General features: G+C 62.0%; 57 protein-coding genes (1 of these 57 only partly in view). 34 read left to right on the plus strand and 23 right to left on the minus strand.

Going from position 1 to position 56,280, the window contains the following annotated elements; translation table 11 throughout:
• Window positions 1-1,615 carry the 3' portion of a methyl-accepting chemotaxis protein gene (locus tag M1E12_RS10835; RefSeq protein WP_479564715.1) on the plus strand. 752 nt of this gene lie to the left of the window's left edge, so the window shows 1,615 of its 2,367 coding nt (coding positions 753-2,367); the start codon falls outside the window, past its left edge; its stop codon occupies window positions 1,613-1,615.
• A gap of 68 nt (window positions 1,616-1,683) precedes the next feature.
• Here the strand turns inward: M1E12_RS10835 and M1E12_RS10840 are convergent, their stop codons facing one another.
• On the minus strand, window positions 1,684-2,412 hold the full coding sequence (locus M1E12_RS10840) for a DUF1868 domain-containing protein (protein WP_479564716.1): 729 nt from the start codon (window positions 2,410-2,412) through the stop codon (window positions 1,684-1,686).
• A gap of 66 nt (window positions 2,413-2,478) precedes the next feature.
• Entirely contained in the window at window positions 2,479-3,654 is a 1,176-nt protein-coding gene (locus M1E12_RS10845; protein ID WP_479564717.1) for a glycosyltransferase family 87 protein, read from the minus strand.
• 299 nt (window positions 3,655-3,953) lie between these two features.
• Between M1E12_RS10845 and carB the strand changes: the two genes are divergently transcribed.
• The 5 genes from carB to M1E12_RS10870 all read left to right on the plus strand — a co-directional run bounded on the left by carB (window position 3,954) and on the right by M1E12_RS10870 (window position 9,197).
• On the plus strand, window positions 3,954-7,436 hold the full coding sequence (carB, locus tag M1E12_RS10850; protein ID WP_479564718.1) for a carbamoyl-phosphate synthase large subunit: 3,483 nt from the start codon (window positions 3,954-3,956) through the stop codon (window positions 7,434-7,436).
• Between the two features lie 193 nt (window positions 7,437-7,629).
• Window positions 7,630-7,815, plus strand: coding sequence for a hypothetical protein (locus M1E12_RS10855; protein ID WP_479564719.1), 186 nt, complete (start codon window positions 7,630-7,632; stop codon window positions 7,813-7,815).
• A 118-nt stretch (window positions 7,816-7,933) separates the two neighbouring features.
• Entirely contained in the window at window positions 7,934-8,287 is a 354-nt protein-coding gene (locus M1E12_RS10860) for an ArsR/SmtB family transcription factor (RefSeq protein WP_479564720.1), read from the plus strand.
• Window positions 8,284-8,730: an SRPBCC domain-containing protein gene (locus M1E12_RS10865; protein WP_479564721.1), complete on the plus strand. Its 447-nt coding sequence runs from the start codon at window positions 8,284-8,286 to the stop codon at window positions 8,728-8,730. Before M1E12_RS10860 ends, M1E12_RS10865 begins: the two co-directional genes overlap by 4 nt.
• Window positions 8,727-9,197, plus strand: coding sequence for an SRPBCC family protein (locus M1E12_RS10870; protein WP_479564722.1), 471 nt, complete (start codon window positions 8,727-8,729; stop codon window positions 9,195-9,197). The genes M1E12_RS10865 and M1E12_RS10870 overlap by 4 nt, the downstream gene beginning before the upstream one ends.
• A 22-nt stretch (window positions 9,198-9,219) precedes the next feature.
• Here the strand turns inward: M1E12_RS10870 and M1E12_RS10875 are convergent, their stop codons facing one another.
• Window positions 9,220-10,074, minus strand: a complete 855-nt coding sequence (locus M1E12_RS10875) for a DMT family transporter (protein WP_479564723.1) — start codon at window positions 10,072-10,074, stop codon at window positions 9,220-9,222.
• Window positions 10,075-10,325: 251 nt separating this feature from the next.
• Here M1E12_RS10875 and M1E12_RS10880 point away from each other — a divergent pair, with 251 nt between their 5' ends.
• Window positions 10,326-11,870: an MFS transporter gene (locus M1E12_RS10880; RefSeq protein ID WP_479564724.1), complete on the plus strand. Its 1,545-nt coding sequence runs from the start codon at window positions 10,326-10,328 to the stop codon at window positions 11,868-11,870.
• A gap of 9 nt (window positions 11,871-11,879) precedes the next feature.
• On the opposite strand, the gene M1E12_RS10885 is transcribed toward M1E12_RS10880, so the two are convergent.
• Together M1E12_RS10885 and M1E12_RS10890 are read right to left on the minus strand one after the other, a co-directional pair.
• The gene (locus M1E12_RS10885; protein ID WP_479564725.1) at window positions 11,880-13,340 is read right to left on the minus strand and encodes a UdgX family uracil-DNA binding protein; all 1,461 of its coding nucleotides are present in this window, start codon (window positions 13,338-13,340) and stop codon (window positions 11,880-11,882) included.
• Window positions 13,340-14,569 (minus strand): putative DNA modification/repair radical SAM protein, encoded by a 1,230-nt coding sequence (locus M1E12_RS10890; RefSeq protein WP_479564726.1) that lies wholly within the window; start codon window positions 14,567-14,569, stop codon window positions 13,340-13,342. Before M1E12_RS10890 ends, M1E12_RS10885 begins: the two co-directional genes overlap by 1 nt.
• A 268-nt stretch (window positions 14,570-14,837) precedes the next feature.
• Between M1E12_RS10890 and greA the strand changes: the two genes are divergently transcribed.
• Genes greA through M1E12_RS10910 form a run of 4 tightly spaced genes read left to right on the plus strand, consistent with a single transcriptional unit; the run spans window position 14,838 to window position 18,440 of the window.
• Window positions 14,838-15,314: a transcription elongation factor GreA gene (gene greA, locus M1E12_RS10895; RefSeq protein WP_113458848.1), complete on the plus strand. Its 477-nt coding sequence runs from the start codon at window positions 14,838-14,840 to the stop codon at window positions 15,312-15,314.
• Window positions 15,315-15,335: 21 nt separating this feature from the next.
• Window positions 15,336-16,409, plus strand: a complete 1,074-nt coding sequence (locus M1E12_RS10900) for a glycosyltransferase family 4 protein (RefSeq protein ID WP_479564727.1) — start codon at window positions 15,336-15,338, stop codon at window positions 16,407-16,409.
• A gap of 1 nt (window position 16,410) precedes the next feature.
• Window positions 16,411-17,619: a capsular polysaccharide export protein, LipB/KpsS family gene (locus M1E12_RS10905; RefSeq protein WP_479564728.1), complete on the plus strand. Its 1,209-nt coding sequence runs from the start codon at window positions 16,411-16,413 to the stop codon at window positions 17,617-17,619.
• Window positions 17,619-18,440, plus strand: a complete 822-nt coding sequence (locus tag M1E12_RS10910; RefSeq protein WP_479564729.1) for a glycosyltransferase family 25 protein — start codon at window positions 17,619-17,621, stop codon at window positions 18,438-18,440. The genes M1E12_RS10905 and M1E12_RS10910 overlap by 1 nt, the downstream gene beginning before the upstream one ends.
• Here the strand turns inward: M1E12_RS10910 and M1E12_RS10915 are convergent.
• Both M1E12_RS10915 and M1E12_RS10920 read right to left on the minus strand, forming a co-directional pair.
• Window positions 18,380-19,144 (minus strand): hypothetical protein, encoded by a 765-nt coding sequence (locus M1E12_RS10915; RefSeq protein ID WP_479564730.1) that lies wholly within the window; start codon window positions 19,142-19,144, stop codon window positions 18,380-18,382. The two genes, M1E12_RS10910 and M1E12_RS10915, sit on opposite strands and share 61 nt — an antisense overlap.
• 58 nt (window positions 19,145-19,202) lie before the next feature.
• Complete coding sequence (locus M1E12_RS10920) at window positions 19,203-19,670, minus strand: Lrp/AsnC family transcriptional regulator (protein WP_113458777.1); 468 nt, start codon at window positions 19,668-19,670, stop codon at window positions 19,203-19,205.
• Between the two features lie 237 nt (window positions 19,671-19,907).
• Here M1E12_RS10920 and trxB point away from each other — a divergent pair, with 237 nt between their 5' ends.
• The 4 genes from trxB (at window position 19,908) to M1E12_RS10940 (ending at window position 23,618) form a co-directional block, all read left to right on the plus strand.
• Window positions 19,908-20,885 (plus strand): thioredoxin-disulfide reductase, encoded by a 978-nt coding sequence (gene trxB, locus M1E12_RS10925; protein WP_479564731.1) that lies wholly within the window; start codon window positions 19,908-19,910, stop codon window positions 20,883-20,885.
• A 20-nt stretch (window positions 20,886-20,905) separates the two neighbouring features.
• Entirely contained in the window at window positions 20,906-21,802 is an 897-nt protein-coding gene (locus M1E12_RS10930; protein WP_136540997.1) for a LysR family transcriptional regulator VtlR, read from the plus strand.
• A 362-nt stretch (window positions 21,803-22,164) separates the two neighbouring features.
• On the plus strand, window positions 22,165-22,458 hold the full coding sequence (locus M1E12_RS10935; protein ID WP_113458775.1) for an ArsR/SmtB family transcription factor: 294 nt from the start codon (window positions 22,165-22,167) through the stop codon (window positions 22,456-22,458).
• A 59-nt stretch (window positions 22,459-22,517) separates the two neighbouring features.
• Window positions 22,518-23,618, plus strand: a complete 1,101-nt coding sequence (locus M1E12_RS10940) for an alkene reductase (protein WP_479564732.1) — start codon at window positions 22,518-22,520, stop codon at window positions 23,616-23,618.
• A gap of 63 nt (window positions 23,619-23,681) precedes the next feature.
• Here the strand turns inward: M1E12_RS10940 and M1E12_RS10945 are convergent, their stop codons facing one another.
• A complete protein-coding gene (locus M1E12_RS10945; protein WP_310242130.1) occupies window positions 23,682-24,065 on the minus strand; it encodes a DUF6220 domain-containing protein in 384 nt (127 codons plus the stop codon).
• Entirely contained in the window at window positions 24,062-25,096 is a 1,035-nt protein-coding gene (locus M1E12_RS10950) for an NAD(P)H-binding protein (RefSeq protein ID WP_479564733.1), read from the minus strand. The genes M1E12_RS10945 and M1E12_RS10950 overlap by 4 nt, the downstream gene beginning before the upstream one ends.
• A 92-nt stretch (window positions 25,097-25,188) precedes the next feature.
• Between M1E12_RS10950 and M1E12_RS10955 the strand changes: the two genes are divergently transcribed.
• The gene (locus M1E12_RS10955; RefSeq protein ID WP_479564734.1) at window positions 25,189-26,157 is read left to right on the plus strand and encodes a LysR family transcriptional regulator; all 969 of its coding nucleotides are present in this window, start codon (window positions 25,189-25,191) and stop codon (window positions 26,155-26,157) included.
• Between the two features lie 14 nt (window positions 26,158-26,171).
• On the opposite strand, the gene M1E12_RS10960 is transcribed toward M1E12_RS10955, so the two are convergent.
• On the minus strand, window positions 26,172-26,441 hold the full coding sequence (locus M1E12_RS10960; protein ID WP_113458770.1) for a DUF2188 domain-containing protein: 270 nt from the start codon (window positions 26,439-26,441) through the stop codon (window positions 26,172-26,174).
• Window positions 26,442-26,570: 129 nt separating this feature from the next.
• On the opposite strand from M1E12_RS10960, the gene M1E12_RS10965 reads away from it, so the two are divergent.
• The 3 genes from M1E12_RS10965 (at window position 26,571) to M1E12_RS10975 (ending at window position 30,489) form a co-directional block, all read left to right on the plus strand.
• Window positions 26,571-27,701 carry a calcium:cation antiporter gene (locus M1E12_RS10965; RefSeq protein ID WP_479564735.1) on the plus strand — a complete coding sequence of 377 codons (1,131 nt, stop codon included), beginning with the start codon at window positions 26,571-26,573 and terminating at the stop codon, window positions 27,699-27,701.
• A gap of 191 nt (window positions 27,702-27,892) precedes the next feature.
• Window positions 27,893-29,098 carry an OpgC family protein gene (locus M1E12_RS10970; RefSeq protein ID WP_479564736.1) on the plus strand — a complete coding sequence of 402 codons (1,206 nt, stop codon included), beginning with the start codon at window positions 27,893-27,895 and terminating at the stop codon, window positions 29,096-29,098.
• 164 nt (window positions 29,099-29,262) lie between these two features.
• The gene (locus M1E12_RS10975; protein ID WP_479564737.1) at window positions 29,263-30,489 is read left to right on the plus strand and encodes a PQQ-dependent sugar dehydrogenase; all 1,227 of its coding nucleotides are present in this window, start codon (window positions 29,263-29,265) and stop codon (window positions 30,487-30,489) included.
• 29 nt (window positions 30,490-30,518) lie between these two features.
• Here M1E12_RS10975 and M1E12_RS10980 read toward each other — a convergent pair whose 3' ends face one another.
• From M1E12_RS10980 to M1E12_RS10990, 3 genes are all read right to left on the minus strand, one after another.
• Entirely contained in the window at window positions 30,519-30,905 is a 387-nt protein-coding gene (locus M1E12_RS10980; protein ID WP_479564738.1) for a type II toxin-antitoxin system VapC family toxin, read from the minus strand.
• A gap of 1 nt (window position 30,906) precedes the next feature.
• The gene (locus M1E12_RS10985; protein ID WP_479564739.1) at window positions 30,907-31,191 is read right to left on the minus strand and encodes a type II toxin-antitoxin system Phd/YefM family antitoxin; all 285 of its coding nucleotides are present in this window, start codon (window positions 31,189-31,191) and stop codon (window positions 30,907-30,909) included.
• Window positions 31,192-31,296: 105 nt separating this feature from the next.
• Window positions 31,297-32,499, minus strand: a complete 1,203-nt coding sequence (locus M1E12_RS10990) for a pyridoxal phosphate-dependent aminotransferase (protein WP_479564740.1) — start codon at window positions 32,497-32,499, stop codon at window positions 31,297-31,299.
• Window positions 32,500-32,518: 19 nt separating this feature from the next.
• Between M1E12_RS10990 and M1E12_RS10995 the strand changes: the two genes are divergently transcribed.
• From M1E12_RS10995 to M1E12_RS11015, 5 genes are all read left to right on the plus strand, one after another.
• Window positions 32,519-33,163: a hypothetical protein gene (locus M1E12_RS10995; RefSeq protein WP_479564741.1), complete on the plus strand. Its 645-nt coding sequence runs from the start codon at window positions 32,519-32,521 to the stop codon at window positions 33,161-33,163.
• Window positions 33,164-33,228: 65 nt separating this feature from the next.
• Window positions 33,229-34,515, plus strand: coding sequence for an NAD(P)/FAD-dependent oxidoreductase (locus M1E12_RS11000; RefSeq protein WP_479564742.1), 1,287 nt, complete (start codon window positions 33,229-33,231; stop codon window positions 34,513-34,515).
• Window positions 34,516-34,636: 121 nt separating this feature from the next.
• Window positions 34,637-35,779 (plus strand): PQQ-dependent sugar dehydrogenase, encoded by a 1,143-nt coding sequence (locus M1E12_RS11005; RefSeq protein WP_479564743.1) that lies wholly within the window; start codon window positions 34,637-34,639, stop codon window positions 35,777-35,779.
• A gap of 540 nt (window positions 35,780-36,319) precedes the next feature.
• Entirely contained in the window at window positions 36,320-36,535 is a 216-nt protein-coding gene (locus tag M1E12_RS11010) for a cold-shock protein (protein WP_006725577.1), read from the plus strand.
• A 155-nt stretch (window positions 36,536-36,690) separates the two neighbouring features.
• Window positions 36,691-37,149, plus strand: coding sequence for a BA14K family protein (locus tag M1E12_RS11015; protein WP_113458761.1), 459 nt, complete (start codon window positions 36,691-36,693; stop codon window positions 37,147-37,149).
• Between the two features lie 52 nt (window positions 37,150-37,201).
• Here M1E12_RS11015 and M1E12_RS11020 read toward each other — a convergent pair whose 3' ends face one another.
• Both M1E12_RS11020 and M1E12_RS11025 read right to left on the minus strand, forming a co-directional pair.
• Window positions 37,202-37,846, minus strand: a complete 645-nt coding sequence (locus M1E12_RS11020; RefSeq protein ID WP_479564744.1) for an MBL fold metallo-hydrolase — start codon at window positions 37,844-37,846, stop codon at window positions 37,202-37,204.
• Between the two features lie 86 nt (window positions 37,847-37,932).
• Window positions 37,933-38,097 carry a hypothetical protein gene (locus M1E12_RS11025; protein ID WP_167494964.1) on the minus strand — a complete coding sequence of 55 codons (165 nt, stop codon included), beginning with the start codon at window positions 38,095-38,097 and terminating at the stop codon, window positions 37,933-37,935.
• A gap of 310 nt (window positions 38,098-38,407) precedes the next feature.
• Between M1E12_RS11025 and M1E12_RS11030 the strand changes: the two genes are divergently transcribed.
• Genes M1E12_RS11030 through M1E12_RS11040 form a run of 3 tightly spaced genes read left to right on the plus strand, consistent with a single transcriptional unit; the run spans window position 38,408 to window position 41,058 of the window.
• Window positions 38,408-38,932, plus strand: coding sequence for a MarR family winged helix-turn-helix transcriptional regulator (locus tag M1E12_RS11030; RefSeq protein WP_310242109.1), 525 nt, complete (start codon window positions 38,408-38,410; stop codon window positions 38,930-38,932).
• Window positions 38,919-39,635 (plus strand): response regulator, encoded by a 717-nt coding sequence (locus M1E12_RS11035; protein WP_113458758.1) that lies wholly within the window; start codon window positions 38,919-38,921, stop codon window positions 39,633-39,635. The genes M1E12_RS11030 and M1E12_RS11035 overlap by 14 nt, the downstream gene beginning before the upstream one ends.
• 40 nt (window positions 39,636-39,675) lie before the next feature.
• Window positions 39,676-41,058, plus strand: coding sequence for an ATP-binding protein (locus M1E12_RS11040; RefSeq protein WP_113458757.1), 1,383 nt, complete (start codon window positions 39,676-39,678; stop codon window positions 41,056-41,058).
• A 42-nt stretch (window positions 41,059-41,100) separates the two neighbouring features.
• On the opposite strand, the gene M1E12_RS11045 is transcribed toward M1E12_RS11040, so the two are convergent.
• From M1E12_RS11045 to M1E12_RS11060, 4 genes are all read right to left on the minus strand, one after another.
• Entirely contained in the window at window positions 41,101-41,445 is a 345-nt protein-coding gene (locus tag M1E12_RS11045; RefSeq protein ID WP_479564745.1) for a tRNA-binding protein, read from the minus strand.
• On the minus strand, window positions 41,442-42,260 hold the full coding sequence (gene proC / locus M1E12_RS11050; protein WP_479564746.1) for a pyrroline-5-carboxylate reductase: 819 nt from the start codon (window positions 42,258-42,260) through the stop codon (window positions 41,442-41,444). Before proC ends, M1E12_RS11045 begins: the two co-directional genes overlap by 4 nt.
• Window positions 42,261-42,262: 2 nt before the next feature.
• Window positions 42,263-42,763, minus strand: coding sequence for a type III secretion system chaperone family protein (locus tag M1E12_RS11055; RefSeq protein ID WP_006725585.1), 501 nt, complete (start codon window positions 42,761-42,763; stop codon window positions 42,263-42,265).
• A gap of 443 nt (window positions 42,764-43,206) precedes the next feature.
• Window positions 43,207-43,467, minus strand: coding sequence for an accessory factor UbiK family protein (locus M1E12_RS11060; protein ID WP_136541362.1), 261 nt, complete (start codon window positions 43,465-43,467; stop codon window positions 43,207-43,209).
• Between the two features lie 190 nt (window positions 43,468-43,657).
• Between M1E12_RS11060 and lgt the strand changes: the two genes are divergently transcribed.
• The 7 genes from lgt to M1E12_RS11095 all read left to right on the plus strand — a co-directional run bounded on the left by lgt (window position 43,658) and on the right by M1E12_RS11095 (window position 50,695).
• Window positions 43,658-44,506, plus strand: coding sequence for a prolipoprotein diacylglyceryl transferase (gene lgt / locus M1E12_RS11065; RefSeq protein ID WP_479564747.1), 849 nt, complete (start codon window positions 43,658-43,660; stop codon window positions 44,504-44,506).
• 9 nt (window positions 44,507-44,515) lie between these two features.
• Entirely contained in the window at window positions 44,516-45,616 is a 1,101-nt protein-coding gene (locus M1E12_RS11070; protein WP_479564748.1) for a class I SAM-dependent methyltransferase, read from the plus strand.
• A 181-nt stretch (window positions 45,617-45,797) separates the two neighbouring features.
• The gene (gene pgeF, locus M1E12_RS11075; RefSeq protein ID WP_479564871.1) at window positions 45,798-46,541 is read left to right on the plus strand and encodes a peptidoglycan editing factor PgeF; all 744 of its coding nucleotides are present in this window, start codon (window positions 45,798-45,800) and stop codon (window positions 46,539-46,541) included.
• A gap of 1 nt (window position 46,542) precedes the next feature.
• Entirely contained in the window at window positions 46,543-47,694 is a 1,152-nt protein-coding gene (locus M1E12_RS11080; protein ID WP_479564749.1) for a M24 family metallopeptidase, read from the plus strand.
• A 141-nt stretch (window positions 47,695-47,835) separates the two neighbouring features.
• A complete protein-coding gene (locus M1E12_RS11085; protein WP_479564750.1) occupies window positions 47,836-48,600 on the plus strand; it encodes a hypothetical protein in 765 nt (254 codons plus the stop codon).
• 151 nt (window positions 48,601-48,751) lie between these two features.
• Window positions 48,752-49,684, plus strand: coding sequence for a ribose-phosphate pyrophosphokinase (locus M1E12_RS11090; protein WP_113458748.1), 933 nt, complete (start codon window positions 48,752-48,754; stop codon window positions 49,682-49,684).
• A gap of 153 nt (window positions 49,685-49,837) precedes the next feature.
• Entirely contained in the window at window positions 49,838-50,695 is an 858-nt protein-coding gene (locus M1E12_RS11095) for a hypothetical protein (protein ID WP_310242429.1), read from the plus strand.
• A 12-nt stretch (window positions 50,696-50,707) separates the two neighbouring features.
• Here the strand turns inward: M1E12_RS11095 and M1E12_RS11100 are convergent, their stop codons facing one another.
• The 4 genes from M1E12_RS11100 to M1E12_RS11115 all read right to left on the minus strand — a co-directional run bounded on the left by M1E12_RS11100 (window position 50,708) and on the right by M1E12_RS11115 (window position 56,081).
• A complete protein-coding gene (locus M1E12_RS11100) occupies window positions 50,708-51,091 on the minus strand; it encodes a DUF779 domain-containing protein (RefSeq protein ID WP_479564751.1) in 384 nt (127 codons plus the stop codon).
• Window positions 51,092-51,248: 157 nt separating this feature from the next.
• Window positions 51,249-52,763, minus strand: a complete 1,515-nt coding sequence (gene adh, locus M1E12_RS11105) for an aldehyde dehydrogenase (protein WP_479564752.1) — start codon at window positions 52,761-52,763, stop codon at window positions 51,249-51,251.
• 136 nt (window positions 52,764-52,899) lie between these two features.
• Window positions 52,900-53,856 (minus strand): helix-turn-helix domain-containing protein, encoded by a 957-nt coding sequence (locus M1E12_RS11110; protein WP_479564753.1) that lies wholly within the window; start codon window positions 53,854-53,856, stop codon window positions 52,900-52,902.
• A gap of 140 nt (window positions 53,857-53,996) precedes the next feature.
• Complete coding sequence (locus M1E12_RS11115; protein ID WP_479564754.1) at window positions 53,997-56,081, minus strand: putative bifunctional diguanylate cyclase/phosphodiesterase; 2,085 nt, start codon at window positions 56,079-56,081, stop codon at window positions 53,997-53,999.
• Window positions 56,082-56,280 lie beyond the last annotated feature (199 nt).

The raw sequence follows: 56,280 nt of genomic DNA on the forward strand, positions 1-56,280 counted from the left end.
GGACAGCGGCCTTGATGCCTCCGCCTGGGAAAGCCTGCTGAAATCCCCCGGCTCCGTGGGCACGATGGTCGACAAGGACGGCGTCGAGCGCATGGCGATCGCCGTGCCGATCGAGCCCTTCCCCGGCGCGGTCTGGAATGTCGTCGTTGCCGTTCCGAGTGCCACTGTCCTCGGGGCCCTGTCGCAGACCATCTGGACCTCCGGCCTCATCATCGCCGGCGCCACACTCATCCTGATCGTCGTCGGCTGGCTGCTCGCCCGTCGCTTCATCGGCCGCATCAACCGCGTCATCGGCCAGACAACCGAAATCGCCGCTGGCCGGCTGGATGTCGAACTGACGGACAAGGACCGCGCCGACGAACTCGGTGACCTCTCCCGCTCGCTCGCCGTCCTTCTCGAAAGCAATCGCAAAAAGGTCGAGCTCGAAAAGGCCGCTGAGGCCCGTTATGAGCAGGAGGAGATCGAACGGGTCGAGCGCTCCAAGGGACACAAGGCGCGCGAGGAAGAAATCCGCTTCGTCGTCGACGAGTTGCGCACCGGGCTTGCTCGCCTGTCCGATGGCGACATGACGGTTCGCCTCGAAAAACCCTTCTCGCCTGCACTCGACGAGATCCGCGGCAACTTCAACGACTCCATCGAAAAGCTGCGCGCCGCGATGATCTCCTTCCGCGACAACGCGACCACGATCGAAAACGGTTCGAACGAGATCCGCTCCGCCGCCGATGATCTCGCTCGCCGCACCGAGCAGCAGGCAGCCTCCGTGGAAGAAACCTCCGCGGCCCTTTCGCAGATCACCCGCTCGGTCAAGGAATCGACCCAGCGCGCGGAAGAAGCAGGCAAGCAGGTCAGCCGCACCAAGGAAAGCGCCGAACGGTCCGGCGAAGTGGTGCGCTCCGCGATCGACGCCATGAGTGCCATCGAGCAGTCTTCGCAATCGATTTCCAACATCATCGGCGTGATCGACGAGATCGCCTTCCAGACAAACCTGCTGGCGTTAAACGCCGGCGTCGAGGCAGCACGCGCCGGTGAAGCCGGCAAGGGTTTTGCCGTCGTTGCCCAGGAAGTCCGCGAACTTGCCCAGCGATCGGCCAATGCGGCCAAGGAAATTAAGACGCTGATCACCGCCTCAGGCGATCAGGTCAAGCATGGCGTCTCCCTCGTCGACCAGACCGGCGAAGCCTTGTCGGCCATCGTGGCAGAGGTTCAGCAGATCAACACCAATGTGCATGCGATCGTCGAAGCCGCCCGCGAGCAGTCGACCGGCCTGCATGAGATTAATGCCGCCGTGAACGTGATGGACCAGGGCACCCAGAAGAACGCCGCCATGGTCGAGGAGACCAATGCTGCGTCCCATACGCTGGTGTCGGAAGTCCAGGCTCTCTCGGCCCGCCTCGCCCAGTTCAATCTGGGTTCGGCTCCGCGACAGCAAACGGCACCGGCGCCCGCTGTCCGGACCTATGCCGCACCGCAGCCAAGCGCGGCTCGCCCTGCCCCGGCCCCTGCCAACGAAACGACTCGCGCCATCGCCTCGCCGGCCCGGGCATTGGCCAGCAAGATCGCCTCCGCCATGGGCGCAAAACCTGCGCCGAGCGGTGCGGAATGGGAAGAGTTCTGAGCCTGATCTGAGAGCACTCCGATAAAGATCTGGCGGGCCCTGGCCCGCCATTTTCTTTTTCAAGCCAATCAGGCCGGATCGAAGACCATCAGTTCCTCGAAATGGTTCATGTCGTCGAAGACACAAAAAGCAGGCGCGCGAAGCTCGAGCACGGGTGTACGCCTGCGGATCTCCTCCGTCACCTCCTGCAGAAACGGCACCCAAGCAGCCATGGTCGCGTCGTCGAAGCGCTCGATCATGTAGGCGAAGGTGATGTGGAAGCTGTAGGTCTCGTGGTCAGGATGCCGGTAGCCAAGCAGATCCGCCAGCCGATCGCGCCATTCCTTCAGAATGGCTCGGTCACGTTCGCTCACGCCGCGCAAGGTCAATCCGAGCGGGGTCGCGTGCGTCACTTCGACGGCAAAGGCTTCACCCGGCTCGAAGCCGGCGAGCCGGTCCAGGAAGATCGCCGTCATGTCGTCGACCGGCGTTTCCACGGGCACGTCTTCGGGCCAGTAGGGCAGCGCGCGGCGCGTCTCGATGATCCCCTGGAACAGCGTCATGTGCAGGCTGGATGCCGCGGTGAAGGCGAGCTTGTCCGCACCCGGCATGGTCATGTACCGCGCCCGCGCCTCAAGCAAGGCGGCCGCCGTCTCCGACCCCTCGGCCAGATGGCAGACCACGGTATTGCCGCGCTCGGTCAGGAACCGGCCGGATGTGTCATACCGCTGACCGAGATGGGGGATCGCGTCGGGATTATGGCTCGATGATGCGAAAAGGAGATGGGACGGAAGTGACGGTTGAAGTGAAACTGCCATGGAAACCTCGGATCAAATACGAGGTTGTCTTCTAGCCACGGACTACGAACGGGGCATGACGGACGATCAAATGGCCTGTGTCTGGTTTCGTGGGCGCGTGACAATCAGCAGCAATGCGCAACTTAAGACGAGCGGTGCGACCGGTACGTGGCTGAGCCCTAAGAAAGCAAAGTGAATGAGCGGCAACAAGGCCACCAGAATGAAGGTTGGCCGCCACCAGGTCGATTGCTCGTCACTTCGCTGTTGGAACGCGGCAATCGCGGCGACGGCTGACAGTGCGCCCAGGTCGTAGACGAGGGAATATGGCGCCACGAGAAAGCTTGCCAACAGCAGTACGAGGCTCCGCTCAAATAGGCTGCGAGCGCGGACCAGCCCCACCAGAAATCCGGCGAAGCCGGCAATCGCCAGGACGCTGTGAATGATCATCGCCTGAGACGAAGGCATTTCCATAAATCGCAAAGTCCCGAACAAGGACGGCATCATGCGCAGGAAAATGCCGCCCATGTCTGTCATGACATAGCTCTGATAGGGAACATTGTGGCGGATGTAACCGGCCCATGTCTCCCACCCAAGAAGCGTGCCGGAGGCCGCGACCAAAGCGAGGCTGCTCAAACCGGCGGCGACAATCACCGTCCATCTTCTCTCGTAGAGAAGCAAAAGCGGCACAAGGAGCCCAAGCTGCGGCTTCACCGTCAGAAGGCCAAAGGCGATCCCTGCCACAATAGGATTTCGGTCACGGAGCGAGAGGCCGTAGAGCATCAGGGCCGCCGTCAGGAACCCGTTTTGCGCGGTGACCGTGTTGCAAATGAGAAATGCAATGAGCAGGGCCGCCGCACCGGGTGTGATGTCGCGCTGAACCGTGGAGACCGCATGCAGAAAAAGCAGTGCCGTGACGAGTTGAAATATCACGAGTGAACTCGCGAGTTGGGCGAAGCCCAAGGGCCACATCAGCAGCACGTAAGACGGCGGATAGCTCCAGTTGCGCCAGGGATAGTCCGGACCGAAGATCGCCTGCAAATTGGCAAAATAGGTCTCCTGCCCGCTGAAGAGGTCCATGACCCGCCCCTTAAGCAACAGCGTGGACGCCGTCCAATAGTTTGAGAAATCGGTATTGGACCAGGCGATGGTGTTCACCTCGACCGGCCTGCTCCAGATGAAGCCGATCGCGCCACAGGCTACCAGCACACAGCCAGCTGCGAGCCAGAGCAGCGGCGAAAAGCGCCTGGGCCGATTTTCGGTCATGTTTCCTCTGCCTTGCTACGAACGACTGCATTTCGGATCCTGACCTTACCCACAGGCGGTAAATCAACACCTAGCGAGGAACGCGATCTGACGCCGACCACGTCGCAGCGTCTGTGCGCTGAGAGCTCGTCTGGATCAGCCGCGAAAAAACTGTCGGAGCACTTCGATTCAGGGTTCCTTCCGCCGGTACATTTCCCTATAAGCCGCTTCTAGCCTGAAAAGACCATCTTCCTGCGCCCGGCCGGTGACCTCCCTCACCCAGGCCGGTTTTTCGCGCAGGCGCAAGAACGGATAGAGCCATGCCCAAGCGCCAAGATATCAAGTCCATCCTCATCATCGGCGCGGGGCCGATCGTCATCGGTCAGGCATGTGAGTTCGACTATTCAGGCACCCAGGCCTGCAAGGCGCTGAAGGAAGAAGGCTACCGGGTCATTCTGGTCAATTCCAATCCGGCCACCATCATGACCGATCCGGGTCTCGCTGATGCCACTTATGTCGAGCCGATCACGCCGGAAGTCGTCGCCAAGATTATCGCCAAGGAGCGCCCCGATGCGCTCTTGCCGACCATGGGCGGCCAGACGGCGCTGAACACCGCGCTCTCTCTGAAGCGCATGGGCGTCCTCGACCGCTACAATGTCGAAATGATCGGCGCCAAGCCCGCAGCCATCGACATGGCCGAAGACCGCGCCCTCTTCCGCGAAGCCATGGCCCGCATCGGCCTTGAGACGCCGAAGTCGATGCTCGCCAACGCCACCGAAATCAAGGATGCCGACCGCAAGACGCATGAGGCTGCCCGCGCGGAACTCCGCGCCAAGCTCTCCGGCGACGCGCTCGACAAGGCGCTCGACGAGCTTGAAAACCAGTGGAACCTCGGCGAGACGGACCGCAAGCAGCGCTACATGGCGCATGCCATGGCGATTGCCGCCCAGGCGCTCGACCACGTCGGCCTGCCCGCCATCATCCGCCCCTCCTTCACCCTCGGCGGCACCGGCGGCGGCATCGCCTACAACCGCTCGGAATTCTACGAAATCGTCAATTCCGGTCTCGACGCGTCGCCGACCACCGAAGTCCTGATCGAAGAATCGGTTCTCGGCTGGAAGGAGTATGAAATGGAGGTCGTCCGCGACAAGGCGGACAACTGCATCATCGTCTGCTCGATCGAAAACATCGATCCGATGGGCGTGCACACCGGCGACTCCATCACCGTTGCCCCGGCGCTGACGCTGACGGACAAGGAATACCAGATCATGCGCAACGCCTCGATCGCGGTTCTGCGCGAGATCGGCGTTGAGACCGGCGGCTCGAACGTGCAGTTTGCCGTCAACCCGAAGGATGGCCGCCTCGTCGTCATCGAAATGAACCCGCGCGTCTCGCGCTCGTCGGCTCTCGCCTCCAAGGCCACCGGCTTCCCGATCGCCAAGATCGCCGCCAAGCTTGCCATCGGCTACACGCTGGACGAACTCGAAAACGACATCACCGGCGGCGCGACCCCGGCCTCGTTCGAGCCGTCGATCGACTACGTCGTCACCAAGATCCCGCGCTTTGCCTTTGAAAAGTTCCCCGGCGCCGAGCCGACGCTGACCACCGCCATGAAGTCGGTCGGCGAAGTCATGGCGATCGGCCGCACCTTTGCGGAGAGCCTGCAGAAGGCCCTGCGCGGGCTCGAGACCGGCCTCACCGGCCTCGACGAGATCGAGATCCCCGGCCTCGGCCAGGGCGACGACAAGAACGCCATCCGGGCCGCAATCGGCACCCCGACGCCGGACCGTCTGCGCATGGTTGCCCAGGCGCTTCGCCTCGGCATGTCGCCGGAAGAAGTTCACGAAGGCTGCAAGATCGATCCTTGGTTCATCGCCCAGTTCAAGGCGATCATCGACATGGAAGCCCGCATCCGCGAGCATGGTCTACCGGAAGACGCCGAAAACCTGCGCATGCTGAAGGCCATGGGCTTCTCCGACGCCCGCCTCGCCTCGCTCTCCGGCAAGCGCCCGAAGGAAGTGGCCGAACTGCGCAACGGTCTGGGCGTCCGCCCGGTCTTCAAGCGCATCGACACCTGTGCCGCCGAATTCGCCTCGCCGACGGCCTATATGTACTCGACCTATGAGACGCCTTTCGTCGGCGCACTGCGTTCGGAAGCCCAGGTCTCCGACCGCAAGAAGGTCGTGATCCTCGGCGGCGGCCCGAACCGTATCGGCCAGGGCATCGAGTTCGACTATTGCTGCTGCCATGCCGCCTTCGCGCTGAAGGATGCCGGCTTCGAAGCGATCATGGTCAACTGCAACCCGGAAACCGTCTCGACCGACTACGACACCTCCGATCGCCTCTATTTCGAGCCGCTGACGGCCGAAGACGTGATCGAAATCCTGCGGGCCGAGCAGGAAAAGGGCGAAGTTGTCGGCGTCATCGTGCAGTTCGGCGGCCAGACCCCGCTGAAGCTCGCCGAAGCGCTCGAAAAGAACGGCATCCCGATCCTCGGCACCGCACCCGACATGATCGACCTCGCCGAAGACCGCGACCGCTTCCAGAAGCTTCTGATGAAGCTCGACCTCAACCAGCCGAACAATGGCATCGCCTACTCCGTCGAGCAGGCGCGCCTGGTTGCCGGCGAAATCGGCTTCCCGCTGGTCGTGCGCCCGTCCTACGTGCTCGGTGGCCGCGCCATGCAGATCATCCACAACGAGGGCATGCTGCAGACCTACCTGCTCGACACAGTGCCGGAACTCGTGCCTGAGGACATCAAGCAGCGCTACCCGAACGACAAGACCGGCCAGATCAACACGCTGCTCGGCAAGAACCCGCTTCTCTTCGACAGCTACCTGACAAATGCCATCGAAGTCGATGTCGACGCACTCTGCGACGGCGAAAACGTCTTCGTTTCCGGCATCATGGAGCATATCGAGGAAGCCGGCATCCATTCGGGCGACTCGGCCTGCTCGCTGCCGACCCGTTCGCTCTCCAAGGACATCGTCGACGAACTGGAACGCCAGACGACGGCGCTTGCCAAGGCGCTCAATGTCGGCGGCTTGATGAACGTCCAGTATGCGATCAAGGACGACGTGATCTACGTGCTCGAAGTCAACCCGCGCGCCTCGCGCACGGTGCCCTTCGTCGCCAAGACCATCGGCGCCCCAATCGCCAAGATCGCAGCCCGTGTCATGACCGGCGAAAAGCTCGATCAGGCCATTTCCGCCTATGGCAAGAAGCCCGACCCGCGCAACCTGAACCACATCGCGGTGAAGGAAGCCGTCTTCCCGTTTGCCCGCTTCCCCGGCGTCGACACTTTGCTCGGTCCGGAAATGCGTTCGACCGGCGAAGTCATCGGTCTCGACACCGACTTTGCGCTGGCCTTTGCCAAGAGCCAGCTCGGCGCCGGCGTCGAACTGCCGCGTGAAGGAACGGTTTTCGTCTCCGTCCGTGACGAGGACAAGGCCCGTGTTCTACCGGCAATCCTGATCCTCACCCAGATCGGCTTCAAGGTTCTGGCGACCGGCGGCACCCAGCGCTTCCTCGCCGAAAACGACATCCCGGCCGTGAAGATCAACAAGGTTCTGGAAGGCCGTCCGCATATCGAGGACGCCATCCGCAACCGTCAGGTCCAGCTGGTCATCAACACGACCGACGGCAACAAGGCGATCTCGGACTCGAAGTCGCTGCGCCGTGCAGCCCTGATGCAGAAGGTGCCCTATTACACGACCATGGCCGGTGCGCTTGCCGCTGCCGAAGCCATCCGGGCGCTAAAAGGCGGCCAGCTCGAGGTTCGCCCGCTGCAGAGCTACTTCTGAGGCGACACGCGTCAGCTGGCTTGCGGGCCGTCTGATACAGCATGAATACGACACGATCGCCGCATCCTCGGGTGCGGCGATTTTGTCTTATGGGCGGCGCGGCCCTCGTTACCATGCCACACTGGAACTCTGTGCATCATGCCTATGTTAGGGGCGAGAGCACTCCCGAACGGCAGACGAGACAGGTCACGCAATGTTTCTCGATCTCAACAACTTCACGCCACCGCCAGAGCCGCCGGCCGAACCGGACCGCCCTTGCCTGACGCCGCGCCAGCAAAAGACACTCGCCTGGATCGCCGGCTTGAACATCGTCCTGCTCTTCATCGCGCCAATCGGCGGTGCGACGGTCATCTCGGGGCTGATCGAACTCTTTGGCTGATGAAGCCGCTCCCGCTCCTTTCGCTCAGAACGAGCCGCCGCTTGGGGAGCCCCTCAACTTGACACGCTGTCGTATCGCCTGTAGTTAACTTATAAGTTAATTAACCGATCGGCTAAGCATGAGCGGCGATCCACTTTCTCTGACTTTGGCGGCTTTGGCCGACCCGACACGTCGGGCCATTCTGGCCCGGTTGGCCATGGGCGAAGCGACGGTCAACGAACTGGCCGAACCCTTCGACATCAGCCTTCCGGCCGTCTCCAAGCACCTGAAGGTCTTGGAGCGCGCAAAGCTCATCTCGCGCGGGCGCAGCGCGCAGTGGCGTCCCTGTCGGCTCGAAGCCGAACCCTTGCAAGCCGTCGATGGCTGGCTCGCCGATTATCGCAAGCTCTGGGAGCACCGGCTGGATCGCCTGGAAGACTATCTCGCCGCCATTCAAAAAGACCCCGAAGGCAGGAAGGATCATCAGAAATGACCGACAAACTGGAAATCCGGAACGAGCGGATCTTTGCAGCACCCAGAGCCGCAGTCTTCGATGCCTTCGCCGATCCGGCCAAGCTTGCGACGTGGTGGGGACCGCACGGCTTCACCAATCGTATCGACGAATTCGACTTTCGCGTCGGCGGAGACTGGCGCGTCACTATGACCTCGTCCGACGGCACCGACTTCGCCAACCGCTGGACTTTCCACGAGATCGAACCGGCAAGGCGCATCGTCGCCCTTCACCATGAGCCGATGCATGTCTTCACTCTGGAGATGACCCTCGAGGAGGACGCATCGGGCACGCGCCTGACTTGGCGGATGTTGTTCGAACCGACAGACGAAAACCGCGACCTGCAGAAATTCATTCGCGCGGCCAACGAACAGAACTTTGACCGCCTCGAGCAGGTCCTCGCCACGGGAGACATTCTGACATGACAGCCGAACTGGACCCGGCCCGCATCCTGAAAGTCGATCGGCTCGTCCGCGCTCCGATCGGCCTTGTCTTCGAAATGTTCGCCGATGCCCGCCACCTCGATGCCTGGTGGGGGCCGAACGGTTTTCAAAACGAAACCCATGAGATGGATTTTTCCGTCGGCGGCCTGTGGCGCTACACGATGCACGGGCCCGACGGCAAGGACTGGCCGAACTGGATCCGCTACCGGGAGATCAGCCCGCCGACCCGCATCTCCTATGAGCATGGCGGCGAGATGGGAGAGCCTGCGCATTTCGACGGCATCATCACCTTCGGAAGCGAAGGAGATCAGACCCGCATTACCATGATCCTGATCTTCCCGACGCAAGCGGCACGGGACGCAACCTTCAAATTCGGCGCAGTCGAAGGCGGCAAACAGACGCTGGCACGGCTGGACGTCTATGTCAGCGCGCTCCACACCTCAAGCTGAGGCCGAAAGCAGAACCACCAGATCAGGCCTGCCGCTTCTGCTTGGCGAGGATGGCAAGCGCGATCCCACCGATGACGCAGGAAGCGGCAATGACGAAATGCAGCGTCAACCGCTCATTGAGAAGCACGATCGCGCCAAGAGCCGCGATAACCGGCACCGAGAGCTGGATCAGCGCGGCGCGAAAGGTCGTAAGACCCCGCAGCGCCGTATACCAGATCGCATAGCCGAGGCCGGATGCGACGATGCCGGATCCCAGCGCGAGCAGAACGCCAGAGGTCGACGTCGTCTCATAGATCACGGCGAAGACGGCAAGCGGCAGGCAGAACACCGAGGCCCGGACGAAATTGCCAGCCGTCTCGCCGATCGGGTCCTGCGATCCGCGGCCGCGCAGCGTATAGACCGCCCAGGCAATTCCCGAGGCGATCATTAGGGCGCAGCCGACCGGATCGGGACGCCCGACACCGGGCAGAATGAGATAGACAAAAGCGGCAAAGGCAATCGCAAAGCCCACAACCTCTTGCAGGCTGGGACGGTCGCCCTTGACCAGACCGAAGGTGACCATGCTCGCCTGCACGGAGGAAAACAGGATCAAGGCACCCGTTGCGGCACCAAGCGAGAGATAGGCCGCCGAAAACGCGATGGCGTAGACGAAGAGAGCTGCAGCAGCCGGCCAGTCCCCCGGCAAGGACGGTCCCGATGCCTGGGAAACGCCTTGCCGGCGCATCAACCCGTATAGCACCAAGGCTCCCGACATGATCCGGACGGCTGTATAGCCGGCAGCTTCGATCGATAGCGTACCCAGCGCCTCGCGGGCGAGAAGCGAGTTCGCCGCAAAAGCGAGCATGGCGACTGCGGTCAAAACGATCGTCGATTGCAAAACGGCATCTCCCCCAGAGATCCCGCCATTATCTTATCTTCTGCAGGACCCGACCCGTGATAGCGCGAGCAGGCATGCCTGCACAAGCCGACGAGACACGAGCCTCATCGGTCGAGCCTCCCGCAAACCCGGACCAAAACCCAGCCTATTCGATCGATCAGTTTCCGCGACGCGTTCCATCAAAATTTGACGTTTGTCGAATGCACGGCCCTGCGGCACTCTGCACCCGTTTTGAAATGCGAGATTTTCCCATGTCCGTGACTGTTGACGCTGTTGCCGGCAAGGCCACCCGCCGCGAGTGGATCGGCCTCCTGATTCTGTCGATTGCCTGTCTGATTTATTCCATGGACCTTTCGGTCCTGTTCCTCGCCATGCCCGCCATCGTCGCCGACCTCGATCCCTCGGCCACCCAGCTTTTGTGGATCAACGACATCTATGGCTTCATGGTCGCGGGCTTCCTCGTCACCATGGGCACGCTCGGCGACCGGATCGGCCGCCGCAAGGTGCTCCTGATCGGCGCATTCTTCTTCGGTGCTGCTTCCGTCTTCGCCGCCTTCGCCAGCACTGCGTCGATGCTGATCGTCGCGCGCGCCCTGCTCGGCATCGCCGGCGCGACCATCGCGCCTTCGACGCTCTCGCTCGTCGTCAACCTTTTCCGCGACGAAGGCGAACGCAACCGCGCAATCAGCATCTGGGGCACGGCCTTTGCGCTCGGTGGCCTGATCGGCCCGCTGATCGGCGGTCTGCTCTTGCAGTATTTCCACTGGGGCTCGGTTTTCCTGATCAACGTGCCGATCATGGCAGCCCTGCTAGCCAGCGCCCCCTTCCTCCTGCCGGAATACAAGGACGAGAATGCCGGTCGCCTTGATCTCGCAAGCGTTGCCCTCTCCCTGCTCACCGTCCTGCCCATCGTCTACGGTTTCAAGAAGATGGCCGCCGAAGGCTTCGAACCGATCCAGCTTGCACCGATCCTCTTCGGCCTCGTCGTGGGCGTAATCTTCGTCAAGCGCCAGAAGCAGCTCGAACATCCGATGATCGATCTCGCTCTGTTCAGGATCCCGGCCTTCACCGCATCTCTGATGGTCAATCTCGCAGGCGTCTTCTTCATCTTCGGCATCTTCCTCTTCCAGAACCTCTTCCTGCAGCTGGTCATCGGACTGACACCGCTGAAGGCTGCCCTCTGGTCCGTCCCCTCCTCGCTCGTCTTCACTGTCATGTCCTTCCAGGCCTGGCGCGTGACCAATCGGCTCGGCCCGGTCAGAACCGTCCTTCTCGGCCTGATCGTCAACGCGCTTGGCACCGGCTTGATGGCAATTGCCGCCTGGCATTCGAACCTGGTCGGCGTGCTTGGCGCGAGCATGATCATGGGCCTCGGCTTCGTGCCCGTCATTCTGACCACGACAGGTCTGATCGTCGGCACCGCCCCGCCGGAGCGCGCGGGCTCCGCTTCTGCCATTTCCGAAACGAGTGCGGAATTCGGTGGCGCGCTCGGCGTCGCCATCCTCGGCAGCATCGGCACGCTGTTCTACCGCTTCGCTATGCAGGACGCAGATCTGACCGCGCTCTCCGCCAGCGACCGGAATTCCGTCACCGCAGCCTTGGGCACGGCGCTCGAAGTCGCCCGTTCCACCGGCGATGAAGCCGCGCCCTGGATCGAAATGGCGAAGGCAAGTTACGCCGGCGGCTTTGCGCTCTGTTGTGCGCTGGCCACCGTCACCCTGCTGCTGCTTGCGGCGATCGCATCGCAGGTCTATGCTCGCACCGAGCTCGACGAAAGCCGGATCGGCGGCCACTGAGCGGCAAGATCAGCCTGCCGACAGCGTATCGAAGAGCCGCCGGACCCCGGCCATGTCCGAGCGGAAGGCCTCGAGGCTGCGCACCTTCAGATCCTCGTCAGGCATTCTCAAGATGGCAGCCGGATGCGTGGTCACGAGCAGCATCCGGTCCTCCTGCATCGGGATCGGCATGCCCCGCACTTCCGCGATGGGGCGGCTCTCGCCGGTCAGCGACAGATAGGCCGTCGCGCCCAGTGCCACCACGATGCGCGGGCGGATGATCTCGATTTCCTTGGCAACCCACCAGCGGCAATGCGCGACCTCGCCGGCATCCGGGCGCATGTGGATCCGCCGCTTGCCACGCCGCTCGTATTTGAAGTGCTTGACCGCATTGGTGACATAGATCTGCCGCCGGTCGATGCCGGCTGCAGCCGCAGCCTCGTCGAACACCTTGCCCGCAGGCCCGATGAAGGGTCGTCCCGCCAGATCCTCCACATCGCCCGGCTGTTCCCCGACGAACATGATTTGAGAGTCCGCCGGCCCCTCGCCGAAAACCGTCTGCGTGGCGTGGCAATGCAGCGGACAGCGTGTGCAGCGGGCGGCCTCCTCGCGCAATCGCTTGAGCGGCGGCAGATCCGACAAGACATCCTCTTCCTCCTTGCCGCGCCACTGCGCCTGCAGCCGCTCATGAAAGGCCGGCGGCTGGCTCGCCTCGCGCGCCGCCATCTCCTGCACCCGCCGCTCAGCCCCGGCAATCAGGTCCGGAATGAGCGAAGCCTCCGGCATGTTCTTCCAGTATTTCTTCGGCATCTCCGACTGCATGGCCCGGATCTTCACCCGGGCCGGATTGAAGATATTGGCAAAATAGGTCCGCCACAGCTCGTCGGTCTCATCCTCCGCTTCCGGCCGCATGGCAGGCTCCCGCGAGGTCCTGAGTTCTTCGCCATTCCAGGCGGCCGAACCCTTAGGCGTGGCGATCAGCCAATCCATGTCGGTAAAACGGCGCTGAAAGAAGCCCGCTGTGCGCGCCACGATGAAATGCTCAGGCTCGAACCAGGCGACGAAGCGCCGCCGCCCGGCCTGCACGGCCTCGACCTCGCGAAACCGCACGAACGCCTTCATCTTGTGGCTGTCGCGCCGGACGTTCTTCACCAGGCGAACCAGCTGTGCCACATCGCCATCGGACGCGACCTGCAACAGATTGCGCTCCGCCTGCATGCGCCAGAGGATCCGGTAGAGCAGCGAGAAACGATCGGGATCGGAATGGCAGATTGCCGCCTCTGCGGTCTCCATGAAACTCTTGGGAACGACGACGTCGCGTGCCTCGCCGGGCCCGATTTCCGGGGCGGCAGCGCCGCCGAACAGGTCCGCTCCGTCACCGGCAAGCTGCCAGCGCACGGACGCCGGCTCCACCCGGTCCAGCAGCAGACCACGCGCGGCCTCCCGCCATTCGGCAAACTCACCTCGCCCCTCGAGCGTGACCGTCCGCATCAAAACAGCGACAACTGTTCGGCCGGCGGCGCGAAGACGGCCCTGAGATCCGAGCGGTCCAGACTGCGATGCGGCGACCAGCCCTCGGCCACGATGAAGGAGCGCACCTTCTTCAGGGAGACACCGAGCCGTGCCAGGTCCTCAAGACGCACCCGCCGATGGCGACGGGCGGACAAAAGCCCCTTGACCGTCTTCGTGCCGAAACCGGGCACGCGCAACAGCGTCTCGCGATCGGCAGTGTTCACATCGACCGGAAAGCGATCGCGATTGGCAAGCGCCCAGGCAAGCTTCGGATCCAGCTCCAGATCGAGCATGCCGTCCTGTCCTATCGACGCAATTTCATCGACTGAAAATCCGTAGAAGCGATAGAGCCAGTCCGCCTGGTAAAGCCGGTGCTCCCGCATCAAGGGCGGCTTGATCAGCGGCAGGTTCTGCGAACTGTCGGGGATCGGGCTGAAGGCCGAGTAATAGACGCGCTTCAGGCCATAGGAACTGTAGAGCCGGGCGCTCGATCCGATGATCGTCGCGTCATTGGCGCCATCAGCCCCGACGATCATCTGCGTGCTCTGTCCGCCCGGCACAAACTTCTTTCGGCGGCCGGAAAGCGTCGGTTCGCGCGCCTCGTCGATCTTGAGCCTCAAGTCCGCCATGGATCGGCGGATGTTACTCGGCCGCTTTTCCGGCGCATAGCGCTCAAGCCCGTGGTCGGTCGGCAGCTCGATATTGATCGACAGACGGTCGGCATAAAGCCCCGCCTCCTCCACCAGATGCGCGGAGGCCTCGGGGATCGTCTTCAGGTGGATATAGCCGCGGAAGTCATGCTTGGTCCTCAAGTCGCGGGCGACCTTCACCATCTCCGCCATCGTGTCGTCCGAGGACCGGATGATGCCAGAGGACAGAAACAGGCCCTCGATGTAGTTGCGGCGATAGAATTCGATCGTCAGCCACACCACCTCGTCGGGCGTAAAGCGGGCGCGCTCGACATTGCTCGAGGAGCGATTGATGCAATAGGCGCAGTCATAGATGCAGAAATTGGTGAGCAGGATCTTCAACAGCGAGATGCAACGGCCGTCGGGCGCATAGGCGTGACAGATGCCCGATCCCTCCGTCGAACCGAGCCCGCCGGAGGCCGCGGAGTCGCGTTTCGTCGTCCCGCTTGAAGCGCAGGATGCATCATATTTGGCTGCGTCGGAGAGGATGGCGAGACGTTCTTTGAGCGACTTCTTCATAAGAATGTTCTCTATACGTTCTCATGACGACCGTCAAGAAACAAGGCTGCGACATACCGTCTGTGCACAGCGTCAGCTTTTGATTTCGCTCGACTATTCCGCGCGAGACGTGCGCCTCGGCATCCCCTGTCGAAAACTCTGGAAATGTCGCGCGGCATTCTGCTATAGTCTTCGTCAACCTGATTTGTGACACGGTTCCGAAGCTTTGCTCCGGAACCTGTTTTCTTTTGTGTCCGCGCTCGCGGCCATGAAGACGAAGGAAGAGGAAATGGTAGACAAGGTACCGATGACGCAGAACGGTTTTGACAAGCTCAACGAAGAGTTGCGCTGGCGTCAACAGGAAGAGCGTCCGCGCATCATCGAGGCGATTGCCGAAGCGCGCGCCCATGGCGACCTTTCCGAAAATGCGGAATATCACGCCGCCAAGGAAGCCCAGAGCCACAACGAGGGTCGCGTCGGCGAACTCGAGGATCTGATCGCGCGCGCAGAGGTCATCGACCTCTCCAAGATGTCCGGCTCGAAGATCAAGTTCGGCGCCACCGTCAAGCTGGTCGACGAAGACACCGACGAAGAGAAGACCTACCAGATCGTCGGCGACCAGGAAGCCGATGTGAAGGCGGGCCGCATCTCGATCTCCTCTCCGATCGCTCGCGCCCTGATCGGCAAGGAAGTCGGAGACAACATCGAAGTCGTCGCCCCCGGCGGCTCCAAGGCCTACGAGATCCTCGCGGTCAAGTGGGGCTGATGCAGTCGGAAGGGCGTTCTCGTGACGCAATCGCTTGACGAGATCACGGTCGTCGCGCCGCATTTCAAGCGTCGCCTGTCCGGTGTGACATCGACCGTGATCCAGCTCGTTCCCGAGCAGCGTCGCCAGGGGCTGGGCATTTTGACCCTCGGCCCCGGCCTGCCCGACCATCTCCCGAAAATGCGCTGGACGCAGCTGCCGGGCCTTTGGAAGAAGCCCAAAACTGGCAGCGACCGCGTCTGGCATGCCCGCCGCAACAACGAGATGCTCGCGGGCCTGGTCCTGCGGGACGTCTTGCGCATGCCGCTGAAGCTGCTCTTCACCTCGGCCGCCCAGAGACATCACAGCCGCTACACCCGCTGGCTCATCTCCAAAATGGACGGCGTGGTCGCGACGAATGCCAAGTCCGGCTCTTTCCTCAAGGTGCCGCATTCCGTCATCCGCCACGGCGTCGATACGGATCTCTTCCGCCCCGCGATGGAGACGGACGCGGATCCGGCGACCATTTTGCCGGAAGCGATGCGAGACAAGCATCTGATCGGCTGCTTCGGTCGCGTCCGCCACCAGAAAGGCACCGACCTCTTCGTCGATGCCATGATCGCCTTGCTCCCAGCCCATCAAGACTGGGCAGCCATCATCTCCGGGCGCGTCACAGCCGAGCACACGGCCTTCGCCGATCAGCTGAAATCGAAGATCGCCAAGGCCGGCCTTTCCGATCGCATCCATTTTCTCGGCGAAGTCGACGACATCAAACCCTGGTATCGCCGCCTGACCCTCTACGTCGCCCCCTCCCGCAACGAAGGCTTCGGCCTTACCCCGCTTGAAGCCATGGCGTCAGGCACGGCCGTGGTCGCCAGCGATGCCGGCGCTTATGCCGAGATGATCGTCGAGGACGAAACCGGCAAGGTTGTCCCGGCCGGCAAGGGCGAGGCGCTGACAACAGCAATACAGTCCTTCATCGACAATCCAGCGCGCTGCGCCCAAGCCGGCCAGAAGGCCCGCCGCCGTGTCGTCGAAAACTTCGCCCTCGAAGGCGAGGCCCGGGCGCTTGCAGATATCTATACCGGCCTGCGAGCCAATCGAAAGGTTGCCTGACATGGCTCCGGTCGAGTTTATTTGCCATTCGAAGCATTTTAAGGGGATTCTGAAGCTCGCTCACGAAGAGGTCGTGGCGGTCCCTACGAGACAAAGGGACATCATCCGCGCTCTGTTTAAAAGCCGCGGCGTGGGCGGCCTCGTGCGAATAATTCTCGGCGAGCAACGCCTGATTGATTTGAAGCCATTGGTGGAGCGTAACCTCGTTCGGCGCCAAATCCGGTTACCGTGGCTTTATTCGACATCGATTGCCCGTGCTCTCTATCGTTTCATCTTGCTGGCAAAAGCTAGATTGGCAACCGCTCTCGTAGAGCAGACTTTCGCTGCCCACCCTCATGCGCGCGCGCTGGCATTCAACGGCTTCCTTATGCCGGATGCAATTACGCTGGCCATCAGCAAGGCTCTACGCCGCGAACGTCTGGTGCTGGAGCTTGGCTTCTTTCCCGGCACGACCCAAGTGGACGTCCAAGGTGTCAACGACGACTGTACACTGCCGCGTGAGCCAGCGTTCTATGAGTTCGCAGATCCTGAGGTACCGAAGGATAGGCCTGAACAACTAGTCCGAAGGCCGACCAAACAGAAGGCAGAGGAACAAGCTGTTCTTCCGCCGGATTACGTCTTCGTGCCGATGCAGGTCCCGAGCGACATGCAAATCCTGCATCATTCCCCTTGGATCGGCAGCATGGTGCATTTCTATGAGGCCTTGTTGGAGCTCGCCGACAAGAACCCCCGTCTGCATCTCGTCGTTAAAGAACATCCAAGCTTCCCGCTGAGCATTCGTCGTAAAGTAAGGCAGCACCCACGGATCACATTCGCCAATCATAACGAGACACGCGCTCTGATCGAGGGCGCACGGGCGGTCATCACTGTGAATTCGACAGTCGGCTTGGAAAGTCTGCTGCTCGGAAAGAAGGTCATCACGCTCGGCCGAACCTATTACAACATCCCCGGCTTGGTGCTTCATGCTGAAGACAACGAGCAACTGGAAGAACAGTTTTCGCGTCTAGAGACATGGGAGCCGGATGCCGTCCTGAGAGATCAGTTCATCCGTTATGTCTACAACGTCTTTCTCTTGAGGGCCGATCGCAACCAGCCCACACCAGAGTTCCTTGATGCCCTTCGCCGTCGCGCGAACAGGAGCGACACGCACCACGACTTTCTTCGCCTCTTCGAGAACCAAGAGTTGAACTCCACGACGGAGAAAACGTGATGAGAGCTCTGCTGATCAATCTCGACAGCGCGCGGGATCGCCTCGCCTTCCAACACCGCCAACTAACAGCGCTTGGGATAGAGTATCAGCGGCTACAGGCAACCGAGACTGACGCACCCGAGCTTGTAACGCAGCCTTATTGGCTTACCTGGGAGAGACCAATGCGCCTGCCTGAACGGGCATGTCTGGTAAGTCACCAGCGCGCTTGGGAGATCGTCGCCGAGGGCACAGAGCCCGTTCTCGTGCTTGAAGATGATGCCGTTCTCTCTGTGAACGTTCCGCGCCTCCTAGACCGCCTGCACACAACGTCCGGGATGGACCATGTCAGTCTCGAAACACGTGGCCGCAAGAAGCTTCTGGCACGGGCACGACATCCAGAGCTGCCCCTTCGCCGACTATACCAGGATCGCTCGGGCGCGGCGGCCTATGTGCTTTGGCCCAAAGGGGCTCGGAAGCTCTTGGCAGCATCTGAGGTGAAAGCTGGCCTTGCCGATGCAGTCATCTGCGCCTGCTACGAACTCGATGCTTATCAGGCGGACCCGCCCCTTGCGCTTCAATCGGACAGATGCGCAGCGCAGGGAATACCGGATCCGATAGCGACCGCATCATCCATTTCGTCCGCCACAGACCGCGCGGATAAAGGTGACCTGACCTTCCGGGCGCGGAGAATGAAGGCGCAATTGCGCATGGCCGTGCGACACGCCCGACATGCGTTTCATGCTACACGCGAGCAGCTTAGCGTTCACTCCTCGGAGTTTGATTATCTGAGAGAACTGTCTTCGCCAGAAGAGGTGGACCACCAACCCGTGCGATCTCGGTGATGGCGGGCTTTTAGGCGCGCATACGCGGTATCTTCGATTTGCAGCCGATCGAAAACGGTCTTCAGGATCAAGCCGACGGGTCTCTCTTCCATCAAAGGATCAAGGCGCCAACGCATGTTGCGCAAGGTATCGTCGGTACCGATGGTGAAGCACGACAATCCCGAAAAGAGCGGAATAAGTCGCAGCTTGACTTCGGCGATCTTCTCTTCATCCAGATCCGAAGGCGGATCCTTGGCCAGGACCCGCTCCGTCTCATATATCTTGATGGTGTTGACGAGGATCGAAACCAGCGTCGCCTGAGCCTTCACTGCCGGATCGGAGGAATGGTCCGAAAATGTATCGGTCGCGGAAACGAGCCAGCGAAGATTGAGGTTTCTACAGAGATAATCCGCTTCAGCATCCCACAAGCGCTGAAACTCGGTAAACACCTCAGATGTACTGACACCGCGGCGCAACAGAACGATTAACTTCGCGTGGTGCCAGACCAGCTCCGACTGACCGACGAACTCGCCGCGGAGATTCTCTAAATGCTGATCCAGCGATTTGGCCGAGCCTCGCGTCTGTTTGGCTGCTGCGCCGTCAATGACACGTGACTTGAGGGCCTCATACTCCTGAACCGATGTCGTGTGTTTGCCGCCACCCCAGCGCTTGCGGTGCCAGTTCAACGAAAAGAACCGCTCGATCTTCGTCTTCTTGCGCGCCAATGTGTTCACCTTAGTTCAGTCATTCTTCGAGAAAAGTAAACCAGCGGTCTGGTCCACCTCATATCTCCACCAGCCCCACCTTCTTCACCTGCCGGATCGTCAGCATGGTCCTCACCGTATCGACATGCTCGTTCGCCGTCAGCACTTCGATGACGAAGTCCTGGAAGCGGGTGAGGTTCTCGGCGACGCAATGCAGCAGGAAATCGCTGTCGCCGTTGACCATCCAGGCCTGGCGCACGATAGGCCAGCTGTCGGTGGCGGCGGCGAAGGCTTTCAAGTTCGCCTCCGACTGATGCTTGAGGCCGACCATGCAGAAGGCGACGAGGTCGTAGCCGAGGCGGCTGGCATTGAGGACAGCGTGATAGCTTTCGATCACGCCGGCCTCTTCCAGCTTGCGGACGCGCCGCAGGCAGGGCGGCGCGGAAATGCCGACGCGTTCGGAGAGTTCCACATTGGTCATCCGCCCGTCCCGCTGCAATTCCTTGAGAATGCGCAGGTCGATGGCGTCGAGTTCTAGCTTGAGCACGGCCGCTCCTTTTGACGATGTGTCCGTTATCTACTCCAACGGATAAAATTGGCAAGAATCCTCCGTGATCACGCACAATTATTGCGCGTCGAAGCAAAGCTCTGTTGCTAATGCAGGCCCATGCCTTGATCTGCGCTCCGCTTCGATCCTAAATGGTCGCCAGTTGCGCGACCACAGGGTGAGCCCCATATCGAGGCCCCGGTCGAAGACAAGGACCGCGCGTTGAAAGGAAGCGTCATGACTGCCCGCCACACGAAGGTATTGATCATCGGCTCCGGCCCCGCCGGTTACACCGCTGCCATCTATGCCGCCCGCGCCATGCTGAAGCCGGTCCTGATCGCCGGCATGGAACAGGGCGGCCAGCTGATGATCACCACGGATGTGGAGAACTATCCGGGCTTCGCTGATCCGATCCAGGGCCCCTGGCTGATGGAGCAGATGCTGAACCAGGCCATCCATGTCGGCACGGAGATCGTCAGCGATCTCGTGACGGAAGTCGACACCAGCCATCGCCCCTTCACGGTGAAGACCGACAGCGGCCAGGTCTGGACGGCCGATACGCTGATCATCTGCACGGGCGCCAAGGCCAAGTGGCTCGGGATCGAAAGCGAACAGCACTTCCAGGGCTTCGGCGTCTCGGCCTGCGCCACTTGCGATGGCTTCTTCTATCGCAACAAGGATGTCATCGTCGTCGGCGGCGGCAATTCCGCCGTCGAGGAAGCGCTCTATCTCTCGCATATCTGCAAGTCCGTCACCGTCGTGCATCGCCGTGACAGTTTCCGCTCGGAAAAGATCCTGCAGGAGCGCCTCTTCGCCAAGGAGAACATCCGCGTCCTCTGGAACACCACGGTCGAGGAAATCACTGGCACGCCCGCCAAGCCCCCGATGCCGCCGTCGGTCTCGGGCGTGAAGCTGAAAGATGCACTGACGGGAGCCGTCACGGAGATGCCGATCGATGGCGTCTTCGTCGCGATCGGCCATGCGCCGGCGGTCGAACTCTTCAAGGACAAGCTGAAGCTGAAGTCCAACGGCTATCTCTGGACCGCGCCGGATTCCACGGCCACGGACGTGGCCGGCATCTTCGCGGCCGGTGACGTCACCGACGATGTCTATCGCCAGGCGATCACCGCTGCCGGCATGGGCTGCATGGCAGCACTCGAGGCCGAGCGCTTCCTGTCCGCCCTGCCCGTCGAGACACAGCAAGCCGCGGAGTAAGCGCCATGAGGGGGGCCGGCATGCCGCTGGACTGGGACAAACTGCGCATTTTTCATGCGGCTGCGGAAGCCGGGTCCTTTACCCATGCCGCCGACAAGCTGCACCTGTCCCAGTCGGCCATCAGCCGCCAGGTCTCCTCGCTGGAGCAGGATATCGGCGTCAAGCTCTTCCACCGCCACGCCCGCGGCCTGATCCTGACCGAACAGGGCGAACTGCTCTATCGCACCGCCCACGACGTTCTCCTGAAGCTGCAGACCGTCAAGATGCAGCTGACGGAAACGACGGAAAAGCCTTCCGGCAAGCTGCGCGTCACCACGACCGTCGGCCTTGGCCAGGGCTGGCTCACCGACAAGGTGCAGGAATTCCTGCAGCTCTATCCCGACATGTCGATCCAGCTGATCCTCGACAACGAGGAGCTGGACGTGAACATGCGCCATGCCGATTGCGCCATCCGCCTGCGCCAGCCGCAGCAGTCGGATCTCATCCAGCGCAAGCTGTTCACGGTGCATATGCATGTCTATGCGGCACCGTCCTACATCAACCGCTATGGCGAACCCCAGTCGATCGAAGATCTCGACAACCACAAGATCATCACCTTCGGCGAGCCGGCGCCCAATTACCTGCTCGATGTGAACTGGCTGGAAGTCGCGGGTCGCTCGTCCGACAATCCGCGCGTCCCGCACCTGCAGATCAACAGCCTGACCTCGATCAAACGCGCCTGCCTTCTCGGCATCGGCATCGCCATGCTGCCCGATTACATCGTGGGTCGCGATCCCGGCCTGCTGCAGCTCGTCACCAGCGCCGACGTCCCCTCCTTCGACACCTATTTCTGCTATCCCGACGAGATCAAGAACGCCGCGAAGCTCAAGGCATTCAGGGACTTCATTGTCGCCAAAGCCCGCAACTGGAACTTCTGAAGGCAGCCTCGCGCTGCCTTTTTTCGTCTGTGCCGCACACAGACCTGCGGCCTGCGCATGCCTGACATGCATAAAAAAGCATTGTTCACTGCACAGAAAACCACCATATCGCACACAGCTGATGCACATGGTGGCTTTTTCCTCCCAGTTCCACCGCAGCAGCTGTTCCCCTCTGGAGGTTTTTGACCTTCACAATTCAAAGGGCCCTGGTTTTCCGGTGGCCCTCTTTTTTTGTTATTTCGTTGGAACAATACCTCCCGCCTGGCGTTCCAGTGGCTGGCGGAACTGAAGCCGTGCGCTCACGAGCATGGTGACAGGGATCGATCCGCTTATTTGGATTCGCAGTTCATATTGGAGGGGACATGTTCCTGGAGGACGTGATGAAGGCGCTGGCACACCCGGCACGCATGGAAATGCTGATCTGGCTCAAAAACCCCATGGAGTTTTTCGGGGTCCCGAAGGAAGAGGCAGTCGAAGGCATCAGTGCGGGTCAGTTCGAGCGCTCCGGTCTGTCCCAGTCTGCCGTCTCCGCCCATCTCGCCACCCTGCAGCGCGCCGGCCTCATCAGCTCCAAGCGAGTCGGCCAGCGTGTGCTCTATCGCCGCAACGAAGATGCCATTGCAGAGTTCGTGAAGACCTTGAACGGAACACTCTGAAGCCCCACATCGGAGTTCCCAATGAACCTTCCCATCATTGGAAACTCCCGAGAGGTTTCATGTCCAAGCTTTTTGAACCGACATCCGTCGGCAGCATCTCCCTTTCCAACCGTATCGCCATGGCGCCCCTGACGCGCAACCGCTCTCCGGGCGCCGTGCCGAACGATCTCAATGTCGAGTACTATCGCCAGCGCGCGACGGCTGGCCTGATCATCAGCGAAGGCACGGCCATCACGCATCAGGCGCAGGGTTATTCCGACGTTCCCGGTCTCTACAAATCCGAAGCCATCGACGGCTGGAAGAAGGTCACGGATGCCGTCCACGCAGCCGGCGGCAAGATCGTGACCCAGCTCTGGCATGTCGGCCGCATCTCGCATACGAGCCTGCAGCCTGAGGGTGGCGCACCCGTCGCTCCCTCCGCAATCGCGGCGAAGTCCAAGACCTATGTGCTGAATGCAGATGGCTCCGGCGGCTTCGTCGAAACGTCGCAACCGCGCGCCCTTGAAACCGCAGAAATCCCCGCTCTGCTGGAAGACTATCGCAAGGCTGCCCGTGCCGCGGTGGATGCCGGTTTCGACGGCGTCGAGATCCACGCAGCCAATGGCTATCTGCTTGAGCAGTTCATGCGCGCGAACAGCAATCAGCGCACGGATCAATATGGCGGCTCGATCGAAAACCGCATCCGCCTGACGCTGGAAGTCGTCGAGGCCGTCACCAAGGAAATCGGCGCCGAAAAGACCGGCATCCGCATCTCCCCGACCACGCCGGCAAATGATGTCTCCGATCCGGATCCGAAGGCCGTCTATACCGCTCTCGTCGAAGCTTTGGCCAAATACGACCTGGCTTTCGTGCATGTCATCGAAGGCGCAACAGGCGGCCCGCGTGACGTCCTGCCCTTTGACTGGAAGGCGCTGAAGGCGGCCTACCGCGATGCCGGCGGCAAGGGTGCATGGATTGCCAATAACGGCTACAACCGCGCATCCGCGATCGAGGCCGTCGAGAGCGGCTATGCCGATCTCGTCGCTTTCGGCCGCCCCTTCATCGCCAACCCCGACCTCGTCCGTCGCTTGAAGGAAGACGCAGCCCTCAATCCGCTCGACCAGGCCACGCTTTATGGCGGCGGTGCGGAAGGCTACACGACCTATCCGGCCCTGGCCTGACACATCCTGAGACCATGAAGGGCTCCCGGAAACGGGGGCCCTTTTCTTCGTCCGCCTCGCAACTCACCCCCAGGCGCGAGCGAGCCGGCTTGCGAGCAGGAATGCCACGGCGGCCATGGCAAGGCCGTTGACCGGATGCAGAGCCCCGAGCAAGGGCAGCCCATCTCCAAGAGCCGCCAGCATCACCTGCAGCAGATAGCCCACAAGCAACAAGGACGCGAGCCGGCGATACGGCAGAAGCGGCCCCCGGAATGAGATGGCGAAGGCGAGCAGGATCGGCAGCGCAAGCGCTCCGCCGGTGGCCGCATGCGCCTCCCAGCCCGCACCCCCGCCGAAAACGGTCAGACCCGCCAGGAAAAACTGCAGCGCGATACCGCTGATGATGAGCCACACCAGTCCTCTGAACAGGACCAGCCAGCCTCTTGTGGCAACCACAGTATTGTTCATCGGCTGACTCCTCGCGAAAGCTGAACGGGTTCACGAGCCTCTACCGAATGGCCCGACAGGCAGCCAAGGCTTCTCAGTGTCGTCTGTACCGCAATATCGATCGGGGTATTCGGCTCCTCCCCGAGAAACGCCACGAGGCGGCTATTGTCGAGCCGGATGGTCTCCCGCCACAGATAGCGCATCTCATGCAACTCCTTGAGAAACGGCACGAAGGGTCGCGCAAGACCGGCAAGCGTCCAGGGAAAGCCGACCGTGAAGATCTCGGGGCGTCCGACCGCCCGACCGATGGCCTCAGCCATCCGGACGCCGTCATGGTCGAAGAAGCCGTTCATGTGAAAGCGCGCAAAGAGTGGCAAGGCGTGCTCAGCGTCGAGCAGGCGCATGAAGGTCTCGGCCACATCGGGCAGATAGGCCCAGGCATGACCGACGCCCCGTCGCCCGGGATTGAGGACGAAACGCACCGGCTTGCCGGGTTGCACCATGGCCTGGGCGAACCAGTTGTTGCCGGCTTCGGGCCCGAAAAAGTCCCCTGCCCTCAGGACAATGACGGGCACACCCTCGTCGGCGGCTCGCTCCAGCCGGTGCTCGAGTTCGACACGGATCCGCCCCTTGACCGTCTGCGGCCGCTGCGGGCTGTCCTCCGAAAGCAGCGGGAAAGTCTTAGGGCCGAAATTGTAGATCGTGCCCGGCATCAGGATGCGCGCACCGACGGCTTTTGCAGCGGCGATCGTGTTGTCGATCATCGGCAGCACGAGCTCGCCCCAGTTCTGGTAACCGGGCGGATTGACGCCATGCACGATGACACTTGCGCCTTGAGCAGCAGCAAGAACGTCCGCGGCGCACATGGCATCACCACCCACCCATTCATACACGGGATGCGCGGATGACTGCTGCTTAGGGCGGCGGTGCATGGCCCGCACGCGGTAGCCGCGCTTGAGCAAAGCTTTGGCGAGCGCGCCGCCCACGCCGCCGGTGGCACCCAGAACCAGCGCGAGGGGTGGTTGTAACGAGGTCTGCGAAATGTCTGTCATGCTCGTCTCCAATCTTTGAACTGGAAACAGCTTCCCACGAACCTCCGACATGCAGAATTGCCAGAAGGTGCAGAATTGATATACATAAATGTATGACCATCGATCAGATCAGCTGGGACCACTACAGAACCTTTCTTGCCGTCCTCGAAACGGGCTCTCTTTCCGCAGCGGCTCGCGACCTCGGCCTGACGCAGCCGACGGCCGGCCGGCATGTGGAAGCACTGGAGCGGGCCTTTGGCGCACCGCTTTTCCTGCGCACGCCACAGGGGCTGCTTCCAACCGAGAAGGCACTCGCGATGAAAGGACATGCGCGGAGCATGTCCGCGATGTCGGCAGCGCTTGAACGCATTGCCTCGGGCGACATGGAAGATGTGCGTGGCACCGTGCGGATCAGCGCCAGTGAGGTGATTGCGGTCGAGGTCCTGCCGTCCATCCTGGCGAGGCTGCAGGAAGAACACCCGGGGCTTGAGATCGAACTCTCCGCCTCGGACGCCGTCGAGGACCTCCTCCAGCAGGAGGCCGACATCGCGATCCGCATGGTAGCGCCGAGCCAGTCTGCGCTGGTCAGCCGACGCACCGGGAAAATCACCCTCGGCTTCCACGCCCACCGCAGCTACCTCGCCCGCCACGGCACGCCTGGCTCCCTGGGAGAATTGGCCGACCACCGGCTGATCGGCTTCGACCGGCAACTTCCCTATATCAGGGAGATCTTGAAGCGCCGGCCCGATCTCAAAGGCATCGGCTTTGATTTTCGCGCCGACAGCAATCTGGTGCAGCTCGCCGCCATCCGCTCTGGCCTCGGCATCGGAATGTGTCAGCATGCCTTCGCAGCACGCGCCCCGGATCTGATCGAAGTCCTTCCCGGCTCGCTGGATATCGCGCTCGAGACCTTCGTCGTCTTCCACGAGACCTTGAAAACCGTCCCACGCTTTCGCGCAACCTTTGATGCCCTGGTGACTGGCCTGAGCGAATGGGTGCGGCTTCCCTCGGCGACAAGACCGCAGCGCGACACGCTGGAATCAGAACATGAGGATGTACCGACAACCGACTCTGCGGATTGAGTTTTTTGCCGACCTCAGGCTTGGGGCCTGTCATCATCCGCGAAGCTGTCGATGATCTCGACCTCCGGCCGATCGCCGCCGTCGCTATACTCCTCGCGCCAGCGGCCGCTTTCGTCCTGATAGCTGATGGTCACCGGCTCGTCGCCGACCTGCTGCTCCTGCATCACGATACGAGCGGCTTCTAGGGCCTGGTCATGGGTCGGGAACGCCTCCGAATAGACGCCGCCGAGCCGATAGGCCCAACCGCCATCATGAGGAACAATCTCGTAGATGATCTTCACCATGGCCTTCTCCTCCTAGGCTGCTGCGAGTATTCCATCAAAAGCGGCGGGGTGCAAACCTGCACGGTTTGCGATGGAACAGCATTGCCCTCCCTGCCGTTACGAAAATCTGGTCAGGACAGGGAGAAGCAGGTGTCGCGCATCAGGCAGGAGAGACTTCTTCTCATTCCGATCATTGCAGCCATCCTGGCCCTCGGCCTGGAACACATGGTCCTGGAGGCTGGACAGATCGCCTCGCTGATCGGGGCCGCCGGCCTGATCGCGGCCATTGTCGTCGGCTCCATGCGCGTTGCCCATCACGCCGAAATCCTCGCCCACAAGGTCGGCGATCCCTATGGCACCATGATCCTGACGCTCTCGGCAGTCGCGGTCGAGGTGCTGATCCTCGCGATCATGATGAACAACGGCGCTTCCCCCACCCTGGTGCGGGATACGATCTATTCGGCCGTCATGCTCGATATCAACGGCATCCTCGGTCTTGCGGCCCTGCTCGGCGGACTTAAGCATGGCGAACAGCCCTATAACGACGACAGTGGGAAGACCTATGGCGTGATGATCCTGACCGCCATGGGGATCTCGATGATCGTGCCGGAATTCATCCCGCACGACCGCTGGCGCTACTACTCCGTCTTCACGATCGGAGCGATGATCGCCCTTTACGCCCTTTTCCTGCGCATGCAGGTGGGCACGCACAGCTACTTCTTCTCCTACAGCTATCCCACCCGCTTGCCGGACCAGCCCGCACAAACGGCACCGCAATCTGCGCCGACGACTGAGCCGCGGGAGAAGGCCGAGAAGCATGGAAAAGATTCCACACTCTTCTCGATCGGCGTCATTCTCTTCGGCGTCGTGCTCATCGGCGTGCTGGCCGAGGTCATGTCGGTGTTGATGGACGCAGGGCTTGAAGGAACGGGTGCCCCGGTGGCCTTGACCGCCATCCTGGTCGCCAGCATTTCTGCGGCGCCGGAAATCCTGACCGCCTTGCGGGCAGCGCTCAGAAACCGCATGCAGGCCGTGGTCAACATTGCCATGGGCGCATCCTTGTCGACGGTCATTCTGACCGTGCCGGTCATGGAGGCGATCGCGCTTTATACGGGCCAGCCCTTCGTCATGGCGATGACCCCGGTCCAGACGACCATGGTTGCCATCACCCTGGTCGCCGCCGCGATCAATCTGAACGATGGAGAGACAAATGCCATCGAAGGCATGACCCATTTCGTGCTCTTCGCCACCTTCATCATGCTCGCCTTTCTCGGTCTCTAGGCGATCGCGATTCGCGGCCCCCTGCGACATTGACGCACGCAGCCGTGAGCATGGGGTCGCGGAACTTTTGAGGAAAACCTCCGTTCCTCCCGCACGGATCGGCCCCCATTGGGCCTCCCGCCGCATTCTCAACATGATGCGGATGATGATCGCCGCCGCGGGTCACCGGGGGGCCAACTCGGGAGTCGAACGTGAAGAGATTAGATGTGATCGACGGCATGCGAGGCTATTTCCTCGTCTTCATGCTGATCAACCACCTGGTGTTCACGGGGGGCCTTTGGCTCGTTGAAATCAACCACCGCAACCTCGCCTTCGTCGAGGACGCGCAAGGCTTCGTCTTCCTTTCCGGCCTGCTGACGGGCATGGTCTACAGCCGCAAGATGATGAAGGACGGCTATGCCGTTGGCCGTGACCGCATCTGGTCGCGCGCGCTGGAACTCTACCGCTATGCCATGGCCATCGTTCTGGTGGTCCTGGTGCTGCAGCTCATCCTGCCGGGCGCCGTGGCCGGCTGGAAGAACTGGCTGGGCGACGTCAGCCTGCTCGATCCGAGCTCGCTCGCACCCGTCGCGACCTTCCTTGTCCAGCCGACATTCATGGATATCCTGCCGCAATACATCGCCTACATGGTCTTTGCCCCGGTCGTCATCTGGCTCTGCCTGCGCGGCCAGTGGCTGGGAGTTGCGATCGGCTCGCTGCTGATCTGGCTCGCAGCCCAGCTCGGTCTGCACCGTATCATCACGTATCCCGTCGATTCCTGGCTCGCCGGCGCTCCGGATCAGGAGGGCCTACGCGTCTCCTTCAATCTGCTGGGCTGGCAGATCGTCTTCTTCTCAGGCATCATCGCCGGCACTCTCACCTCAATGAAGAAGATCGAGTGGCAGAAGGTCTTCGACCCGAAGCGCACGACGCTTGCCTGGACAGCCCTCGCCATCACCCTCTTCTTCCTGCCGCTGCGCGTCGCAACCGCCCATGGCTTCATGCCGGGCTTCGTGCTGGAGAAATTCGGTCTGATGGAAGTCCGTGCCGATTTCGGTCCGGTCTACCTGATCAACTTCGCGGCTGTCGCCTATGGCCTCGCCTGGATCCTGATTGCCGGTCCACGGCATGAAAGCCCTGTCATTCAGAAGATCGCCTCGACCCTCACCAGCCTCTTCACGCTGAACTTCCTGCAGCTGCTGGGCCGCCATTCGCTGCAGATCTATGTCTGGCACGTGCTGATCGTCTACATGGTCTACTATCTCGACGCCCGCACGCCGGAACTGTCGCAGCTGACCAAGACCATCATCACCATCGCCGCTCTCGGCCTCCTTGCAGTGCCGGCTCTGTGGCGCGACCGCGAAAAGATCTTCGCCAACACGCCCTATCTGGGGAGCTGGGTGAAGTCACCGGCTTGAGAATGAACGAAGAGGAGCGGGCTTATTGGCCCGCTCTTCAGCTTAGAACGTCCCCCTCCTCACTGACGGATAAAGCATTCTTGATCGCGCAGACACTGCCGATGCGGGAGCTTTGAACCACATCACGCGTTGATCGGGTCCAACCATCAGACCAGGAGGAATTGATGAACCGTTTGCCCCACATTCTCGCCGGCACCATGCTGAGCGTCACGCTCGCCGGCCTGCCCGCCTTCGCTCAGGACGCCGGCAACCCGGTAGAGACGCAGGCCCCCAATGCGCCCAACCAGGAGCCGGCCTTTGCAGGCCAGACCCGGGCGCCGCAGCCGGCCGAACCCGTGGAGATCAAGACAGAGGTCGTGGCAGAAGGCCTGCCGCATCTCTGGTCGATGGAGTTCCTGCCCGATGGCCGCATGCTGGTCACGGCCAAGCAGGGCGCCATGCATATCATCGGCACGGATGGTGAAGCAGGCCCCGAGATCGCCAATGTCCCCGAAGTCTTCAGCAACGGCCAGGGTGGTCTTCTGGACGTGGCGCTCGCGCCCGATTACGAGAACTCCGGCCGGATCTTCTTCTCCTTCGCCGAGCCGCGTGACGACGGCAACGGCACATCCGTTGCCAGCGCACGCCTCGTCACCGACGATCAGGGCGGCGGCTCCCTCGAAGACGTCAGCGTGATCTTCCGGCAGATGCCGACCTATGACGGCAACAAGCACTTCGGCTCCCGCCTCGCCTTCGGCCCGGAAGGCGAGCTTTACGTGACCGTCGGCGAGCGCTCCGACGCCGAACCGCGCGTTCAGGCACAGGACCTGCAGAGCGGCCTTGGCAAGATCTTCCGCATCAGCCAGACGGGCGAAGCCCTGGAAGGCAACCCGTTCGCCGGTGAAGACGGTGCCCAACCGGAGATCTGGTCGCTCGGCCACCGCAATCTTCAGTCCGCCACCATCGACGGCCAGGGCCGTCTATGGACGGTCGAACATGGCCCCAAGGGCGGTGACGAGTTGAACTTGCCGCAGGCGGGCAAGAACTATGGCTGGCCGGAAGTCACCTATGGTGTCGAATATAGCGGCGAGGAAGTCGGCGACGGCATCACCCAGATGGCGGACACGGAGCAGCCCGTCTATTACTGGGACCCGGTGATTGCACCCTCCGGCATGGCCTATTACCACGCCGATGCCATCCCTGAATGGCAGGGCGCCTTCCTCGTCGGCGGTCTGGTCAGCCAGGGCGTCGTCGTCCTTCACATGGAAAACGACCGCGTCAAGTTCGAGGAGCGCATAGACCTCGACGCACGCATCCGCGACGTGAAGGTCGGCCCCGATGGCGCAGTCTACGCCGTCACCGAGCAGCGCGGCGGCGGCAATTCGACGATCATCAAGCTGACCAAGGCTTGATCACCACATCCCGCCCCTGGCTCGTTCAGTCAGGGGCGGAATGCCAGGGGATGATCGACCAGGGCACGATCCACCGTGACGAGCTTCAGCCCTTCCACATGACATTGCGCGAGCAGAAGTCGGTCGAACGGGTCCCGCGTGGGTGGCTCCGGATCGAGAGTGTGTAAGACGTGGGAGACTTTAATCCCAAGCAAGCCTAAACCACTCGCTTCAAGAAACAGCGGTATGTCGAGCAAGGGCAGCCGAGGGCTGAGCTTACCAAGCCGCATCTTGATAGCAATCTCCCACAGGCTTGCGACACTGTAGACGTGGCTTCCTGGCGCGTTGTCCAAAATGGACCTGATTTCAGAAAACCTAGGATTCACCGCGCCATCAGCCGCAGCGATCACGTAATGCGTGTCGAGCAGCAAGCGCATCTCAGGGCAAGGGCCTTAGAAGAAAGTCCTCCGGAAGAGGATCATCGAAATCATCGGCGATGAACCCCGGCCCGCGAACGATGCCGCGCGAGCGTAGATATGCCTCGCCAGCCTCCCAGTCGATCCCACCCTTCTTCTGCTTCTCTCCCTCGCCCGCCCCCGCATGCGGCACCAGATCCAGAACCGGCTTGCCGTCGCGGGTCACGGTCACGACTTCGCCCCGCTCGACGGCGTCAGCGAGCGCTTCCAGATCGCGTGTGGCTTCCTGCAGACTGACAGTCTTCATGGAAGGAAAGATAACACGGTGGCGCATCGGTCTCAACAAAGCCGAAGATGCGAAAAGGGCCCGCCTTGCAGCGAGCCCTTCCCTAAAACTGCGATGTATCCCCGCTTACTTCAGCGAGGCGCAGAAGCGCTGGATACGGCTGCAGGCCTCTTCCAGCTTGGCGTTGGACGTCGCATAGGACACGCGGAAGTTCGGGCCGAGGCCGAAGGACGAGCCGTGAACGGTCGCCACACCTTCGGTGGCCAGCAGCTCCATGACGAAGTCTTCGTCCGTCTCGATCACCTTGCCCGACGGGGCGGTCTTGCCGATCAGGGCAGCGCAGGAGGGATAGACGTAGAAGGCACCTTCCGGCTTTGGGCAGACAATGCCGGAAGCCTGGTTGAGCATCGAGACCACGAGGTCGCGGCGCTCTTCGAAGGCCTTCTTCGATTCCGTGATGAAGTCCTGCGGGCCGTTCAGCGCCTCGACAGCGGCCCACTGGGCAACCGAGCAGGCGCCCGAGGTCTGCTGGCCCTGGATCATGTCCATGGCCTTGATCAGCGGCAGCGGGCCGGCGGCATAGCCGATACGCCAGCCGGTCATCGCATAAGCCTTGGACACGCCGTTCATGGTCAGCGTGCGCTCATAAAGCGCGGGCTCGACCTGGGCCGGCGTGTAATAAACGAAATCGCCGAACACGAGATGCTCATACATGTCGTCGGTCAGAACCCAGACATGCGGATGCTTCAAGAGCACGTCGGTCAGCGCCTTCAGCTCTTCCTTGCTGTAGGCGGCACCCGACGGGTTGGACGGCGAGTTGAACATGAACCACTTGGTCTTCGGAGTGATCGCCTTGTCCAGCTGCTCGGCCGTCAGCTTGAAATTGTTCTCGATCGTGGTTTCGACGAAGACCGGCGTGCCGCCGCAGAGCGCGATCATTTCCGGATAGGACACCCAGAACGGGGCCGGAATGACAACTTCATCTCCCGGATTGATCGTCGCCATGAAGGCGTTGAAAAGAATCTGCTTTCCGCCGGTTCCGACGATCACCTGCTCCGGCTTGTAGTCGAGCCCGTTCTCGCGCTTGAACTTGTCGGCGATCGCCTTGCGCAGCTCTGGAATGCCGGCAACGGGCGTGTACTTCGTCTCGCCACGGGCAATCGCGGCAACGGCTGCATCCTTGATATTCTGCGGCGTGTCGAAATCGGGTTCGCCGACGGAGAGCGAAATGACGTCTTTCCCCTGCGCTTTGAGCTCCCGGGCCATCTGCGTGACGGCAATGGTCGCGGAAGGCTTGATGCGGGAAAGGGCGTCGGCAAGGAAAGCCATTGTGCAGGTCCTGAGCTGATTGAACATCGACCCCGCTCCGGGGGGCCTCAGGTCCAAGCTCTATGGCGAAAGAGGCCCCGCCTTTCAAGCAGAAAGCACCGTTTATTCGAGAGTTTTGCGTCACCATACCAATGCGGCGGAAGGCGATAATTACGGCCTACCGTCGAAATCACAATTGAGCACAAGCACTGCCACATTTTCGTCGCTCTGCGGACGCGATCGCAGGGTTTCATGCGGTGCCGTCAAAAAGACCTGGGTGACTCAAGTGGATTATGATTTTGATGATTTTCCGCCTCCTTCCCGTCGGAACCGCTCGCTCGCATGGATGGGCGCGGTCAGCGGCGTCGCTTTGGCGCTCTTCATGTTGGGCAGCCCCGGTGCCGCCTCGTCCTCTGCTCCGCAAACCGTACAGGCCAGCACGGTCACCCCACTGGCTCAGGCGGATCAGCTGACGACCTCGAGCATCGTGCCTGCCTCCCCCGCGCGGATCGTCGACGCAACGACCGCACAGGTGCAGAACTTCCCGCTGCCGCAGAGCGAACGCCATCTTTTGATCATCCTTCTCTTCGTCTGCTTCACGGTCATGGCCGTCGGCGGCCTCGCGCTGTGGAGGCGCAATTGGCAGGAAGTCGTGCAGCGCGCGCGACCGCATGACGACCTATAAAATAGTATAGTTGATATCTACGTATTTTCGTAGATAATGGCTCCCAGATGATGGGAGGAACCGTTATGAAACGCATTGCAGTCCTGGGTGCCGGTCTTGGCGGCACGATCATGGCCTATGAATTGAGAGACCGCCTCGGCCGCGACGTCGAGATCCATCTCCTGAGCAAGGGAGCGACCTACTCCTTCGTGCCGTCCAATCCCTGGGTGGCCGTCGGCTGGCGAGGACGCGAAGAGATCGAGGTCGATCTGAGACCCGCCTGCGCCAAACGAAACGTCACCCTGCACAGCCAGGGCGCCACACGCGTACATCCGGGTGAAAACCGGGTCGAGATGACCGATGGCAGTTCCCTTGACTACGACTACCTCGTCATCGCCACGGGTCCCGATCTCGCCTTCGACGAAATTGAAGGTTTCGGCCCGCATCACCACACGCAGTCCGTTTGCCACATAGATCATGCGCTCGCAGCGAAGGAAGCCTTCGACAGGCTCGTCGCCAATCCTGGCCCCGTGGTGATCGGTGCCGTCCAGGGCGCCTCCTGCTTCGGGCCGGCCTATGAATTCGCCTTCATCCTCGACAAGGCTCTTCGCGATGCGAGGATCCGCGACCGCGTCCCGATGACCTTCGTCACGTCGGAACCCTATATCGGCCATCTGGGACTAGACGGTGTCGGCGACACCAAGGGCCTGCTCGAAAGTGCGCTCCGCTCCAAGCATATCAAGTGGGTGACCAATGCCCGCGTGAACCGCTTCGAAGTAGACAAGGTCGTCGCCGAAGAGGTCAACGAAGACGGTAGCGTCAAGACAACTCACGACATCCCCTCCGCCTACACCATGATGCTGCCCGCTTTTCGAGGCGTCGAGGCCATCAAGGGGATCGAGGGCCTGACCAACCCGCGCGGTTTCGTCATCGTCGACAAGCACCAGCAGAACCCGACATTCCCCAATATCTTCTCCGTCGGCGTCTGCGTTGCGATCCCGCCCATGGGCAAGACGCCGGTCCCGGTCGGCGTCCCCAAGACAGGCTTCATGATTGAATCCATGGTGACCGCTACCGCCCACAACATCGCCAATCTGATCGCCGGTGAAGAAGCCAATGCCCAGGGCACCTGGAATGCCGTCTGCCTCGCCGACTTCGGCGATGGCGGAATTGCCTTCGTGGCCCAGCCGCAACTGCCGCCGCGCAATGTCAACTGGTCGTCTCAGGGCAAATGGGTCCACGCCGCCAAGATCGGCTTCGAAAAATACTTCCTCTACAAGGTCAAACTCGGCAAGTCCGAGCCCTTTTACGAGAAGCTCGCGCTGCAGGCGCTCGGCATCGACAAGCTGAAGGCGGTCAGCTTCGACAGCTGAAGAACGACGGCGCTTCTACAAAATTTCGTCAAGAAGCGCCGTCTTGCCCCGCTTCGCCTTGCCGCCGACGCATCCGCTCCCATTTTTGAGCGCGGACAACGTGATGGAGCGAGGAAAGCCGATGCCGAACCTGTCGATCAAGACTGCATGGGTCACCACGCCCCTCCTCGCGCTATCGCTCGCCTGGCCGGTCTCAGCACAACAGACGGACGAACACCGCGCTGGTGACGTCACGCTGAATGTCACCACCATCGCCGAGGGTCTCGAACACCCCTGGTCGGTCGAGGTCTTGCCCGATGGCGGCTATATCGTCACGGAGCGCCCCGGGCGCATGCGCATCATTCGCGAGGGCGAGGTCAGACGTCCCCTGGGCGGCCTGCCCCGCATTGCAGCCGTCGGCCAGGGCGGTCTGCTCGACATCGCGCTCGCACCTGATTTCGCCGAGACGCGCCGGCTCTATTTCACCGCAGCAGTGCCCGGCCAGGGCGGACAAGGCACCGCTGTCTTCTCCGCACGCCTCAGCCAGAACGAACGACGCCTGGAAGACGTCAAGCGGATCTTTCTCATGAACAAGCTGACAGCGGCCGGTCAGCATTTCGGTTCGCGTATCGCGATCGCCGCCGACGGCAGCCTCTTCTTCGGCATCGGCGACCGGGGTGATGGCGACCGGGCGCAGGACCCGGCTGATCACGCGGGCAAGATCATGCGCATCAATACCGACGGCACGCCGTCAGCGAAAAACCCTCAAGGCCAGCCACTGCCGGAGGTCTGGTCGAGCGGTCACCGCAATCCCCAGGGCATCGCGATCGACCCTGTCGACAACCAGCTCTTCACGGTCGAACATGGTGCCCGCGGCGGTGACGAGATCAACGCGCCCGAAGCCGGCGCCAATTACGGCTGGCCGGTCATCTCCTATGGCAAGCACTATTCCGGCGCCGAGATCGGCATCGGCCAGACCGCCGATGGCTATGAACAACCCCTCCACTACTGGGATCCATCGATCGCACCGGGAGCTCTGGCCATCTACCGCGGCGCCATGTTCCCCGAATGGGATGGTGATTTCCTCGTCGCAGCCCTGAAGTATCAACTCGTCGCGCGTATCGAGCGTGGCGAAGACGGGACCATCGGAACAGAGGAGCGAATGCTGCAGGGTGAGTATGGCCGCATCCGGGACGTGAAGGTCGCGCCTGACGGATCGATCCTGCTCGTGACCGATGAGGAAGACGGGCAGTTGCTGCGCATCACGCGAGGCGGCGAGAGCTGAAGCACCGAACCGACGCCTGCAGTTGACGCGGACCCTGCGCTTTTTGAGGGGTAAAGACTGAGGCCACGTGGCTATCGGGCAGATAATCGCGCGGCCCAACACGAAAAATTTTCATCCGCAATTTTCCGTGTAGACAGCGGCAATTCACCCAATCTCCATCGCAAGCGATGCAAATTTTCGCCAAAATGGCGCCGAGAGACCTTGCGCCGGGTGCGAATCAGGCTGCTCGCACTGAAAACAAAGGACTCTCGCCTCCGAGAGTGTTAAAACTTTCGCTTGCCAATTTCCGACAAACCAAGCACTCTTCCGGTGTTCGGGCAATTTTGCGAGCATGGGAAGACCTATAAAGTAGTGCGCGCCGGGGACGCTATAACAACCCCGGGCAGTCAGACTTGAGGGGATGGTAACATCGTCTGGAGTTAGTCTGCGGTAACAGGGCCCCTTTCCTCCAATTTCGACAAATGCCTGTCGCTCACCCGCTTGCGGGTACATTGCAATGCTGCCCCGCCGAATACGGGCAGAGAGAAAAGGACCTGACGCATGGCCGAGACTGGCACTGTAAAATTCTTCAATACCGACAAGGGCTTTGGCTTCATCAAGCCCGACAATGGCGGCGCGGACATCTTCGTCCACATCTCCGCTGTTCAGGCATCGGGCCTGTCGGGTCTGACCGAAAACCAGAAGGTCAGCTTCGACACCGAACCCGATCGCCGTGGCAAGGGCCCTAAGGCCGTAAACCTGCAGATCTCCGGCTGATATCAATCGGATTTCTACGAATTGCGGCCCGGCATTCATGCCGGGTTTTTTCGTTCAGCCTGCGTTCAGGCACGGCCTCGTAGATTGCCATCATCGCCGGTGGCCCGAACCGCCAGCACCGGCTCCTGAATTCGGCAAGGTCGAGGAACGACGTCATGATGAAATTCGCGCAACACGCTCTTCTCGCGGCAGCAGTCACCCTGACGCCGATGGCCGCAGCAACGCAGGCTGAAGCGGGCGACCGCTACTATCGCCATCACCACCGTGGTGACGACGCCCTGGCGCTCGGCGTGATCGGGCTTGCGACCGGCGTCATCGTCGGTTCCGCACTCGCGAGCCCGCCGCCGCAGCGCCGCGTCTACGTCGATCGTCCGGTTTCGGTCTACGACGAGCCCGGCTATTACGTGGACGACTACCCGCCGCCGCCCCCGCGCCACACTTATCGTCCGCGCCCGGTCTACCAGCAGCCCCGCCCCGTGGTTCAGTCCTACGGCATCGAGCCCTGGACCGGCGCCTGGTATGACTACTGCGCTGAGCGCTATCGCAGCTTCAATCCGCGCACCGGCACCTTCGTCGGTTACGACGGCCGCACCCATTTCTGCACCGCGGGCTGATCGAGACTGCAAGACCTGAAAAAGAAGCGCCGGTTCCTCGGCGCTTTTCTGTTCAGAGACCGTGGATGAAGGGATTGCTCCGGCGCTCGTCACCGATCCGGCTACCGGGTCCGTGACCGCAGATGAAGCCGACATCATCCCCCAGCGGCAGCACCTTGTCGCGGATCGAATTCATCAGGGTCTGATGATCGCCCCCCGGCAGGTCGGTGCGTCCGACCGAGCCGGCAAACAGGACGTCGCCGAGATGGGCGAACTTCTGGCCGCGATGGAAATAGATGACGTGACCCGGCGCATGGCCCGGGCAGTGATAGACTTCGAAAATGTGGTCACCGAAACTGACCTTGTCGCCGTCTTCCAGCCACTGGTCGGGCTCGACGCTGCGCAAACCGCTGATGCCGTAGCTTGCAGCCTGTGTCTCGATCCTTTGCAGAAGCGGCAGATCGTCCTTGTGCGGCCCGATGATCGTAAGACCCATCTTTTCCTTAAGCTCGGCCGCGCCACCCGCATGATCGAGATGACCATGGGTCAGCCAGATCGCCTTCAGCGTCAGCTTGTTCTCCGCAATCACCTGCAGGATGACGTCGACGTCGCCGCCCGGATCGACAATCACGCCTTCGCGCGTCTCGTCATCGAACAGGATCGTGCAATTCTGCTGGAACGGGGTAACGGGAATGATGCCCGCTTGTATCTGGCCCATCGGCTGGCTTCCTTCTGTCGTTCACGACCAGCGCCTTAACACGGCGCGGCTGGCAGAGGAAAGTCGAAGGCCGATGTTGGAAGATGTCAGCGGGAGAGACCGTAGACCTGCGAGACCGGCGATGCCGGCAGCAGCGAGGCCTGGGCGACGAGAAAGCTCGCGACCATCACCTTGGCGGTAAACACCAGGATGGCGACAGGGCGCAGGCTGGATGGTTCAGAAATCTGTGCAGCGCTATTGCGGTCCGACATGGCACGAATCCTCTCTCCTTCGGCGAGCCTCACCGAAGCGGCTTGTCCGGGGCTTGTGTTTGATCATCGGTGAGGTAACGACGATCCCGGAAAGAGGTTTCCTCATGACCGCCTAACCTGTGCGATCTGCGTAAATTTGTTGGAAATTTGCTACACTTGCGCATAGTTTTGCCGGCATGTCCCGCCACTGAGGCGAGGATCAACGGCAGCCCGCAGAGCGGACCGCCCTTGGGGGAAGCATTGGCCCTCAGCGATGAGTGAAGGAACCGGCGGCGGCAGATGAGACGCTCGCTTGCGCCGGAGGAAAGGAATGACGAGCGTGGCCCGACAGTCTGCGACGAAGACTGCCAAGAAGACCTTGCCGGACCTGCCGGTGGTCGATGACAAGTCGATCGATTTCGAAACCATCGAAAGCCTATTCTTCGCCTATCGTGATTTCGTATCCGATCCCGACGCCATCCTCGCCAAGCTCGGCTATGGCCGCGCCCATCATCGGGTCGTGCATTTTGTCAGCCGACGCCCCGGCATGACGGTCGCCGATCTCCTCTCGATCCTGCAGATCACCAAGCAGAGCCTCGCCCGCGTTTTGAAGGAATTGATCGACAGCGGCTATATCCGGCAGATGGCCGGCCCCGCCGATCGCCGCCAGCGCCGCCTCTATCCCACGCTCGCCGGCCGGGAGCTGTCGCTTGCCCTCTCCGAACCGCAGTCCCGCCGGATCGCGCATGCCATGGACGGCATGACATCGGACGAGCGCGCAACGGTGCGACGTTTCCTGGAAGGCATGCAGAAGCAGACCGTGGCGCAGCCCCTTGAGACGGATGGAGTGGACTGACGTGTCGAAGAAGATCGAACTCACCGATGACGCCCCGCACCTCCTCGTGGTCGATGACGACACGCGCATCCGCGACCTCCTGCACCGCTTCCTGACGGAAAAGGGTTTCCGCGTCACGGTCGCGGCCGACGCTGCCGAAGCGCGCCGCAAGCTGGAGGGCCTCAGCTTCGACCTCCTCGTCCTCGACGTGATGATGCCGGGTGAATCAGGGCTGTCGCTCACCCAGAGTCTATCCGACGAGAAGCGTGTGCCGATCATCTTGCTGACGGCGCGCTCGGAAGCCGACAGCCGTATCGCAGGCCTCGAAGCCGGCGCCGATGATTATCTCGCGAAACCCTTCGACCCGCGCGAACTGGTGCTCAGGATCAACAACATCCTGAAGCGCAACATGAACCCGGACGCGCCGAAGATCGAGCAGGTCATGTTCGGCCCCTACACCTTCTCCGTCCTGCGCAAGGAGCTGCGCAAGGGCGCCGAAGTGATCCGCCTCACCGACCGCGAACAGGACATCATGTATCTCTTCGCCACCCGCGCCGGCGATACGATCCCACGTCACGAACTCGTCGGTAACGACGCCGAGGTCGGAGAGCGCACCATCGACGTTCAGATCAATCGTTTGCGGCGCAAGATCGAGGACGATCCGGCCAATCCCGTGTGGCTTCAGACCGTGCGCGGCATCGGCTATCGTCTGAGCATGGACTGAAAGCTTCGGCAACGGCGCAGCATGCGTCGAGGAAGATGACATGACGCTGTTCGATCAGATCCGCCGGGATCAGGACCGCAGTCCGGCCACCGGGCTGAAGGGGTTGTCGCGCTGGCTGCGCCATCGCCTGCCGACGGGCCTTTACGCGCGCTCGCTGCTCATCATCCTCCTGCCGATGCTGATCCTGCAGACGGTCGTCGCCTTTGTCTTCATGGAGCGCCACTGGCAGCTGGTCACCGAGCGCCTGTCGGAAGCCGTCACCCGCGACATCGCCGCCGTCATCGAACTCCTGGAGCGCTATCCGGCCGAGGAAGACTTCGCCAACATCGTCGACATCGCGGCCAACCAGCTGAACCTGATCGTCTCGCTGGAGCCCGGTACCGAGCTGCCGAGACCCCGCCCCCGTCCCTTCTTCTCCATCCTCGATCAGATCCTCTCGGACGAGATCGCCACGCGGATCCGTCGTCCCTTCTGGATCGATGCCGTTGGCGAATCCCGCCTCGTCGAAGTCCGTATCGTGGTTGGTGACCAGACCCTCAGGATATTTGCTCCCCGCAACGCGGCCTACGCCTCCAACACGCACATCTTCCTGGTCTGGATGGTTTCCACCGCCCTCGTCCTGATCGTCATCTCGATCCTCTTCCTGCGCGGCCAGATCCGCCCGATCCTCGCTCTCGCCAATGCTGCAGAAAGTTTCGGCAAGGGCCAGCGTCCGCCGGAAGGCTTTTCGCCGCGCGGTGCCGACGAAGTCCGCCGCGCCGGCCTCGCCTTCATTCTGATGCGCGAGCGCATCGAGCGGCAGATCGAGCAGAGGACGGCGATGCTGGCGGGCGTCAGCCACGACCTGCGCACCATCCTGACGCGCTTCCGGCTCCAGCTCGCCCTTGCCGGTGACGGACCGGAAATCGACAGCCTCAATCAGGACGTCGACGACATGCAGAGCATGCTGGAAGGCTATCTCGACTTCGCCAAGGGTGAGGTCGAGGAAGATGTCGGCAAGCTCGATCTCGCAGACCTTCTGGAGCGGGTCAAAGTGGATTTCACCCTGCATGACCGCACCCTCAACTGGACGCTCGACGGGGATCCGCTCGTCTCCGTCCGGCCGAATGCCTTCACGCGCCTAGTGACAAACCTCGCCTCGAATGCGCGGCGCTATGCCCATCGGCTCGACGTCGATGTCCGCCATGGCGCCAAATGGCTGGTGATCACCTTCGATGACGATGGCCCGGGCATCCCGAAGGAGTCGCGCGACGACGTCTTCAAGCCCTTCTACCGGCTGGACGAGGCCCGCAATCTCGACGCATCCGGCACCGGCTTGGGCCTTGCGATTGCGCGCGACATTGCCCGCAGCCACGGCGGAAACGTCACCCTGGAAGACAGCCCGCTGGGCGGTCTGCGGGCGACCATTCGTGTGCCGGTCTAGCGCAAGCCTCGAAAAGAAGAAGGGCCCCGAAGATCCCTTGGATCACATCAGCTTCTTGCCGTTCGGCACCGGCTTCTCCACCGCCGCCAGCACAATCGCGCCATTGGCGTCCTCGAAACCGAGGGTCAGCACCTCGGAGCGAAACGGCCCGATCTGGCGCGGCGGAAAGTTCACCACGCCCAGCACCTGCCGACCGACAAGCCTCTCCGGCGTGTAGTGAACCGTAATCTGGGCGGAGGATTTCTTGATCCCGATATCGGGCCCGAAGTCGATCTTCAGCTTGAAGGCCGGCTTGCGGGCTTCCGGAAAGGTTTCGACCTCGATGATCGTGCCGACACGGATGTCGACTTTCTCGAAATCGGCAAAGGTGATTTCGCCGCCGCTCACTGGGCCAGTTCCTCGGCCCGTTTGCGCGCCGCCTCGATCGCCTGATCGAAGAGCGGCTGCATCGCATCCTCCGCCATCAGCACCGACAGCGCGGCCGCCGTCGTGCCGCCCGGCGAGGTCACGTTCTTGCGCAGGGTAGATGCCGGGTCGGGGGACTGGTGCAACAATTCACCAGCCCCCGCGACCGTTTCCCGCGCGAGACGCATGGCGAGGTCCGCCGGCAGGCCCGATTTGCGGCCTGCCTCTGCCATGCACTCGACGAGATAGAACACATAGGCCGGACCGCTGCCCGAAAGGGCGGTCACGGCATTGATGTCGGCTTCGCTCGCCACCCACTCGACGGGTCCGGAGACCTGGAGCAGGCGGTGAACGATCTCACGTTGACTGTCGGAAACGGCAGAATTTGCAAATGCGCCGGTAACGCCACGACCAACCATGGCAGGCGTATTCGGCATGGCGCGCACCATGGCGGCCTGACCAAGATGCCCTTCCATCGAAGCGATGGTCTTGCCGGCTGCGACCGAAACGACGGTTGTCTCAGGACCGACAAGCGATTTCAAACCGGGAAGCACCGCGTCCATGACCTGCGGCTTCAAGGCGAGGAAGAGAATATCGGCAACGAGGCCTTCCGGCGGCGTGACCGAATGGCGGGCGCCGGCCTCGGCGATGGCCGCCATCATCTTGTCGGAGGGTCCGGGATCGAGCACCGTCACCGAAGCTCCCGGCACGCCACTCTTCAACCAGCCGGCCAGCATCGCGCCGCCCATGTTTCCGGCTCCGACGAGGACGATCTGTCCGAATGCGGCATGCGTCATGCTCAGGCTTCTCCGACCGTCTCGAACAGGACCGCATCCATGGCGCTCTTGGCGTCCATGCCGGACCACACGACGAACTGAAAGGCCTGGTAATAGGCTTCGCAGGCATCGACAGCAGAAGAAAGAAGCACTTCGACCTGGCGATTGGTCGGCTCGGCACCGCCGGCGAGCAGCAGCGACTGACGGAAGATCACGACATCCTCGTTCCGCCACAGATCGAAATGGCCCATCAGGACCTGACCGTTCACGTAGGAGAGAAGCTTGATGACCTCGTTCAGGCGGTTTTCTGGGATCTTGAGATCGAAGGCCGAAGCGAGATGCAGCGCCTCGAATTCCTCCATCCAGGAGAAGGACACATGATAGTCGGCCCATCGGCCCTCGACCGTCATTGCGATTTCGTCTTCACCCGAACGCTCGAACGACCAGTCATTGGTCGCCGCAACGAACTCGATCATGTCGACCGGGTTGGATTGGCGTTCGACTTCGATTTCCATGAGGCTCATGCATCACCTTCTTGACCGGAATGATTACGGGCGCCCGGCAAACCGCCGGACCACTCGGACACCTGAACCGGAAACTACTGAAAACGATTCCGAAGGACCCCAGGGTAGAACACGCACCCTGTCCGAAACTTACGCGGCCCCCGCTCAGAATCATCGTTGAAAATCAGTGTATAATCGTGACGAGCCAGCACCAGCCCCCCTCGTCATATTTGGGCCAGCGGCCTGTGGATGGCGCTTTCAGAATCGCCTTTGCATCACCCCATAAGCGACTCTGCCGATTGGCTTTTTGGGAGATGTCCACAAGCGCCAATTTTTTCGTCGCGCATTACCTCCGCAACCATCGTCAAGGCGCTGAAAATGCAAAAAGACCCAAAGCCACAGGCAATGGGTCTTCGATAAATCCGATATCGCGATGAACGGTGTCCCGAAACGAGACGGCGGCCTTACTTGGCCTGAGCCGACAGCTGCGCTTCAAGGGTCTCGAGGCGCGTCTTCAGCGCCTCATTCTCCTCAAGCGCCTTGAGCGCCATTTCGCGCACCACATCGAACTCTTCGCGCTTGACGAGGTCCATGCTGTTCAGCCAGCGCTCGGCCTGCGCGTGAAAGGCGGTTTCCACCTCTTTGCGCACACCCTGCGCGGCGCCTGCGGCGTCCGTCATCAACTTGGCAAAATCATCGAAAATACGGTTGGGGCCGGTCGACATGGAATAACTCCTCTCAAGCAGACAGCGGACGGAAAAACGATCCTTGGAGATGAGGTAGGACCAGACAGGCCGGCACGCAAGACGGCAAGCACAGATAAAGGTGGTTGACGGTGCCGCAGCCGCCCCGATTCCATCTTGACCGTGCCAATTCGCAACGCCATTTTCCAGCAGCATTAACGAAAGTACTCCATTGTTGTCAGTCCTGGACCTTTTCGCCGCCGTCTCCTTTCCCGCGATCGACCCGGTCGCCTTTACGATCGGCCCGCTGGCGGTCCATTGGTATGGGCTTGCTTATGTCGCCGGGATTCTCCTCGGCTGGTTGATCGCCCGTGACCTCCTGAAGCGTCCGCATCTGTGGCCGAACGGCCAGGCGCCCGCCACCCTGCAGCAGATCGACGACTTCGTCCTGTGGGCCGCGATCGGTGTCGTGGCCGGCGGACGCCTCGGCTACATCTTCTTCTATGATTTCGCCTCGGTCGCGGCCAATCCGATGCGCGCCATCGAGGTCTGGAACGGCGGCATGTCCTTCCATGGCGGCTTCATCGGCGCGACGCTCGCCATGGTGTTCTTCGCCCGCCGCCATCAGATCCGACTGTGGAGCCTGTTCGACCTCATCGCGAGCGTCGTGCCGCTCGGCCTGTTCTTCGGCCGCATCGCAAACTTCATCAATGGTGAACTCTGGGGCCGCCCAGCCGACGTACCGTGGGCCATGGCCTTCCCGACCGGAGGCCCCTTCCCTCGCCATCCGAGCCAGCTCTATGAGGCGGCGCTCGAAGGCCTCGTGCTGCTGATCGTGCTGCAGGTGCTCGCCCGCCTCTTCGGCGCCCTGCGCGCACCCGGCCGGATCACCGGCATCTTTGTCGCCGGCTATGCCGCCGCCCGCATCTTCGTCGAGTTCTTCCGCGAGCCGGATGTGCAGATCGGCTATCTCTACGGCGGCTGGCTGACCATGGGCATGGTGCTGTCTCTGCCCATGGTCCTGATCGGCATCTGGATTTTCGTGCGATCGGGGCGCGCGGCCCCTGCGACACAAGGCTGAGGAGCGCCGATGGCCACACCGCTCGCCGAGAAGATCAAGTCGCTGATTTCAGCCAACGGCCCGATCAGCGTCACCGATTATTTCGCCCTCTGCCTCGCAGATCCCGAACATGGCTACTACCGCACCCGCCATCCCTTCGGGCGCGCCGGCGATTTCGTCACGGCACCGGAAGTCAGCCAGCTCTTCGGCGAAATGCTCGGCGTGTTCATGATCAACACATGGCAGCGCCATGGCGAGCCGCGGGATGTCCGCCTGGTCGAAATCGGCCCCGGCCGCGGCACCATGATGGCCGACATGCTGAGAGTGATTTCGCGTGCGGCACCGGAGCTCTATGAAACCGCGACAGTCCATCTCGTCGAGACGAGCGCGCTCCTGAAGCTCACTCAGATGGAGACCCTTTCGGCCCATGGCGACAAGGTCTCCTGGCACGAGAGCTTCGATGGCGTCCCACAAGGCTTCACCCTGCTTGCCGCCAACGAACTCTTCGACGCCATCCCGATCCGCCAGTTCGTCAAGACGCCGAACGGGTTCCGCGAGCGCATGGTCGGTCTTGATGATCAGGACGAGCTCTGCTTCACCCTCGGTGTGGCGACCCTCGATCCCTCTATGCTGCCGCAGGGGCTGAGCACGCCCGCCGATGGCGAAATCTTCGAAGTGGCCCCCGCCCGCCAGTCGGTCATGATGACCATCTGCGAGCGCCTGATCGCAAGCCACGGCACGGCGCTGATCATCGACTACGGGCACATGGTCAGCAACTTCGGCGACACGCTGCAAGCCGTGCGTGCCCATGAATATGATCCGCCCCTTGCCCATCCGGGTCTTGCCGATCTCACCAGCCATGTCGACTTCGAAAACCTGGCCCGGACAGCCGTCGCTGCCGGCGTGCATCTGAACGGCTGCATGCATCAGGGCGACTTCCTTGTCGGCCTCGGCATCGAGCAGCGCGCCGCGTCCCTCGGCCGGGACAAGGACGAGAAGACACAAGGCGAGATCATCGAGGCCGTGCACCGCCTGGCAGGGTCCGGACGCGGCTACATGGGTGAACTGTTCAAGGTTATGGCAGTCTCCTCGCCCGCCGTGCAATTGCTGCCTTTCAAGTCCAAGCATTGACAGGATGGGGTGCGATCTGCACGATCGCGCCAGAACCGAACGGCTCAAAATCGAAGAAAGCCGATTGAATTCAACAGCTTCTCAGGAACACCATCGCATCCTTGCAATGCCAGGCTCAGGAGAGACAATCATGAGCACAGCCGATCAACCGCGCCCTGTCACGGCCGAAAGCCTGGACGAAATGGGTGCAGCCGGCATCCGCCACGGCTTTTTCACCCGGGACGGCGGCGTGTCCGAGGGCATCTATCGCGGGCTGAATGTCGGCCTCGGCTCCAATGACGACCCCGAGAAGGTGCAGGAAAACCGCCGCCGTGTCAGCGCCTGGTTCGGCCAGCCGCTCGACCGGCTTGCAACGGCGCACCAGATCCATTCACCCGACGTCGTCGTGGTCGGCGCAGACTATGACGGCAGCCGCCCTCAGGCGGACGCTCAGGTCACGGCCAGCCCGGGCGTCATCCTCGGCGTCCTGACGGCCGATTGCGGCCCGATCCTGTTTGCCGACCCGCACAACCGTGTCGTCGGCGCAGCCCATGCCGGCTGGAAGGGTGCACTCGGCGGGGTTCTCGAAAACACCATTGATGCCATGGTCGCGCTGGGCGCGGATCGCAACCGCATCCACGCGACGCTTGGCCCGTCGATCTCGCAGGCCAATTACGAGGTCGGTCCGGAATTCGTCGACCGCTTCCTTGCCGCCGACAAGAGGTACGAGGGCTTCTTCAGCCCGTCCGCCAAGCCCGGTCATGCCATGTTCGACCTTCCGGGTCTGACCGTCATGCGGCTGGCCGAAGCCGGGGTGAAGGCAGACAGCATTGGCCTTTGCACCTATGCCGCGCCTGAAGCGTTCTTTTCCTACCGCCGAACCACCCATGCGGGTGAACCCGATTACGGGCGGCAGATTTCGGCGATTGCGATCAAGGAGGACTGAGATGGCCCTGCACTTTTCAGAAAGCGAGTTTTCCGACCGCCGTGCCCGCCTGATGGCGCGCATGGCCGAGGAAAAGCTCGATGCCCTGCTGCTCTTCGCTCAGGAAAGCATGTATTGGCTCACCGGCTACGACACGTTCGGCTACTGCTTCTTCCAGACGCTGGTCGTCAAGGCCGATGGAACGATGACGCTTCTGACGCGCACGCCCGACCTCCGTCAGGCCAAGCAGACCTCGACGATCGACAACATCGTCGTCTGGGTCGACCGGATGAATGCGGACCCGGCCGTCGATCTGCGCAATCTGCTCAGCGATCTCGACCTGCTCGGCATGCGCGTCGGTGTCGAATACGACACCCATGGCCTGACCGGCCGTGCCGCACGCCTTGTCGACAACCAGCTCAACAATTTCTGCGAAACGGTCGACGCGTCCTACATCGTCAGCAATCTGCGCCTCGTCAAATCGGCCGCGGAAATCGCGAAGGTCACGGAAGCTGCAGAACTCGCAGACCTCGCCTTCGATGCCGCTTTGCCCCTCATCCGCGCAGATGCCGACGAGGCTGAAATCCTGGCAGCCATGCAATCGGCCGTGCTTGCCGGCGGCGGCGATTATCCGGCCAATCCCTTCGTCATCGGCTCGGCTGCGGATGCCCTGCTCTGCCGCTACAAGTCCGGCCGACGCCGCTTGTCCGAAACGGATCAACTGACGCTGGAATGGGCCGGTGTCTCCAGCCACTACCACGCGCCGATGCTGCGCACCGTTCTGATCGGCGAGCCGACCGCGCGGCATCGTGAACTCTATGCGGCAGCGCTCGAAGGTATGCGCGCCATCGAACATGTGCTTCGTCCGGGCCACACCTTCGGCGAAGTCTTCGATGCGCATGCCAAGGTGATGGATGATCGCGGCCTGACCCGCCAGCGCTTCAACACCTGCGGTTACGCGGTTGGCGCACGCTTTGCGCCCTCATGGATGGAGCACCAGATGTTCCATGCCGGCAATCCGCAGGAAATTGCCGCCGACATGACCCTGTTCGTCCACATGATCATCATGGACAGCGACCGGGAAACGGCCATGACGGTCGGCCATACCTATCTCACGACGGAGACGGCACCCCGCGCCCTGTCACGGCATCCGCTGGATCTGATCAGCGCGTGAGAGCGCAAACTGGGGCACAGCCGCGGCAATCACGCGGTTTTGCCTGTTCGTTCAGGGAATTGACAGGCAGAGGATGCTAGTCACATTAATTGTGACGGAAGCGATTGGGAGGGACCCGCCGCGGTGACATGTTCCCGGACAATGCCAACGAGACTGCCCGCCGCGATCGGCGTGCTCATCCTTCTGGCCGGCTGCAACAGCACGGATGTGCTGACGCCGCCCGCGGACGTCGGCAACGGCAGCCTGCCACCCGCCTATACTCAGGAACTGGCTGCACCGGCCGCCGGAACCCAGCCGGTCCAGAGCGCGCCGCTCGGACAGCCCGGCTATGCCGAGCCGGTCCGCGGACCGCAGAACTCGCTTGAGGCCCAGGCAGCGGCTCTGGCGCAAGGCGGTCGCAACCCGGTGGCATCCGCGCCTCTGGAGGGTCAGGTCTCCCAGGCGTTCCCCAGCGCCCCGCAGCAGCAGACAGCACCTAGCCAGCCGTCGCAAGCCGCCCAGCCCGCGCAGCAGGCCTCGCTGCCACCTGCGGCACAGGCAACGGGCAGCATCCGCTTCCTGCCGATCATCGGCGCCCCGGTCCAGGCCGTCACACCGCTCTCGCGTCAGCTCGGCGCTGAAGCCCGCGCCCGCGGGCTGACCATCAAGAGCGCGAGCGACGCCTCGAGCGAGCACATCCTCAAGGGCTACTTCTCGGCCTTCTCCGACGGCGGCAATGTCACGATCACCTATGTCTGGGATATCCTGGACGGCAGCGGCGGACGCCTGCATCGCATCCAGGGTCAGGAGATCGTCCCGTCCGGCGCGCAGGACCCCTGGGCCGGTGTTCCGGCTTCTGTCATGCAGCAGATCGCAACCAAGAGCATGGCCGAATATGTCTCATGGCGAAACAGCCGCGCAGGCTGAGGCCCGACGCAAATCGGCCACGCAAACTGCAAATCCTGCGCCCGTTTTGGCGCATCAACCGAAAATATGGGCCTGACCGTCCAAACCTCTTGCATTCAAGTCGAAGGGCGCTAAAAAGCGCGCATCTCAGCATGGTAACAGGCGGGCCAAGATGAAGGTTTTCGCAGGTAATTCGAACCGGCAACTGGCCGAAGCGATCTGCTCCTATCTCAATGTACCACTCGGCAAGGCCAGCGTCCGCCGTTTCGCAGACCAGGAAATCTTCGTAGAGATCCAGGAAAATGTGCGTGGTGAAGACGTTTTCGTCGTTCAGTCGACGTCCTTCCCGACAAACGACCACCTGATGGAACTGCTGATCATGATCGACGCCTTCCGTCGATCCTCGGCACGCCGCATCACGGCCGTCCTTCCCTATTTCGGCTATGCCCGCCAGGACCGCAAACCCGGTCCACGCACGCCGATCTCGGCCAAGCTCGTCGCCAATCTGATCACCGAAGCCGGTGCCGACCGCGTTCTGACGCTCGACCTGCATGCCGGCCAGATACAGGGCTTCTTCGACATTCCGACCGACAACCTCTATGCCGTGCCGCTGCTCGCGCGCGACATCAAGGACAAGTATGACACCAACAATGTCATGGTCGTCTCGCCGGATGTCGGCGGCGTTGTCCGCGCCCGCTCGCTCGCCAAGCGCCTCGACTGTCTGCTCGCGATCGTCGACAAGCGTCGTGATCGCCCGGGCGAGTCCGAAGTCATGAACGTCATCGGTGACGTCACCGGCAAGGACTGTATCCTCATCGACGACATCGTCGATTCCGGCGGCACGCTCTGCAATGCGGCCGAAGCACTGCTGAAGAATGGTGCCACCAGTGTCACCGCTTACATCACGCATGGCGTTCTCTCCGGCGGCGCCGTCACCCGCGTCGCCTCGTCGAAGCTGCGGGAACTCGTGATCACCGACTCGATCCAGCCGACCACGGCTGTGCTGTCGGCCCCGAACATCCGTGTGCTCTCGACCGCGACGCTGCTTGGCGAAGCCATAAACCGCACCAGCCAGGAAGAGTCGGTCTCCAGCCTCTTCGACTGATCTCACCCAAGATTTGCGGGTTAACCCTGTAGAATAGAATGCAGTGCCAGCGGTGTCACAGCCACTTGCGCTGCGTCTACGCTTTGCATACAGCTTCCGGCGCACTGTTCCCCTCCAGAACGGGCGCGAAGACTACACCCCTTCTTGCGTGATATGATGTCACTCTCGGTCGAAAAGCTGCTTGCCAACCCGGATTTGCACGAGGCGATCAGGGACCAATCGCGCGCTCTGCTGCAAGTCAATGAAGAAACCCCGCGCCTTGCTGCCGTTTTCGGCACCCAGCAGCGCTGGCTGCTCGGCCATCTGGCCATGGGCCTCTATTTCAGCGAAGTCGCGCGCGGCAATCCCGACCCCGTCATCCTGATGGCCCGTTATCTCGAGCAGGTGAAGACCCTCGACATATCCTCGGTCAACACCGCCGACGCCTTCATCAAGGAAATGCTGGTCTATGGGATCGCCTTGAACGGCCAGACCTCTGACCGGCGCAATCGCCCTTTCGTGCCCGCCCCGCAAACCATCGCCGCCACGCGTCGCTGGGTCCTCATTCATCTTGCAACGCTCGACCGGCTGGATGGCGGCAGGCGCAGCGACCTGCTGGAAACCGACGACCGTTACCTCGCCCGCCTTCATCCGCAGATCGCCACGCGGGCCATGTCCTCGCCCCCCTTGCGCACGCCGACCCAGACCTGGTCCCTCTTCACCTGGCTGAACAATGGCGGGATCGTCATGGATTGGATGATGCTCGGGATCGAACCGGCCGATGCCGAATTGGAGCGTGTCCCGACCCGCGTGCGCTCCGTTCCGGAACTGGCGGAGACATTCCGCCTGTCGAGGACCCATCTGACCCGCAAGCTGCGAGAAGCCGAAGCGATCGGCAGTGTCGGCTGGGAAGGCAGTCGCGGGCGCTCCACCCTCTGGGTCTCGCGCGCCTTCCTCCACGAGTATCATACGACGCAGGCGGTCAAGCTCGCCGTGGTCGACGCCGCCTGCGAGGCCGTCGGGCTCTGCTGACGGACGAGCTTTTCAGCGGGCCCCAGGCAGCGGACAGGCCTCGCCGCCGTCGAACAGCCGCGAGCGCGTGAGGAACCGACGTTCCCGACCGTTGTCGAGGGAGAACATCCCGCCCCTGCCCGGCACCACGTCGATGATCAGCTGCGTATGCGCCCAGACGGCGTATTGGCTGCCACTGATATAGAACGGCACGCCACCGATCTCGCCAAGCTTCACATCCGTTTCGCCGACCCGGTATTCGCTCGCCGGATAACACATCGGCGACGACCCGTCACAGCAGCCGCCGGACTGGTGAAAGAGGATATCGGGATGATCTTGTCTGATCTCGGCAAGGAATGCGAGCGCGGCATCCGTCGCGATGACGCGGGGCTGGTCTGAAGTGATGCTGTCGGCCACGGTAGTTCCTTCCGAGCGGGTAGCAACGGTTAGACCCTCCCCTTGAGGGGGAGGGTCGGCACGCAGTGCCGGGGTGGGGTGACCCATGGATACCGAACCATCACCCCCACCCGCAGCTTCGCTGCGACCTCCCCCCTCAAGGGGGAGGTGTGGAGCCTCAGAAGAAACCCAAAGCCTTCGGGCTGTAGGACACCAGCATGTTCTTCGTCTGCTGGTAGTGATCGAGCATCATCTTGTGCGTCTCGCGACCGATGCCCGACTGCTTGTAGCCGCCGAAGGCCGCATGGGCCGGATAGGCGTGGTAGCAGTTGGTCCACACACGGCCGGCCTGGATGTTGCGGCCGAAGTGATAGCAGGTGTTCGCATCGCGGCTCCACACGCCGGCACCGAGGCCGTAGAGCGTGTCGTTGGCGATTTCGAGCGCCTCTGCCGCGTCCTTGAAGGTGGTGACCGAAACGACAGGTCCGAAGATTTCTTCCTGGAAGATGCGCATTTTGTTGTGCCCGCGGAAGACCGTCGGCTTGACATAGTAGCCACCCGAAAGCTCGCCCGGCAATTCGTTGCGATAGCCGCCGGTCAGCACTTCGGCACCTTCCTGCTTGCCGATATCGATATAGGACAGGATCTTTTCGAGCTGTTCGGAAGAGGCCTGCGCGCCGATCATCGTCGACATCGCCAGCGGATCGCCCTGGATGACGGCCTCGACGCGCTTGATCGCCTTTTCCATGAAGCGGTCATAGATCTTCTCATGCACCAGCGCACGGCTCGGGCAAGTGCAGACCTCACCCTGGTTCAGCGCGAACATGGCGAAACCTTCGAGCGCCTTGTCGAGATAGTCGTCGTCCTCGCGCATCACGTCTTCGAAGAAGATGTTCGGCGACTTGCCGCCGAGCTCCAGCGTTACCGGGATCAGGTTCTGCGACGCGTATTGCATGATTAGACGGCCAGTCGAGGTCTCGCCGGTAAAGGCAATTTTTGCGATCCGCGGGCTCGTCGCAAGCGGCTTGCCGGCTTCGAGGCCGAAACCGTTGACGACGTTCAAGACGCCCGGCGGCAGGAGATCGGCAATCAGCTCCACCAGCACCAAAATCGAGGCCGGCGTCTGTTCGGCAGGCTTCAGCACCACGCAGTTCCCGGCAGCCAGCGCCGGGGCCACCTTCCAGGCCGCCATCAGGATCGGGAAGTTCCACGGAATGATCTGGCCGACGACGCCGAGCGGCTCATGGAAGTGATAGGCGATGGTGTCATGATCGACTTCACCGATCGTGCCTTCCTGAGAACGGACGCAGGCGGCGAAGTAACGGAAGTGGTCGATGGCAAGCGGAATATCGGCCGCCATGGTCTCGCGCAGCGGCTTGCCGTTGTCCCAGGTCTCGGCGCGCGCAAGAAGCTCGAGATTGGCCTCCATGCGGTCGGCGATCTTGTTGAGGATATTGGCGCGCTCGGTCGTCGAGGTGCGGCCCCACTTGTCCTTGGCCGCATGGGCGGCGTCGAGCGCCAGATTGACGTCGGCCTCGTCCGAGCGGGCGATGTCGCAGAGCTTGCCGCCGGTGACCGGCGTCGTGTTTTCAAAGTAGCGGCCGTTCACCGGCTCGCGGAATTCACCGCCGATGAAGTTGCCGTATTTCAGCTTGAACGGCGAAGCCGCAATGGTCTGCACCTGAATGTTCATCTGTCATCCTCCCTGTGAAGGGACCCCTCCTCGGGTCCCGATGGCAGGATGATTGCCGCGATCCGGTGCAAGGAACAGTGTCGCGAAACAGTGCTGCAGCGCACAGTGTTTCAGGAATGCGACACATAACGAGTAGTCAGTGGAGCTGGAAGCGCTTCATCTTTCGGTGCAGCGTAGCGCGGCTGATGCCGAGCATCTGGGCGGCCTGCGAGACATTGCCATTCGCGCGCGACAGGACACGGCGCAGAGCGGCCCGCTCGGCATCGTCGAGATCGCTGATCGCCTCACCTCGTGTTTCCTTCAGCGCATCCGCCGCCGGCAGCCCCTGTGCAATCAGGCCGTCGTCGAGCTTGAGGGCGATGCGCGCGGCTTTCGTGGCGCCCAGGATCAGATCGTCGCCGTCGACGGCGATCAAGGCCGACATCGAATTAGCCTGCGGCACCATGACGATGCGGGCGCCGGCGAAGGCCTGGCGGAAAAGATTGCTTTCCACGCGCGCCGCAGCATCCCGCACCGCCTGGGACAGAACCGCAAGCGTCAGATCCGAGACGTCGTCGCGGCAGGTGGAGACGTCGAGCGCGGCCGTCACCCGACCGAGATGGTCCCGGATCGGTGCCGTCGCGCAGGAGAGACCGATATTGGCGCTCATGAAATGCTGATCGCGATGAATGACCACCGCCCGCTCGTCGGCCAGCGCCGTCCCGATGCCATTGGTGCCGACACTCGCCTCGCTCCACAGCGTCTGTTCCCAGAGCCCGAGAGACCGAAACTCAACATCATCACCCGGTGCACCGCGCCGTTCGACCACGATCCCGTTCTGGTCGGCAAGGATGATGCAGCAGCCGGAGCGACCGACCATCTGATAGAGCCGATCGACTTCGTCGGCCGAGCTGCCGATCAAGCGCTCCATGCGCTCCCGCGCCTCGCGAAAGGTCGCTTGGTCGACATGGATCGGCTTGCGCGCCTCTTCAGGCTGCAGACGATAGAGGTTCAGACAACGGCTCCAGGACGCCGCAACCGGCGAGGTCACGGCCGCCGACGCTTTCTGCGCCGTCGAGTAGACGAGATCGGAATGACGGATTTCCTTGCGCATCGGCTCCTCCCAAAGCACGGGCGACAGTATGCGCCTTCCGCCTGAAGAGGCAATCGCTCATCATTGCGGCAGATGACCGCTTCACGCTCCACGCCCGAAACTGGCGCAATTCTGCGACAGTCGCGAGCACGAAATGAAGATCAGGCTGCGAGACTGCCCTTGCCGGTCTCTCCGGCCTTCGGCGCGGGTAGTTCCTCTGAAGCCGGCGGATTGACGATCGCCTGGAGTTCGGAGAGCGGCTGCGGCTTGCCGTAGAGATAGCCCTGCACCTGCTCGCAGCCCTCGTCCTGCAGGAAACGCAGGTGTTCGGCATTTTCCACACCCTCGGCGAGAACCGGAATATTCAGGCTCTGGGCAAGAATGAGCGTGGAGCGGACGATGGCCGCCGACTGTCGGTTTTCCACAACGCTGTCGATGAAGCCGCGATCGATCTTGATCTTGTCGAACGGGAAAAGCTGCAGCGTCGAGAGCGAGGAGTAGCCGGTACCGTAATCGTCCATCGCGATCTTCACACCGATCGCCTTCAGCTGCCGGATGATCGAAAGGGCATTCTGCTGGTCGGCGATGATGCCGGATTCGGTGATCTCCAGCTCGAGCCGCTCCGGCACGAGACCGGTTTCCTTCAGGATGTCACGCACATGCTGCGGAAAATTGGCGTTGGCGAGTTGTTTGGGCGCGACATTGACGGCAATGCGCAGAGGATTGCCCCACTTCACCGCCTCCTGGCACGACCGACTCAGGACCCAGTTCCCGAGCTCCATGATGAAGCCGGTGCGCTCCGCAATCGGAATGAACTCGACCGGCGACACCAGCCCACGCTTGGGATGCAGCCAGCGCAGGAGAACCTCGAAACCGACGACTTCACCCGTCTGCGTGTTGTTCTGCTGCTGGAAGTAAAGCATGAACTCGCCGCGCTCGAGCCCGGCGCGCATGTCCATGGCGAGCGCACTGCGTTCGCGCGCGGCCTGATCCATGGACTTGTCGTAGAAACAGATCTGGTTGGAGCCGATCGACTTGGCGCGATACATCGCGGTATCGGCCTGGGCAAGCAGGTCGTCGATCGTTTCGGCATTGTCCGGGAAGACCGAGATGCCGATGCTGGTGCCGATGGCAAGCGTCATATCCTCCCAGCCGATCGGCTCGCAGAGATCACGGATGATGCGCGCAGCCATCTGCTCGGCCTCGGCATGGGTGAAGAGGCGCGAGGTCACCGCGATGAATTCGTCTCCACCGATGCGCGCCACGAACTCGCCATCGCGAAGGCGGCGGCCCAGTCGCTCGGCTGCGACACGCAGCACATGATCGCCGGCCGCATGGCCATGTACGTCGTTGATTTCCTTGAAACGGTCGAGGTCGAAGGACAGGATGTAGATCCGATCCGCCCTCGCCGCCGGCGCCTCCATCATGTGGCCGAGCCGCTCGACGAAGGCGCTGCGGTTCGGAAGCCCGGTCAGCGCGTCATGCAAGGACAGCTGGCGATACCGCTCGACGGCGGATTTGGTGGACTGGCGGTCGATCACATAGGTCATGGATCCGATCGAAAGGATCAGAACCGTCACCAGCATCAGCACGACGGTCAGAACGCTTTCCGGCAGCATGTTGGCAGGTAAAGCCGCCGAGGCATCCGGCACGACCGTGACGGCCGTCATGCCGATGAAATGCGTCGATGCGATCGCCAGCACCAGCGCCACGCCACCGCCATAGCGGCAAAAGCGGGTGACCGGTCGGGCGACGCGGCTGGTGGCGAGCGCGCCAAACACGGCACCGGCAATCAGCGAGGCAACGACATAGGTTTGGTTCCACTCGAGATGGCCCTGCACCTGATAGCCGGACATGCCGACATAATGCATCGCGGCGATCCCACCGCCGACCAGCGCACCACCCGCCTCGATCAGCAGGCTGCGCTGCGTCGCTGCGGCAATGGCAAAGCCGATTCCGGTGATGGCAATGGCGAGCACGAGCGAGGTCAAGGTCGCCGTCGGTTCATAACCGGCCAGAACATCGCCCTCATACCCCATCATGGCGACAAAATGGGTCGTCCAGATCCCGGCACCGCCGATCACACTCGTCAACGAAATCCAGCTCGCGCGCGTTACGCCGCGTGTGTTGCGCACCCGACCGAACAGCCGCATCGTCAGAAGCGATCCGAAAAGGCAGACGGAGACGGCAGCGATCAGGGACAAGGGATCGTGTTCGACAGCGATGCAGGTGAGGACTTCGAGCATGGAAATCGGACCAGGTGATTAAGACCGGACTGATTTAACACCCGTCAATTTCGAACTGCTCAACCGAAATGGTTAGCAAATCGCCATCAAAGCCCTTATCGCCTTCTGGCTGATCACAAACGCGTAATCCGCGGCAATGCCCGGGATTACCTTGCTATTGCGCATCATCTGGTCTATAGGCGCGCGATCCACACAGACA

The sequence above is a fragment of the Rhizobium sp. K33 genome (assembly GCF_056501445.1).

Coding starts and splice junctions, on each gene's coding strand:
- M1E12_RS10840 (WP_479564716.1), bottom strand. CDS start 2,412: ATGGCAGTTTCACTTCAACCGTCACTTCCGTCCCATCTCCTTTTCGCA.
- M1E12_RS10845 (WP_479564717.1), bottom strand. CDS start 3,654: ATGACCGAAAATCGGCCCAGGCGCTTTTCGCCGCTGCTCTGGCTCGCA.
- carB (WP_479564718.1), top strand. CDS start 3,954: ATGCCCAAGCGCCAAGATATCAAGTCCATCCTCATCATCGGCGCGGGG.
- M1E12_RS10855 (WP_479564719.1), top strand. CDS start 7,630: ATGTTTCTCGATCTCAACAACTTCACGCCACCGCCAGAGCCGCCGGCC.
- M1E12_RS10860 (WP_479564720.1), top strand. CDS start 7,934: ATGAGCGGCGATCCACTTTCTCTGACTTTGGCGGCTTTGGCCGACCCG.
- M1E12_RS10865 (WP_479564721.1), top strand. CDS start 8,284: ATGACCGACAAACTGGAAATCCGGAACGAGCGGATCTTTGCAGCACCC.
- M1E12_RS10870 (WP_479564722.1), top strand. CDS start 8,727: ATGACAGCCGAACTGGACCCGGCCCGCATCCTGAAAGTCGATCGGCTC.
- M1E12_RS10880 (WP_479564724.1), top strand. CDS start 10,326: ATGTCCGTGACTGTTGACGCTGTTGCCGGCAAGGCCACCCGCCGCGAG.
- M1E12_RS10885 (WP_479564725.1), bottom strand. CDS start 13,340: ATGCGGACGGTCACGCTCGAGGGGCGAGGTGAGTTTGCCGAATGGCGG.
- M1E12_RS10890 (WP_479564726.1), bottom strand. CDS start 14,569: ATGAAGAAGTCGCTCAAAGAACGTCTCGCCATCCTCTCCGACGCAGCC.
- greA (WP_113458848.1), top strand. CDS start 14,838: ATGGTAGACAAGGTACCGATGACGCAGAACGGTTTTGACAAGCTCAAC.
- M1E12_RS10905 (WP_479564728.1), top strand. CDS start 16,411: ATGGCTCCGGTCGAGTTTATTTGCCATTCGAAGCATTTTAAGGGGATT.
- M1E12_RS10910 (WP_479564729.1), top strand. CDS start 17,619: ATGAGAGCTCTGCTGATCAATCTCGACAGCGCGCGGGATCGCCTCGCC.
- trxB (WP_479564731.1), top strand. CDS start 19,908: ATGACTGCCCGCCACACGAAGGTATTGATCATCGGCTCCGGCCCCGCC.
- M1E12_RS10930 (WP_136540997.1), top strand. CDS start 20,906: ATGCCGCTGGACTGGGACAAACTGCGCATTTTTCATGCGGCTGCGGAA.
- M1E12_RS10935 (WP_113458775.1), top strand. CDS start 22,165: ATGTTCCTGGAGGACGTGATGAAGGCGCTGGCACACCCGGCACGCATG.
- M1E12_RS10940 (WP_479564732.1), top strand. CDS start 22,518: ATGTCCAAGCTTTTTGAACCGACATCCGTCGGCAGCATCTCCCTTTCC.
- M1E12_RS10945 (WP_310242130.1), bottom strand. CDS start 24,065: ATGAACAATACTGTGGTTGCCACAAGAGGCTGGCTGGTCCTGTTCAGA.
- M1E12_RS10950 (WP_479564733.1), bottom strand. CDS start 25,096: ATGACAGACATTTCGCAGACCTCGTTACAACCACCCCTCGCGCTGGTT.
- M1E12_RS10955 (WP_479564734.1), top strand. CDS start 25,189: ATGACCATCGATCAGATCAGCTGGGACCACTACAGAACCTTTCTTGCC.
- M1E12_RS10960 (WP_113458770.1), bottom strand. CDS start 26,441: ATGGTGAAGATCATCTACGAGATTGTTCCTCATGATGGCGGTTGGGCC.
- M1E12_RS10975 (WP_479564737.1), top strand. CDS start 29,263: ATGAACCGTTTGCCCCACATTCTCGCCGGCACCATGCTGAGCGTCACG.
- M1E12_RS10980 (WP_479564738.1), bottom strand. CDS start 30,905: ATGCGCTTGCTGCTCGACACGCATTACGTGATCGCTGCGGCTGATGGC.
- M1E12_RS10985 (WP_479564739.1), bottom strand. CDS start 31,191: ATGAAGACTGTCAGTCTGCAGGAAGCCACACGCGATCTGGAAGCGCTC.
- M1E12_RS10990 (WP_479564740.1), bottom strand. CDS start 32,499: ATGGCTTTCCTTGCCGACGCCCTTTCCCGCATCAAGCCTTCCGCGACC.
- M1E12_RS11000 (WP_479564742.1), top strand. CDS start 33,229: ATGAAACGCATTGCAGTCCTGGGTGCCGGTCTTGGCGGCACGATCATG.
- M1E12_RS11005 (WP_479564743.1), top strand. CDS start 34,637: ATGCCGAACCTGTCGATCAAGACTGCATGGGTCACCACGCCCCTCCTC.
- M1E12_RS11010 (WP_006725577.1), top strand. CDS start 36,320: ATGGCCGAGACTGGCACTGTAAAATTCTTCAATACCGACAAGGGCTTT.
- M1E12_RS11015 (WP_113458761.1), top strand. CDS start 36,691: ATGATGAAATTCGCGCAACACGCTCTTCTCGCGGCAGCAGTCACCCTG.
- M1E12_RS11020 (WP_479564744.1), bottom strand. CDS start 37,846: ATGGGCCAGATACAAGCGGGCATCATTCCCGTTACCCCGTTCCAGCAG.
- M1E12_RS11025 (WP_167494964.1), bottom strand. CDS start 38,097: ATGTCGGACCGCAATAGCGCTGCACAGATTTCTGAACCATCCAGCCTG.
- M1E12_RS11030 (WP_310242109.1), top strand. CDS start 38,408: ATGACGAGCGTGGCCCGACAGTCTGCGACGAAGACTGCCAAGAAGACC.
- M1E12_RS11035 (WP_113458758.1), top strand. CDS start 38,919: ATGGAGTGGACTGACGTGTCGAAGAAGATCGAACTCACCGATGACGCC.
- M1E12_RS11040 (WP_113458757.1), top strand. CDS start 39,676: ATGACGCTGTTCGATCAGATCCGCCGGGATCAGGACCGCAGTCCGGCC.
- proC (WP_479564746.1), bottom strand. CDS start 42,260: ATGACGCATGCCGCATTCGGACAGATCGTCCTCGTCGGAGCCGGAAAC.
- M1E12_RS11055 (WP_006725585.1), bottom strand. CDS start 42,763: ATGAGCCTCATGGAAATCGAAGTCGAACGCCAATCCAACCCGGTCGAC.
- M1E12_RS11060 (WP_136541362.1), bottom strand. CDS start 43,467: ATGTCGACCGGCCCCAACCGTATTTTCGATGATTTTGCCAAGTTGATG.
- M1E12_RS11070 (WP_479564748.1), top strand. CDS start 44,516: ATGGCCACACCGCTCGCCGAGAAGATCAAGTCGCTGATTTCAGCCAAC.
- pgeF (WP_479564871.1), top strand. CDS start 45,798: ATGGGTGCAGCCGGCATCCGCCACGGCTTTTTCACCCGGGACGGCGGC.
- M1E12_RS11080 (WP_479564749.1), top strand. CDS start 46,543: ATGGCCCTGCACTTTTCAGAAAGCGAGTTTTCCGACCGCCGTGCCCGC.
- M1E12_RS11085 (WP_479564750.1), top strand. CDS start 47,836: ATGCCAACGAGACTGCCCGCCGCGATCGGCGTGCTCATCCTTCTGGCC.
- M1E12_RS11090 (WP_113458748.1), top strand. CDS start 48,752: ATGAAGGTTTTCGCAGGTAATTCGAACCGGCAACTGGCCGAAGCGATC.
- M1E12_RS11095 (WP_310242429.1), top strand. CDS start 49,838: ATGATGTCACTCTCGGTCGAAAAGCTGCTTGCCAACCCGGATTTGCAC.
- adh (WP_479564752.1), bottom strand. CDS start 52,763: ATGAACATTCAGGTGCAGACCATTGCGGCTTCGCCGTTCAAGCTGAAA.
- M1E12_RS11110 (WP_479564753.1), bottom strand. CDS start 53,856: ATGCGCAAGGAAATCCGTCATTCCGATCTCGTCTACTCGACGGCGCAG.
- M1E12_RS11115 (WP_479564754.1), bottom strand. CDS start 56,081: ATGCTCGAAGTCCTCACCTGCATCGCTGTCGAACACGATCCCTTGTCC.